The sequence below is a fragment of the Flavobacterium difficile genome (assembly GCF_011392115.1).
GTDB lineage: Bacteria > Bacteroidota > Bacteroidia > Flavobacteriales > Flavobacteriaceae > Flavobacterium > Flavobacterium difficile.
On the sequence record NZ_JAAJBT010000006.1, the window covers coordinates 115343 to 173013 of the forward strand.

The window sequence follows — 57671 nt, forward strand, 5'->3', positions numbered from 1 at the left end:
TACCTGAAGGAATTCCGTATAAAGGACAAATTTTGAATCAAATTGCAACTAAATTCATGCAATTGACTGAAGATATTGTACCAAATTGGTTGATTGCTACTCCAGATCCAAATGTAGCTGTTGGGCATTTATGTGAACCTTTTAAAGTTGAAATGGTAATTCGTGGTTATTTATCTGGACATGCAGCTCGTGAATATGCTTTAGGAAAAAGAATCATTTGTGGAGTTACGATGCCAGAAGGTTTAAAAGAAAATGATAAGTTTCCAACCCCAATTATTACACCAACCACTAAAGCGGATAATGGTTCTCATGATGAAGATATTTCTCGTGAAGCCATTTTAGCAAACGGAATCGTTTCAGAAGAAGATTATTTGATTTTAGAAAAATATACAAGAGCTTTATATCAAAGAGGAACGGAAATTGCCACTTCAAGAGGTTTGATTTTGGTAGATACGAAATACGAATTCGGAAAAACTAAAGATGGTAAAATTGTTTTAATTGATGAAATTCATACGCCAGATTCTTCTCGTTATTTTTATGCTGAAGGTTATCAGGATAGACAAGATAAAGGCGAAGAGCAGAAACAATTATCAAAAGAATTTGTACGCAGATGGCTAATTGAAAATGGTTTTCAAGGAAAAGAAGGACAACAAATTCCAGAAATGACTCAAGAGTATGTGGAATCAGTTTCAGAAAGATATATCGAATTGTTTGAAAATATTATTGGAGAAAAATTCGTAAAAAGTGACATTTCAAATATTGAAGCACGAATACAAGCGAATGTTGAAGCTTATTTAGCAAAATAATATTCAAGTTTAAAAAAAAGGCGGATAATTTTAAACTTATCCGCCTTTTTTAGTTTTCACTCTTTGCAAATTACTTTCCAATAAGGTGTTTTACAACAGTTTCTGCGGCGTGTAAGCCAAAAAGTGCAGGCATCCAGCTGTTGGTGCCATAAAAAGATTTTTTGAAGTTAGAGCCGTCTGTAGTCTTTAAACTCGTTTCATCTGGATGTTCTAATGAATAAACCGCTTTCACACCACTTGAAATACCTTCTTTTTTCAATCTTTTTCTAATGTTTTTAGCAAGCGGACACACATCGGTTTTACTAATGTCTTTGACTACAATCTTACTTGAAAGTAATTTTCCTCCAGCACCCATATTGCTTATTACTTTAACTTTCTTGCGTTTTGCGGCTACAATTAAATTTAACTTAGGTGTTACGCTGTCAATACAGTCTAAAACGTAATCAAAGTCAGGAGTTACAATTTCAATAGCGCGCTCAGGAGATAAAAATTCTTCCACGCGTGTAAGGTTTAATTCTGGATTAATGTCCATTAACCTGTCGCCCACAATTTTTACTTTTGGTTGTCCAACCGTACTGTGTAAAGCAGGTAATTGACGGTTAATATTGGTAATGTCTACCGTATCGCCATCAACAATTGTCATGTTTCCTACGCCAGCTCGTGCTAAAAATTCGGCAGCAAACGAACCTACGCCGCCTAAACCTACCACAAGTACATTGGAGTTTTTTAGTTTATTTAAACCTTCTTCTTTGAATAATAACGCTGCTCTTTCTTGCCACTTTGCCATAACTTATTTCTTTATATTAAAAACGGTTTGGTAATTGTTCCAAACTATTTCTTTCATTTCCTCGATTGAAATGTTTTTACAATTTGCTGCAAAAGTATAAACTTCTTCTAAACTTTCCGCTATAGTATCTGTTTCTAAGAAAATTTTTTCATTCGGTATTTTTCTGAATACATCACTTAATTCCGGATTACGAAGTAAATACTTTCCAAACGATAAATAAAAATCTTGCTGTAATAATTGTTTTGCAACTTGACTATTTTTTGAAAATCCGTGAATGATAAAAGGCGAGGAGAGACCGCTGTTTTTTTTACACGAAATCACTTCATCATATGAAGCTACACAATGTAAGATGACAGGCTTTGAAATTTCATGTAAAAGGTTCAATTGTGACTCGAAAACGTCAATTTGAGTGCTATAGATTTTATCTATACGTTTATCTAAACCACATTCTCCCAATGCAATACATTCTTTTGTTGAAAGTTTTTCTTTAATTATTTTTAGATCATCGTTCAGACACTGTTCGTCAATATGCCAAGGGTGAATTCCAATAGAATAATGCGGAATTTCAGATGAAAATTCGTTCGGATATTGATTTACAATTTCTAAAATTGAATCGGAATTGGTGTAAAAATGGGTATGTAAATTAACAAATTTCATAAAATTGTTTTCACAAAAATACTATATTTTAATAAGTTATTTGTCTAAATTTGTATCAGATATTTTATTATGATTCAAAAAGCTTTTCGCCAATACATTTCTAATTTTCAGGGTTTTTCCCGTGAAATCTGGATTCTTACCTTAGTTACTTTTATCAATCGAGCTGGCACAATGGTTTTGCCGTTTTTGTCAAAATACTTAAATGAAGATTTACATTTTCCATTATCTCAAGTAGGAACCATTATGGTGTTTTTTGGTTGTGGTTCGATGTTAGGATCTTGGTTAGGTGGCAAGTTGTCTGATACCATTGGTTTTTATAAAATAATGATATTTAGCTTACTTGTTAGTGGATTGATGTTCTTTGGTTTACAATTCATTACTTCATTTTACGGTTTATGTATTGGTGTGTTCTTAATTATGACAGTTTCCGACATGTTTCGACCTGCAATGTTCGTATCTTTAGGAGCTTATGCTAAGCCAGAAAACAGAACTCGAGCTCTAACTTTAGTTCGTCTGGCTATCAATTTAGGTTTTGCAGCCGGACCAGCTTTAGGGGGATTGATTATTATGGGAATTGGTTATAAAGGGTTGTTTTGGGTAGATGGATTAACTTGTATTATTGCCATTTTAATTTTTTGGGTAAAGGTTAAAGAAAAGAAAAAATCAACCTATTTAGATAAAAATCAACCTGGCGATGTTTTAGTGCAATCGGTTTTTAAAGATAAAATTTATTGGTTGTTTCTAGCCACTTCATTAATTGTAGGGATCATGTTTTTTCAATTGTTTACCACAATTCCATTATACCATAGTAAACAATTTGGCTTATCGGAATTTCAAACTGGTTTGTTGTTAACTTTAAACGGTGTATTGGTTTTCTTTTTAGAAATGCCAATTGTAAATTACATTGAGAAAAATAAAAAAGACAAACTAAAAGTCGTAATCACAGGAACTTTATTAATGGCTATAAGTTTGCTTTTAATGTTAGTAAATACTTGGGCTGGGATTTTAATCATCATGATGTTTTTCATGTCTTTTGCAGAAATGTTTAATTTTCCTTTTTCAAATGCTTTTGCTATGAGTCGTGCTCCCAAACACCAACAAGGTCGTTACATGGCAATTTTCACTATGAGTTATAGTTTAGCTCATATTTTAAGTGCTAAAATCGGAATGACAATCGTTGAAGCCTATGGTTATCAGGCCAATTGGTTGTTTATGGGTTTACTTGGGATTACTGCGACTTTTATAGGTTTTTATGTTTTGAAATTAGTCGCAAAAGAAAAACTTAACGTTAAAAATAGTTAAATAACTATAAAAATAGTTGTGTAACTATAAATATAGTTATATATTTGTATAACAAAATTATCGTTATGCAAAAATTAACCAACAAAGAAGAAGAAGTAATGCACATTTTATGGAAGCTAAAAAAAGCTTTTGTAAAAGATGTTTTGGCGGAGTTTACAGACGAGAAGCCACACTACAACACACTTTCTACAATTATTAGAAATTTAGAAGAAAAAGGATATGTTTCTTACAATGTGTATGGGAATACGCATCAGTATCATCCAATTATAGATATTGAGGAATACAGAAAAACCTTTATGAAAACGGCTATTCAGAATTATTTTGGTAATTCATACAAAAATTTGGTTTCGTATTTTGCTGAAGAAGAAAAAATTTCAGCAGACGAACTTCGTGAGATTTTAGATATCATCGAGAAAAAGAAATAGGTATGGATACCATTTTCACTTACATATTAAAAGTAAATGTTTTAATTGCGTTGTTTTACTTGGTATACCAATTAGCGCTTTCTAAAGAAACCTTTTACAAACATTCGAGATGGTTTTTGCTTTCAGGTTTATTTATTTCTTTATTGTTGCCATTCGTAACTTTTACAAAAATTGAATATTATGAAGCAAAAGAAGTGCTAAGTAATTCCATCGAAAGTAATGTATCACATATGGTTCAAATTTCAAATGAAGTCGCCCAAGAACCGATACTGACTAATTTAGAAATTTTGTTTTTAATATACGGAATCATTTGTTTTGGGTTCTTATTAAAAACAATATTCGATTTTGTCAAGTTGTTTAAAATCATCAAAGTTTCTAATTCGGAAAAGAGGGAAAAATTGGTTTACATTAATACGAATTTAGTTCAAACGCCTTTTTCATTCTTTAATTATATAGTTTTCAACAAGGAACTCATCAATCCAATTGAATTACAAAATATAATCAAACACGAAGAAGCACATTCTATGCAAAAACACAGTTTCGACACCTTGTTAGCGCAGTTTTTTATTATTCTTTTCTGGTTCAATCCAATCGTTTGGTTGTATCGAAAAAGTATCGTTCAAAATTTAGAATTTTTAGCAGATAGCTTTGCTATTCATCAAGTTTCAGATAGAAGAATGTATCAAAAAACCATGTTGAAAATCACCACACAAGCTTCAAATATTACAATCATCAATACATTTAATCAATCATCAATCAAAAAACGAATCATTATGTTAAACACCAATCAATCGAACAGAAAAAACATTTGGAAATTTGGAATTATTCTTCCATTTGTAACCGCATTTATGTTATTGTTTCAAGTAGAAACTATAGCTCAAAAGAAAATTGTAAAAGAAACTAAATCTGCATTTGTATCAACGTCTAGTTATTCTTCTATTGTAACTAAAAACACAACTGATAGAGAGTTAAAAGAATTAGAAAAAACCTTTTCAATAGACAGTTTTAAGTTAAGAATTTCAAATGTAGAACGAAATAGAAACAATGAAATCATAGCTTTAAAATTAGAATTTGATTCTGGTAAAACTTATAATGAAATTTTGGAAAGAAAATCCACTTCACCCATAGATGACATCAAAATTTTTGTTAATACGGATAAAAATAATGTAAAAACTTGTGGTTTTTTAGAAATAAGTGGAACGTTTAAAAAAGAAATTAGTGATGAAGTCATTGAAGTTGATGGGTTCGAAAACAGTGAAAATCCAAAGTATTTTAGTATCGATAATATGTCTAAAAACGGGAAAGAAGTTGTTTTAATTGTAAATGGTAAAATAAAAGGCGCCACTGAGAAAATGAAAATTCCTTTTGATGAAGAATTGGGTGAAATGAAAGAAATTACACCATCTGAATTTGAAAAGAAATATAATAAAAGTGCCAACAACGATAGATATTATTATGAAGTGAAAACTGTGAAGTCGAAATCTAATGAAGAGAATGTAAAAGTGGAGATAGAAAAAAAAGAATTAAATCCGTTGAAAGTTGAATTCTCATTTTCAGAATCAGATCAGGTGGACCAAATTGATAAAGTAAAGAAAGATAAAAATGTAGATGCTAAAAAAGCTTTAATTATATTAAATGATAAAGAGATAAATTTTGAAGAATTAGAAAAAATAGATTCTAATTTAATTACCACTGTTAGCGTTATGTCGGCTTCTACATTTGCCATGAAAAAATTTGGAGAGAAAGCTAAAAATGGAGTTATTATCATTCAAACAAAAGAGTTTGTTGAAAAAAAATAAAAACAGAATTAAGTACTTAATAACTTTTGAATTAGGCATTTCTGTTAAAACCCGTTAATTAACAAAATTTTAAAAAATCGTTTTTGTAAAAATTATATTTTTGGACAATAATTTTAAAAATTAATAAGTATTATGAACGCTAAAACGTTATTTCAAGGAATCGTATTGGCAAGTGCTATAACTTTTTTGCCGAATCCAACTTTTGCTCAAAACAACAGATTAAATCAGGCTGTACAGCCCGTATACAAAAGTTTCGAGTTGCGAATAGATAAAGCCATGACTGATGCGCAATTGAAACAAGATGAAACGGATGCTAAGAAGTTCGATTTTGAAGTTGCTTTTACTGGAGTGAAGCGTAACGATAAAAAAGAAATTACAGCTATTAAAATTGCTTATAAAGACAAAGAAGGCAATTCGGGTAATTATAATGTAAGTTCAGAAACACCAATTGCAACCATTTCTATTACGAAACAATTTGATGAAAAAGGAAAAGGATTAATCAATATTCAATCTGGCGATAAAAGAAATGATATTTTTGGTAATGGTTTTGCAGGTTTAGGAAATGGCTTCGAAATGAATAATTTCGATGATATCTTCAACAACAACATGTTCAAAGGATTAATGGATAACAATACCATCGATTTAGATAAATTCAAAGAATTACAAAAAGGATTTTCAATGGATTCATTAGGTGGAAAATTTAAATCTTTTACATTTAAAGATGGTGAAATGTTAGGAGATAACCCAGACATGAAGTTAGAAGAAGAATCCACAGATGAAAACGGTGTAACCACAAAAAAATATTCAGATGGAAAAGGAAATACTATGATTTTTTCTGAAAAAAGTTTTTCATCTGACGGCAATTCTGACGATTTAGAAAAATTTAAAAAAGAACAAAAAATTCAAATTCAAAAAGGATTTAAATCCGATTCGTCTTCAAAATCCGATTTAGAACAATTGAAAGAAGAATTAGAAAAAACAAAATCAGACTTAGAAAAACTAAAAACCGACTTGCGAAAAGGCAGTAAAGGAGTAAAAGGAGGGAAGTAGTAGTTTTTAGTCACTGTTTTCAGTCTCAGTCTCAGTCTCAGTTTTCAGTCACAGTTTTTAGTTAATTGTATTGTGATATTGACACTGTCGAAATATTTTAAATATCAAAAAAAGCCAGAATTTCGAACGAAATTCTGGCTTTTTTATTCGTAAATCGTAAATCGTAAATCCCAAATTACCTAAACTCTTTTTTAATTCGGGCGATATCACGTTTAGTATCGTTTTCTTTTAGGGTTTCCCTTTTGTCGTAATTTTTCTTCCCTCTGCATAAAGCAATTTCTACTTTTGCGAAACCTTTTTCATTGGTATAAAGTTTCAAAGGAACAATGGTCAAACCTTTATTATCTGAATCTTTATCTAATTTTTTTAATTCTTTTTTATTTAAAAGTAATTTGCGTTCGCTCTTGGCTTTGTGGTTATAATGTGTACCAAAAGCATATTCTTCAATGGTAGCATTTATCAAAAATAATTCAGTTCGGTCATTAAATTCGCAAAAACTTTCTGCGATAGAAGCTTTTCCTAAACGTATCGATTTAATTTCAGTACCAGTTAATACAATACCAGCGTTATATTTGTCTATAATTTCATAGTCAAAACGCGCACGTTTGTTTAAAATGTTTATAATCTTTTGCATAGTAAGGCAAAATTAAGGTTTATTTTTGAAATAGCCACAAAAAATAAGTTGGCTTGCAAACATCAATATAGATAAACTATACCGTATGGCTGATATAAAACAAAAATCAGCTACATGTGAAAGAAAAAAATTATTTTTACGATTTACATTTGTTCATAATTATAAAATAATGTATTTTTATAATACTTAACCGTACTAACTTAAAAATTTAAATTATGAGCGATTTTCAACTGACTGAAAAAGAAGATGTTGTTTCTTTAAAGTTTCCTAACAAAGAAGTAATGTCCGATAAAGAAGATATATTACAACGTAAATCTGATTTAGAGCGCGCTTTAACATTAGGAAATCTTGAGCATTTAAAAATTAAGATTTTTTATGAAGATGATTCTTCGAAAAGAGTAACAGAGACAACCGTATGGGGAATTACTGCAGATGAAGTTATTCTTAAAAAAGGAGTGGTTATTCCTATAAATAGAATTCATAAAATTATATAAAACTAAACTAAAACTATTTAAGATGAAGAAAATCCTATTATTGTGCATGTCTGTTCTATTGACGTTTGGAGTAACGGCTCAAGAAACAGAAGCTGGCGAAAAGAGAGCTAAAACTGAAAAAGCTAAGAAAGCGTTGTTAGCTAAAGAGAAAAAAGAAAAAGCTAAAAAAGTTGCCGAAGTCGCTAAAGCTAAAAAAGAAGCAACGGAAAAGAAAGAAGCCGCTAAAGCTAAAGTTGCTAAAGAAAAAATAGCTGCAAAAGCAAAAGTAGCAGAAAAAAAAGCTAAAGAAACGAAAGAAGAAGCAGATAAAATTAAAGCTAGTAAAGAAAAGGCTAGTAAAGCAAAAGCCACCGCAAAAGCAAAAGCCGAAAAAGCTAAGGAAAGTAAAGCGTCCGCTACCGGAACGGCAAAAGCTACTGCCACTAAAACAGAAGCTAAAGCAAAAACAGCGGCTACTAAAGCAGAAACAAAAGTAAAGAAAAAAACACCTGCTGAAATTCAAGAAGACATAAAAGAAACTCCTGCTTCTAAAGCAGCTGAGAAAAAAGTTGCCGACAAAGTTACTGGTACTTATAAAGGTAGAAAAGTATTTACGGGTCCCAGAGGTGGAAGATATTACATTAATAAAAATGGTAACAAAACCTACATTGGCGACGATAAATAAAGGTTAATATTATATTAAATTTCAAAATCCCATATTGTTTTAAACATGATATGGGTTTTTTTTATGTAGTTTTGCGCCAAATTAAAAAATAATGTTTAAAATTTTAGCTAAAATTAATAAAGCCATTTTGCCAAGTTATTCTAAGCAACGTCTTGATTTAGCGAAAGCTACAAAATTACAGAAAGCAATTATTGCTTGGCGTTATTATGTTACAATAAATGCTTTAGAAAAAAAGTAAAAATATATTTTTAAATTTAGAATTTAGTTCTATATTTGCACTCACAAAAATAAGGCCTCGTGGCGCAACTGAATAGCGCATCTGATTACGGCTCAGAAGGTTTCTGGTTTGAATCCAGACGAGGTCACAAAAAAAGCATCAAGAAATTGATGCTTTTTTTATTTAACTCTTTTTCTGCAAAAAGATATCTTAGTGTATTTGAATTTCGTAAAATTGCACTATCTTTCTTTATTTTTAGAAAATAGTTCGGCCTTCCGAAGCTTCATTTCTTCTGCAATTAGCAAATTATTTCCACCTAATTCCTCTAATTTTGAAACAATAGAAGTATAACTTTCTTCGTCTTTATTTTGACTTAATTTAAACGTATTGTCAATGGTTTCAACCTTAATTTCAAAACCTACAATAGCTGGCATGTACTTGTTTAAATATTCTTTTGGTAAGTTGTCGAAAATAGTTGGTGACTCCATATCATTGTTTTCAAATTTTAAAGTGAATTTTTTCATTAATGTAGCCAAACCTTCATTTGTCATAAAATTCATCTTACCTTTTACATGAACACTCATGTAATTCCAAGTCGAACCACTTTGAGGCGAATTATACCAAGTAGCACTAACATAAGCACTTGGTCCACTAAAAACTACTAAACAATTAGGATTTTCAATAAAAGCTTTATGATGATCGGTATTTCGCATGATGTGACCTTGCAAATAAAGTTCTTCATTTCTTACTTCTAATACTAAAGGTATTTGAGTAGCAACTTGTTCACCAGAAATAAAACTTCCAGTTAAAAAAGCAAATGGATATTTTTCAATGAAATCTAAAATTATTTCTTTATCATTTTCTTTGAAATAGGAATATTGATACATATGAATAGTTTTGTATTTTTTTGTAATTAATTAAACAGTATTTGATTACTTTTTTATTGATGTTTTCTGGGCTCATTGCTTTCATGAAGTACCATTTCGGAATGTAAAAATTCTGCAGCTGCCTTAGAGTCTTTCACTTTTACGGCACTTCTCGCTAACATTTCATTTTCAAAATCCGTTAAAATAGATTTTCTAATACCAGTATTTTTCCAATACGATTCAGCTTTTTTAATAAATCTTGCTAAAGATAGGGCATCTAAGAGCGCTTGGTTAGCACCTTGGCCTTTAAAAGGACTCATAGGATGAGCGGCATCTCCAAGTAATGTGACGGAATTACTTTTTTCTAATGATTCAGTCGTTAGTAAAGTTCTATCATAAACTGGATATCCCGAAATTTCTGTTTCTTGTGTAGCTTGCATTATTTCTGGAATCGGACTGTGCCATTGTGTTCTTCTGCAAGCTTCTTCCTTTAAAGCTTTTGCTCCTTTTTTACTTAGTTTTATGGCTTCAGCTTCCGACATAGGAAAACTAAATTGCCACATTATTTTTGTTGAAGAATAAGGCATCATGTAAATTCTTTCAAAACCATTGGCCGTTTGAAAAACAGTTTCTGAATCTAATAAAGAATTGGATCTGTTTTTTAAAGCATCAAGGGAACAAATCCCCAAGATTACAATACAGTTCAAATAACGTAAAGGAGCAATAGAATCGCCTAGTAATAATTTTCTCACAGTACTTCTTATTCCATCAGCTCCAACGATTAAATCGGCAGTATAGTTTTTAATTTTCCCGTTTACATCAAAACTAATTGTATTATTTTCTGAGGTATCAAGGTGAATCAATTGATGTCCCCATTTTACATTTTCAATTCCACCAAGTTGTTCTAAAAGTACCAATCGTAATGCTTGTCGTGCTATATGAACATTTGAATGTTTTGAATTTTCTTTTTTTTCTGAAGGTAACCATTTTCTCAAACCCCATTCACCAATAATTTTTCCATCAGTTGTATGAACAACATGTTTTGTAGATGTAATTCCATCTTTTAAAGTAGTTATTCCGAAACTTTTTAAAGCTTTACTAGCTTGTTGTAGTGTTAATCCATATCCTTGAGAACGTGCTTCGAAATTAGCATCTCGTTCAAAAAGTATAAACGGAATGCCTCTGTGTAAACAAGCTACGGCTAAAGCCACTCCGCCAATGCCAGCTCCAATAATAGCAACAATAGGTAGGTTTGTAGTATCAGCTTTAGTAGGAATTTCAGAACGTTGCAGCCCAGAACCTGAACAACTCACGCAAGTATGAAGTGTTCCTTTTGGATGTTCTGGTGCAATTCCTAAATGATTATTTTCTTCAAATTGTCGCAGTGCTGTTTGATATTGTTGTTGGGCCTTTTTGCTCACGCCACGATTTTTTTTCCCACGACCTTTACACGCAGAACAAATGGTCCAATTTGTATGGATTTTATCTTGTAGTTTCACTGGTATAATTTAATCGTCTATATCTTCACTTAATAAAGTTGTATTTTTACTTTTAGCCCACAATGCCCATAAAAAGCTAATAAACCATCCAATTACTGTCCAACCTAACAAAGCATTGAAAAGAAAGATAAATCTAAAATGTATTTTATCTCGAGAAATTAAAGTTGGAATAAAATATACTGCTAAAGCTACCATTCCAGCCATAATTTTTTCAACAGAAATTTTATTATTCTCAAAAGGTAAACCAGTTTGTTGTGCGAAATTATTGTTGAAAAAAAACAACATTATTAAAATTAATCTTATTGTTTGACTTTTAGAAGTAAGTATCATTTTATGTTTTTTTCTTAAAGGCCTCTAACAATAACTGTGCACCACTAAAAGGAGATATCTCATGATTCAAAACCTGTTGTTTCACCAATTCTAATTGCTTTATAATTTCAGGATGATTGTAAAAACTATTTTTCAATTGTTCATTAATAGTTTCTAACATCCAATATTGGTTTTGTTCTTCCCGTTTTGCATCAAAATAGCCAGAAGTTGTGGTGTGTGAAATATACTCCAAAATTAAATCGTAAACAGCAGCTATTCCGTCAGTAGTTACAGCACTACATGTAGTAACTTTAGGTTGCCAACCTGAACTTTTTGGAGGAAAAAAATGTAAAGCTCGGTTAAATTCTACTTTTGCCATTTTGGCTTTTTGTATGTTATCACCATCGGCTTTATTAATTACAACTGCATCTGCCATTTCCATAATGCCACGTTTAATGCCTTGTAATTCATCGCCTGCACCAGCAATTTTCAATAGTAAAAAGAAATCCACCATACTATGTACGGCAGTTTCACTTTGTCCAACACCAACAGTTTCAATAATAATCGTATCGAAACCGCAAGCTTCACATAAAATAATAGCTTCACGAGTTTTTCTCGCCACACCACCTAAACTTTCTCCAGAAGCACTTGGTCTAATGAATGCATTTTCATCTTTTACCAATTCTTCCATTCGGGTTTTGTCGCCTAAAATACTTCCGTGACTCAACGTACTACTCGGATCGATAGCCAAAACTGCGACTTTTTTTCCTAAGCCTGTCAAATGTTTTCCAAAAGCTTCAATAAAAGTACTTTTTCCCACACCAGGCACACCAGTAATTCCTATTCGTACCGATTTATTCGCAAAAGGTAAACAACCATTGATTACTGCATTAGCCTTTTCTAAATGATTGTTATTCGTACTTTCAATTAAGGTTATAGCCCGACTTAACGCTACTTTATCGCCAGCAATAATTTTTTCAATCAATTCAGTAGCCAAAATTTCTTTTTTTCTAAAAGCTTGAATATGCTTCGCCACCTGAGAACTTAGTATTTCAGGTTTATTAACGCCGTCTTTTTCGGAAAGTGCAGATATTTTATTATTTTTACTCAATGATTATTGCTTTGTGTAAAAGTAAGAATTTTTTTTCAGAAGCCAAATCCTGCTATCCGCTATATTCCCGATTGCCATCGGGAGATGCCGCTACTATCAGGGCTAGGGCAATCGTTTTCTAAATATAATAAATATAAGCCACGAATTCACAATAATTAAATTAAAACAATTCGACAATTCGTGGTATAAAAAAAACATAACAATGAATTTCAATCAAGAAGCCTTTCAAAAACTAACTGCTATAGTTGGCGAAAATTACATTTTTACCGATGCAGAAACGCTGTTACATTTCGGACACGATGAAACAGAAGATTTGTCTTTTCCTCCGCAAGTTGTAATCAAACCAGCAAATACAGAGGAAATTTCCGAAATTTTAAAAGTTGCCAATCAATATAAAATTCCAACGACTCCAATTGGTGCTAGAACAGGTTTAAGCGGTGGCGCTTTGTCGATTTTTGGTGGTATTGGGTTGTCGTTAGAACGCTTAAACAAAATTTTAGAAATAGACGAAAATAATTTACAAGTTATTGTAGAACCCGCAGTTATTACTCAAGTTTTACGTGAAACAGTAGCCGAAAAAGGCTTATTTTATCCTGTCGATCCAAGTAGTATGGGAAGTTGTTGGATTGGCGGAAACATTGCCGAAAATTCTGGTGGCGCCCGAGCCGTAAAATATGGAGTAACAAAAGATTATGTATTAAACTTAGAAGTGGTTTTACCAACTGGTGATGTCATTTGGACAGGAGCGAACACGTTAAAAAATTCAACGGGCTATAACTTAACCCAATTAATGGTGGGAAGTGAAGGTACTTTGGGTGTAATTACTAAAATTGTTTTAAAATTAATACCACAAAACAAGCATAATGTGTTGTTGTTAGTGCCGTTTTATAAAGCGGAGCAAGCTTGCGAAGCCGTTTCAGCAATTTTTAGAGCCGGAATTGTACCAAGTGCTTTAGAGTTTATGGAACGTGATGCTATTGATTGGACCGTAAAGTTTTTAGATGGAATTTCAGTTGATATTAAACCCGAACATCAGGCACATTTGTTAATTGAAGTCGATGGGAATTATCCTGAAATTTTGATGTTAGAAGCAGAAAAAATTTTGGAAGTGGTAGAACAGTTTGAAATCGATGAGGTATTATTTGCGGATACTGAAGAACAAAAAAATGCACTTTGGAGAATGCGTAGAGGAGTAGGAGAAGCCGTAAAATCGAATTCAATTTATAAAGAAGAAGATACAGTAGTGCCGCGTTACGAACTGCCAACTTTGTTAAAAGGAATTAAGGAAATTGGAGCAAAATACGGTTTTCAATCAGTTTGCTACGGTCATGCTGGTGATGGAAATTTGCACGTGAATATTATTAAAGGAAATATGACAGATGACAACTGGAAAATTGAAGTTCCAAAAGGAATTAGAGAAATTTTCGCATTAACCGTTTCTTTAAATGGAACGCTTTCTGGAGAACATGGCATTGGTTTGGTACAAAAAAACTATATGGATATTGCTTTTAGTAAAGTGCATTTGGAATTATTAGAACGTATTAAAGCCATTTTCGATCCAAATAATATATTAAATCCTGGGAAAATTTTTCCGGATGAGTTGTAAAAAAATATAGCCGTAAATTATCGAATTAAATCGAATACTTACTTCGATAAATTCGATAATTCGCGGCTAATAAATAAATATATTTTGCGTTTGAGATTCTGAAACAAGTTCAAAATGACAAGTATGTTATTTCTTCAAATATTCTAACAAAACAGGATCTGCGTTTTTAAAGGTATTATCCATTTCCGTAATAGTTGCCATACGTTTTTTGTTGAGTTTGATTAAGATGTCTTTTTCTGTTGTGAATAAAATTACAGTTAAAAACGGATTATTGATGTATTGACTTAAAAGCATTACCACATCTTCAATAGGTTTTATTTCTACAATTTCTTCAGACAAATATCTGAAAGTAACATTGAATTTCAATTGGTCATTATCAACAATGGTTCGGAAATAAATATTCGTTAACTCTGTTTTTCCAATGGTTTTACCTAGCGTTAATTTAGCAAAGGTTCCATGCTCTAAACTTGATTTTAACTGTTCGAAAAGGATATGAATGGGTTCTAAATAAATCATATTATAAGCCTAATTTTTCTAATACATCTTTTCCTAAAACCTGTTGCATCATTGGACTTTCACCATTATAATTAATGTATTTCCAAGTTCCGTTAGTTAATTTGTCTGAAATGGCAATCATTTTGGCTTTTCCATCTACAGTAAAAACTTCTGTCTTCTCATCTAAAGTTACAGTGTAGTCAGTCATGTTTTCTTTTAAATTAGTTAGAATGAATTCTTTATTTTCACCCAATGCCTCTTTAAATTTCATGGTCATTCTGTTCTTGTGCTCAACAATACAATATTTGGCACCTTTTATACTTAAAATTTCTGAAAATGTAAATTCTGGATTAACTTTTTCAATAGTAATTTTCATTTGCTCGTTATCGAACATCTGATTCATAACAGCAATCATATCGCTTTTAGAAGCTATTTCAAAAACTTTTGGATAGGTTGATTCAAGTACAATGTCATATTTTTTTTCAATAGTCAAATTGTATATTTTTTGAACTTCAATTTTCATGCTTTCTAAAGTTTGAGAAAACCCAAAAACAGAAGCAAGTACAAACAAAATGGTAACTTTAATTTTCATCTTTTACTTTTTTTGTAAAAGTAGTAAAAGTTAAGCATAAAAAAGTCCTGAATTTTTGCTAATTCAGGACAAGGTGATTTTAATCTCTTTTTGGATTGTTTTTTTTATCTCGTTTTTCTTCTTTTTTCTCTTTCGGAGTCTTTAAGGGTTATTTTTTTGCTCCTTTTTTTGCGTCTTGACTTTTAGCCATGATAGTTTGTTTTATAATTACTTCGCATTATTTGTTTAGTAAAGATAGGTTTTAAAAAGGCAAAATCCCTAATTATTTCTAATTAAGGACTTTGCAATTTTAAACATTTAATAAGTTTTATTCATTAACGATTACATATTCACCAGAAGCAATCATACTTTCTGCTTTTTTGTATTTCATCGTTTCACTTTTACCTGTAATAACGTGTTTGATAGTCACATTATCGTTTCTGTTAATTTTTGGTTGATCACGAACTATAGTTTCAGTAACAGCTGGGCGTTGTTGCGCATTATTACCGGCTTCTCTGTTCGCTTCAGCTAATTCATCAGAATTTAATACTTCATCTTTAGATTCTGTATAATTGGTTTTCTTAGTTTCCTGACGTGCTTCCTGAATGTTATTGGTATTTTGCGTTGGCAATTCTCCTTTAAATAAGAAAGAAATAACATCTTTATTTACTTGTTCTATCATCGCTTTAAATAATTTAAACGCTTCGAATTTGTAAATTAATAAAGGATCTTTTTGTTCGTGAACCGCTAATTGTACCGATTGTTTCATTTCATCCATTTTACGTAAATGTTTCTTCCAAGATTCATCTACAATGGCTAATGTGATGTTTTTTTCAAAATCAGTAATTAATGATTTTCCTTCTGTTTCGTAGGCTTTCGTTAAATTAGTAACTACGTTTAGTGTTTTAATTCCGTCTGAAAAAGGAACAATAATTCTTTCAAATTGACCGTTATTGTTTTCATAAACGTCTTTAATAATCGGGTAAGCTTCTTTTGCATCACGAACTACTTTCTCTTCGTAATAAGCATAAGCAGCTTTGTATGTTTTAGCAACAATTTGTTGTTGGTTTAATTTTGAAAACTCTGCTTCTGTAACAGGTGAACTAATTGAAAATGTTCTAATTAATTGGAATTCGAAATTTTTAAAATCGTTTACAATTTTGTTGTTTTCAACAATAACTTCGCAAGTATCATAAATCATGTTTACAATATCTACTTTCAATCTTTCTCCTTGTAAAGCATGACGACGACGTTTGTAAACTACTTCACGTTGTGAATTCATAACATCATCATACTCTAATAAACGTTTACGAGTTCCAAAGTTATTTTCTTCTACTTTTTTCTGTGCACGTTCGATAGATTTGGTCATCATAGAATGTTGAATTACTTCACCTTCTTTTAGACCCATTCTGTCCATAACTTTTGCGACTCTTTCAGAACCGAACAAACGCATTAAGTTGTCTTCTAATGAAACATAGAATTGTGAACTTCCCACATCACCTTGACGACCTGCACGACCACGTAACTGACGGTCAACACGACGAGAATCATGACGTTCTGTACCGATAATAGCTAAACCACCTGCTGCTTTTACTTCTGGAGATAATTTAATATCCGTTCCACGACCAGCCATGTTTGTGGCGATAGTTACCACACCAGGATTACCAGCTTCCGCTACAATTTCTGCTTCACTTTTATGCATTTTAGCATTCAATACATTGTGATTGATACCACGCATTTTAAGCATTCTACTCAATAATTCTGAGATTTCTACAGAAGTTGTTCCAATAAGTACGGGTCTACCTGAATTTGAAAGCTCTACAACATCTTCAATCACAGCATTGAATTTTTCACGTACCGAACGGTAAATTAAATCTTCTTTGTCAATACGCGCCATTTTTCTGTTCGTTGGAATTTCTACAACATCCAATTTATAGATTTCGAAAAATTCTCCAGCTTCTGTAATTGCAGTTCCCGTCATACCTGCTAATTTGCTGTACATACGGAAATAATTTTGTAATGTCACTGTAGCGAATGTTTGCGTTGCAGCTTCAATTTTTACATTTTCTTTTGCTTCAATCGCTTGGTGTAATCCATCAGAATAACGACGTCCGTCCATAATACGACCTGTAGATTCATCAACAATTAATACTTTATTGTCCATGATTACATATTCTGTATCTTTTTCGAATACCGCGTAAGCTTTTAAAAGTTGGGTAAGTGTATGAATTCTTTCCGATTTAACAGAAAATTCTCTGTATAAATCTTCTTTTAATTCTGCTTCCGCATCTTTGTCTAAGTTTTGTTTTTCAATAGCTGAAATTCCAGTTGAAATATCTGGTAGAACGAAGAAGTTTTCGTCAGTATCTTGTGATAAGAATTTAATTCCGTTATCGGTTAATTCTACTTGATTGTTTTTTTCTTCGATAACAAAGTATAACGCCTCATCTACTTTAGGCATTTCTCTGTTATTATCTGCCATATGTGCATTTTCTGTTTTTTGAAGAATTTGTTTTACACCTTCTTCAGATAAAAACTTTATTAAAGCTTTGTTTTTTGGATGCGCACGATAGGTTCTTAATAATTGGAAACCACCTTCTTTAGTATTTCCTTCTTTTATTAAACGTTTAGCTTCAGTTAAACAATCTGTTGCGATTCTTTTTTGTAAGTTGAATAAATTTTCAACTTTTGGTTTTAATTCTAAAAACTCGTGTCTGTCTCCATCTTCAACAGGTCCAGAAATAATTAATGGTGTTCTAGCATCATCAATTAAAACAGAATCGACTTCATCGACTATAGCAAAGTTGTGTTTTCTTTGTACTAAATCCTCAGGTGAATTTGCCATATTATCACGTAAATAATCGAAACCAAATTCGTTATTTGTACCATAAGTAATATCGGCGTTATAGGCTTTTCTTCTAGCTTCTGTGTTAGGTTGGTGGTTGTCTATACAATCCACAGTTAAACCATGGAATTCAAAAATTGGTGCTTTCCAAGTACTATCACGTTTGGCTAAGTAGTCATTCACAGTAACTAAATGTACTCCGTTTCCAGTAAGTGCATTTAAATAAAGTGCTAAAGTGGCTACTAAAGTTTTTCCTTCACCCGTTTGCATTTCGGCAATTTTACCTTGATGTAACACAATACCACCCATTAACTGAACGTCATAGTGAATCATATCCCAAGTGATGGCTTTACCAGCTGCATCCCAAGAATTAGCCCAATTTACTTCGTCACCAACAAGGGTTATGTATGGTTTTGTGGCAGAAAGTTCTCTGTCTTTTGCAGTTGCAGTTACAGTTATTGTAGCGTTTTCTTTGAAGCGACGAGCAGTTTCTCTTAATACTGCAAACGCTTCTGGTAAAATTTCGTTTAATGTTTTTTCAGAAATTTCATAAGCTTCTTTTTCTAACTTATCAATTTCTGTGTAGATGTTTTCTTTGGCATCAACATCAATTGTTTGTTCAGCTTCTGTTTTTAAAGCTGCAATTTTGTTATCTTTTTCGGCACGAGCTTGCTTGATTTTATCTTTAAAGAAAGTTGTTTTAGCTCTCAATTCATCGTGTGAAATAGTTTTTAATCCTTCTTGAAAAGAATTGATTTTATTCACTATTGGTTGAATGGCTTTGATATCATTTGCAGTTTTATCTCCTACAAATACTTTTAATATCGAATTTATAATACTCATAATCTGTGTTTTATATGTGTTTTTAAACTGAATTTGAATCAGTTTTTCCAGAACTTACTCTGGATTTGTTTTCAGTTTGCTAAGATAACCAAAAAAAAAGCCTCATCGAAGAGACTTTTATTGGGTTATTTATTTTTTAATATTCATCCTCATTCCAAAGATAATCTTCATCTGTAGGATAATCAGGCCAAATTTCTTCCATCGACTCATAAATTTCACCTTCATCCTCAATAGACTGTAAGTTTTCCACTACTTCTAATGGTGCTCCAGCTCTTATCGCGTAGTCAATTAATTCGTCTTTTGTAGCAGGCCATGGCGCATCACTTAAATATGATGCCAATTCTAACGTCCAATACATCTTATTTAGATTTTTTAGTTTAATGCAAAAATAAATTTATTACTTAAAAAGACAAGTTTTTTTTGAATTATTTTTTAATAAATTTTAAGAACTTAATTTCAGTCGTCAATTTTCAGTTTTTAGTAGTCAGTTTGTATTGTAAACTGTACACCTTTTACTGTAAACGGAATACTATTTTCGTGGAATCCACTTCACTTCATCAGCGTTTAAATCTTGAGACAACTTTCGTGCCAATACAAATAAGTAGTCAGAAAGTCGGTTTAAATACTTAATAGCAGTGTCAGCTACAGGCTCATTATGACTCAAATGTACCGCTAAACGCTCGGCTCTTCTGCATACACATCGTGCAATATGACAATATGACACAGTTGTATGTCCGCCAGGCAAAACAAAATGTGTCATTGGCGGCAAAGCTTCTTCCATGGTGTCAATTTCTTTTTCTAATAATTCAATATCACTTTCCAAAATCCCTAGATTTTGTAGTCGTTTTTCACCATTTTTTAAAACTTCTTTTTCTGGTGGTGTGGCTAAAATAGCTCCGACAGTAAATAATCTGTCCTGAATTTCTATTAATATATCCTTGTAGTGCGAATTGAAATCTTGGTCACGAATAAGTCCGATATGCGAGTTTAACTCATCAACTGTTCCGTAGCTTTCAATTCTGATATGATCTTTTGGGACACGCGTACCACCAAATAGAGCAGTGGTGCCTTTGTCTCCAGTTTTTGTATACACTTTCATTATTTATTTTTATTTTTTTGTAATGAAACCAAAACTCCTGTTGTAATAGATACAGCTATAAAACCTAAGGATAACCATTCTGGGAAAAATTCTGGGAAGTGATGAATCAATAACATTTTTATTCCTACGAAAGTTAAAATAGCAATTAAACTGTATTCGATGTAGCTGAATTTTTCAATCATATTGGCTAGAAAGAAATACATAGAGCGTAATCCTAAAATAGCAAAAATGTTAGAGCTAAACACTAAAAATGGATCAGATGTGATGGCTAAAATTGCAGGCACGCTGTCTAATGCGAAAATCACATCCATGACTTCTATTACGATTAATGCTATAAATAAAGGTGTTACGTAATTGATATTGTTTTTTCTAATGAAAAATTTTTGCCCTTCAATTTCAGTGTGTACTGGGAATATTTTGCCAATGAATTTGTAAATTTTCGAATCTTTTGGATCGAATTCTTCTTCTTCCTTACTGAAAAGCATTTTCATTGCGGTGAAAATTAAAAAGGCACCAAAAACATAAATGATCCATTCAAATCTGTTGATTAAAGCTACACCTAAGAAAATCATTAAGCCTCTAAAAACTATGGCTCCGATAATTCCCCAGAATAAAACTCGGTGTTGGTATTTTTGTGGAATTTTAAAAGAAGCAAAAATTATGGCGATTACAAATATGTTGTCTGCACTTAATGAAAGTTCGATTAAATACCCTGTAATAAATTTTATTGAAGCATCGGCAGCTTTTAAATTGGTTGGATTGGCAATATGTTCTCCACTATATAATAAGTAAACTACACCGGAAAACATAAAAGAAAGGGTTACCCATAAGATGGTCCATTTTGATGCTTCTTTACTGCTAATGATGTGTGGGTTTTTATTAAAAACACCTAAATCTAAGGCTAAAAAAATTGAAATAGCGATTAAAAAAATAATCCAAACTGTCATAATAATTGATTTTGCACAAATATAAATTAAAAATCAGACTTTTTTAGTTTCGGTAAGCTTAAATATGCTACGTTAATTTTGTCTTCATAATAAGTGTCTGTTTTGGTGATTTTTAAACTGTATTTTTCTTTAAATTCCGGTAATAAAATATCTTCAATTTTATAGATTTCATCAATGTCAACACCGTATTTTTCATCGATATGTGAAGGTGCTTCTTTGAAACTAAATTTTTTATAAAAAGTAGATTTTTTAGCTTTTCGAATGGCTTCAGCTTTTGATTTAGCTACAATAAGGATTTTATGATGGTATTCTTCCATGTCGTTAGGTAGATAGCCGCCAAGATTTATGAAAAAAATATTTTCTTCTTTAGAAGCAGTGTTTTTTTCAACAACATCAATTTTGTAATTATCAATAAATTCAACCTTTCGCCACGAATCTATATGAAATTTTCCCTGACATTCTTGCCAAGAGTTAGAGATGTGTGGTATCAATTCTTTTAGATGATTGGCAATTCCGAAAAAAACATCATGTTGTTCTGTTAGCCTGTTTTTTGGAGTACACCCTATAATTGCGAAGTAAAAATTCATAAAAAAAATTAATTATTTTAATACTACCCCTAAATTTTTGGGGGTATATTTTTTTATTTGTGATTTATTTGTATTTTTGTTCCATAAAATTAAGGATATAATTTTTAAAACACAACTTTATGGCTACACTTCGTTTTCAAGCTTTAGACAAAGCTACAAGTAGAAAACCTGTTTCTTTTGAAGAGACAGCAAGAAAATCAGAAATTTTTGGTTCAAATGTTTTTAATGACAAAGCAATGCGTCAATATTTAACACCTGATGCGTACAAAGCAGTTAAAAGTGCTATTGAATTAGGAACGAAAATTGATCGTAAAATTGCAGACTATGTAGCAATGGGAATGAAAGAATGGGCATTGTCTAAGAATGTAACACATTATACACACTGGTTTCAGCCCTTAACAGGAACAACTGCAGAAAAGCACGATGCTTTTTTCGAAACCTCAATGGACGGTTCTGATCCTGTTGAAAAATTTGGTGGCAGTCAGTTAGTACAACAAGAACCTGATGCGTCTTCTTTTCCAAATGGTGGAATTAGAAATACTTTTGAAGCAAGAGGTTATACTGCATGGGATCCAACATCTCCAGCATTTATTTTCGGAAGTACCTTATGTATTCCTACAGTATTTGTGTCTTACACTGGAGAAGCATTAGATAACAAAACTCCTTTATTGAGAGCTTTAAGTGCTATTGATAGTGCAGCTACCGAAGTAGCTAAGTATTTTGACAAAAATGTAAAGAAAATTACACCAACTTTAGGTTGGGAACAGGAATATTTTTTAATTGATTCGGCTTTAGCAGCAACAAGACCTGATATTATCGCTACAGGAAGAACTTTATTAGGACATACTTCTTCTAAAGGGCAACAATTAGATGATCATTATTTTGGGTCAATTCCAACTCGTGTGTTACAATACATGAGAGAATTAGAGTACGAATGTATGTTATTGGGTATTCCAGTAAAAACTCGTCATAATGAAGTAGCGCCTGGTCAATTTGAATTAGCCCCGATTTTTGAGGAAACAAATTTAGCTGTAGATCACAACTCATTATTGATGGATGTGATGGAAAAAGTAGCAGAAAGACATGATTTCAAAGTGCTATTTCACGAAAAACCTTTTAAAGGAGTAAATGGTTCTGGTAAACACAACAACTGGTCATTAGCTACAGATACTGGAATTAATTTATTATCGCCAGGAAAAACACCAATGAGTAATTTAATGTTCTTAACATTCTTTATCAATACCATTAAAGCGGTTCATGATTATGAAGAATTACTTAGAGCTTCTATCGCTTCGGCAAGTAACGATCACCGTTTAGGAGCTAACGAAGCGCCTCCAGCAATTATTTCGGTTTTTATCGGACAACAATTGACTAAAGTTTTAGCTGAATTAGAAGGTGTTACTCAAGGGAAATTATCTCCAGAAGAAAAAACAGATTTAAAATTAAATGTTGTTGGTAAATTACCAGACGTTTTATTAGATAATACAGATAGAAACAGAACGTCTCCTTTTGCTTTTACTGGAAATAAATTCGAATTCAGAGCAGTTGGTTCAACAGCAAACTGTGCCGTTTCTATGACTACTTTAAATTCAATTGTAGCCAAACAATTAATCGACTTTAAAAAAGAAGTAGATTTGTTAATTGAAACTAAAGATTTAAAGAAAGACGAAGCAATTTTCAATACTTTAAGAGAATACATTAAAGGAACTAAAGCTATTTTATTTGAAGGTGACGGATACAGTGACGCTTGGGAAAAAGAAGCTAAAAAACGCGGATTAAGTAATCATAAAACTACTCCTGAAGCTTTAAAAGCTAAGGTTTCTAAGAAAGCATTTGACTTATTTGCCGAATTAGGAGTAATGAATCACGTAGAAGTAGAATCACGTTATGAAATTGAATTAGAAGAATACGTGAAGAAAATTCAAATTGAAGGAAGAGTTTTAGGAGATATCGCTCGTAATCATGTAATTCCAACAGCAATTAAATATCAAAACACTTTAATTGAAAATGTGAAAGGGTTGAAAGATATTTTTGAAAAAGATTTTACAAAAATTGCGAAAGAGCAAATTGAGCTAATCAAAGAAATTTCAGATCATATTGCAGGAATCAATCACAATATTGATGAAATGATAGAACAACGTAAAATTGCCAATAATTTAGACAATACCGAAAAAATGGCTGAAGTTTATTGCAACAAAGTAAAACCTTATTTTGAAGTTATTCGCGATCATTGCGACAAATTAGAACTTTTAGTAGACAACGGAATTTGGCCATTAACCAAATACAGAGAATTGTTCTTTATAAAATAATTGTTCATAAATAATTGAAAAGCTTATCAGAAATGGTAAGCTTTTTTTGGTTTATACAATTAAATATCCTACTTTTCGAAAGTCCTAAATTAATAAGTATGCGTTTTGTATTCCTTATGTTATTCGTAACAGCATCACTATATTCACAAGAAAAATTCACAGTGTATTTTGATACAGATAAGTATGTTTTAAATGAAAAACAGGACAGTATTTTAAAAGGTTTTGCACAAAAAAACAATATTAAAGTACATAAAGTTTCAGGTTTTTGCGATTACAGAGCCAGCAATGCTTATAATTATCAATTGGGATTAAACCGAGCAAATTATGTGGTAAATGCGCTGCCCGAAATAGATAAGACTTCCATTTTAATCAGTTCGAAAGGGGAAGTGTTTAAACAACATAAAGATTTGTCCTTAAATCGAAAAGTAGAAATTGAATACGAAATTAATCTGCCAATTTTAGAGTCTATTCCATCCAATGAGATAGAAATTATAGAAAAATCAAACGATAAAGGTATTGTTTTTCAAGAGTATCCAACAGAATTACAAAAGAAAATCATCAATAGTAAAGTAGGTGATAAAATCTTACTGAATAACTTGAATTTTTATGTTAGAACGGCTGAATTTTATCCTGAATCTATTCCTCTTTTAGAAGATTTGTACGAAGTTTTAGAAAAAAATCCGACCATTAAAATTGAAATTCAAGGTCATATTTGTTGTACGCCAGGAAGAGATATTGAGGAGTTTTCTCTGAGAAGATGTATTGCGGTTTACGATTTTTTAATTGACTATGGAATTGCTTCTGACAGAATGACGTATGTAGGATTCGATGCTACACAACCGCTTTTTCCAATCCCAGAAAAAAATGAAGCACAAAGAAAAGCCAATCGCAGAGTAGAAATTTTAATTTTAGAGAAATAAATTTTAATCGTATTCACTTTAATCATTTAATTATGAAGGCACTTTTTTGCATACTATTTTCCTTAATTACCATGAGCTTTTATGCTCAAAAAACATTTACAGTTTATTTTGAAACAGATTCTTATCAGTTAAGTACCTCAGAATTAAATCGATTAGATAAACATTTTATCAATAAAGAAGTTACTGTCAAATCAGTTACTGGTTTTTGTGATGCTAGAGCAACTTCGGAACATAATGATAGTTTAGCTAAAAATAGAGCACAATTCGTGGCGAATCTTTTGAAAAAAATGATGAGTGCTTCAGGATTTGAACAAATTAGTAAGGGTGAAAATTTTGTTCAAAATGAAAACATGTCCAAGAACAGAAAAGTTGAAATTGTTTATTTTGAAACAACGACAAAGCCACTGCAAGAAGAAAAAATACAAGTAACTGAACTAAAGAAGAAGATAAATACTTCTAAGATTGGCGATAAGCTAATTCTAAAAAACATGAATTTTTATGACAGAATGGATGTGTTGTATCCAGAATCTAAACCTATTAGAGAAGAATTATTACAAGCTTTAAAAGAAAATCCGAAATTGAAAATAGAAATTCAAGGTCATATTTGTTGTACTTTAGGAAAAGATAATGAAGAAATTGCTTTAAAACGATGTAAGGCAATTAGTAATTATTTAATTTCGAGTGGCATAGAAAGTAATAGAGTGTCTTATAAAAGCTTCGATGCTACAAAACCAATTTTTTCAATCCCAGAAAAAAATGAAGAAGAACGAAAAGCCAATCGTCGTGTGGAAATTTTAATTGTAGATAAATAAATTGGCACAGTTTTATCTTATATTTGTAAAAACTCATATCAAAAAAATAATGAAATTTCTATTTGCTTTAGCTTTTCTTCTTTTACCTTTTACTTTTTTTGGACAAGAAAGTGTGTCATTTTACTTTGAAAATAATAAATCTACCTTAAATCAAGTAGAATTGACTAAATTAAACAAATGGATTGCTCTAAATAAAAAGTCTAAAATTCTATCTATTACTGGTTCAACAGATGAAGTGGGTTCATCAGGTTATAACGATACGTTGTCACAAAAACGCGTAGACTATATTTTTAGTAAGGTTAAAACAGCTGTAAAAATTAGAGAAGATTTTAAATCGATTTCTTTAGGAGAAAAAGGAGCAAAATCTTCTACCAAAGCCGAAAATAGAAAAGCTATTATTGTTTTTTTACAAGAGAAAGATTTAGCAAAAGAAGCTGAATTAATTCAACCTAAAGTGGTTGTAGAAGCACCAAAAGATTTACCAACCAACGGATTAACACCCATCGAAGAAGTAGACATGAATTTTCCTAAAAATGCTACGTTAGAAGAGAAAATTCAATTGTCTAAACCTGGAACCTTAATCGTTCTGCCAGAAATTCAATTCTACAAAAATTCATTCGGAATTATGCCTTCATCACAAAGAGAAATGTTCGAATTAGTAAGAATTATGACAGAAAACCCAAGATTACACATCGAAATTCAAGGTCATATTTGTTGTACAGATAATGATGTTAGAAATTTGTCCTTAGAACGTGCCAAACAAGTGCGACGCGTATTACAATCGCAATATATCTTAGAACGCCGTATAAAAGTTAAAGGTTTTGGAGTAACTAAACCCAAATTCCCAATACCAGAAGCCACCGAAGAACAAGCCGCTGCTAACCGAAGAGTAGAAATTATGATTTTAGAAAAATAAAATTAATTAGTCATTTAAATAATTAAAGTTTCTTATTTATCAACACATTGATGAATTGTTAAATTGTCTTATTAATCTTATTGGCACATTCCCGAATTATTTATATCTTTGCCGCACACAACAATTCCTGAACTTGTTTCAGGACAAGCAACACAACAAACATGAGTTCTGAAACGAGCCAACGCTACAATCTTAGAGGTGTTTCCGCTTCTAAAGAAGACGTGCATAATGCTATTAAAAACATTGATAAAGGATTATTTCCTCAAGCATTTTGTAAAATTATTCCTGATTATTTGACCAACGATGAAAACTATTGCATCATCATGCATGCAGATGGTGCTGGAACAAAGTCAGCTTTAGCCTACATGTATTGGAAAGAAACTGGCGATATTTCTGTTTGGAAAGGTATTGCACAGGATGCATTAATTATGAATATAGACGATTTGTTATGTGTGGGTGCCACAGATAATATTTTACTTTCTTCTACTATTGGTCGTAATAAAAATTTAATCCCTGCAGAAGTTATTTCGGCCATTATCAATGGAACAGAAGAATTAATTACTGAATTAAAAAAACACGGCGTAACCATTCATTCAACTGGTGGTGAAACAGCAGATGTGGGTGATTTAGTTCGAACCATTATTGTAGATTCTACTGTAACCGCTCGTATGGAAAGAAATAAAGTCATCAATAACGCCAACATTCAAGCTGGAGATGTTATTGTGGGTTTGGCTTCATTCGGACAAGCTACATATGAAACAGAGTATAACGGTGGAATGGGAAGTAACGGATTGACTTCTGCTCGTCATGATGTTTTTGCGAAATATTTAGCAGAAAAATATCCTGAAAGTTTTGATGCTGCAGTTCCAAACGAGTTAGTATATTCTGGACAAACAAAATTGACAGATTCAGTAGAAAATAGTCCAATTGATGCAGGTAAATTAGTACTTTCTCCTACAAGAACATACGCTCCAGTTATAAAAAAAATATTAGATACTTTCACACCTAATCAAATTCACGGAATGGTGCATTGTAGTGGTGGTGCGCAAACTAAAGTGTTGCATTTTGTAAATGAGGTTCACGTAATTAAAGATAATTTATTTCCAGTGCCACCTCTTTTCAAATTAATTCAAGAAAATTCTAAAACGGATTGGAAAGAAATGTATCAAGTGTTCAATTGTGGTCACCGTATGGAAATTTATGTTCCAGCTGAATTCGCAAATGATATCATAGAAATTTCGAAGTCATTCAATATAGATGCACAGGTTGTGGGTCGAGTAGAAGCTTCTGAAAATACAAAACTAACCATACATTCGGAATACGGAACTTTTGAATATTAATTTCAAGTAAATAGTAAATAGTAAAAAGTAAATAGTAAAAAGTTTTGCTGTAGAAATTACATTACATTTCATTTAATTTTATAAAAATATATTTTAAAATAATCAAAAATAAAAGGTGAAGTTAATAAAGAAATACTTTTTTCTTTTTTCTTTTTCCTTTGCTCTTTAAAAATATGAACAACGTATTAATTTTAGATTTCGGTTCGCAATACACTCAATTAATTGCCCGTAGAGTAAGAGAATTAAATATTTTCTGCGAAATTTTTCCTTTCGACAAAATCCCAACTGATTTGTCATCTTATAAAGCTGTAATTTTAGGTGGTAGTCCTGCTTCTGTTCGTTCAGAGGAAGTATTACATCCGGATTTATCAGAAATTAGAGGAAAAAAGCCATTATTAGCAGTTTGTTACGGCGCACAATATCTAGCCCATTTTTCAGGTGGAGAAGTGGCGGCTTCTAACACAAGAGAGTATGGTAGAGCTAATCTGTCATTTATCAAAGATAACGAAATATTTCTAGAAGGTGTTTCTGAAAATAGTCAAGTTTGGATGTCGCATTCCGATTCTATTAAACAATTACCAACTAACGGAGTTAGAATCGCTAGTACAAAAGATGTAGAAAATGCAGCTTATAAAATAGATGGCGAAACTACTTATGCCATACAATTTCATCCAGAAGTTTACCATTCTACAGATGGAAAACAAATGTTAGAAAACTTTTTGGTCAAAATTGCTAAAGTTGAGCAAACGTTCACGCCAAATGCTTTCGTAGAAGAAGTTATAGCCGAAATGAAAGCGAAAATTGGAAACGATAAAGTAGTCTTAGGTTTATCTGGTGGAGTAGATTCAACTGTTGCAGCAGTAATCTTAAACAAAGCCATCGGAAGTAATCTATACTGTATTTTCGTAAATAATGGCTTGTTACGTAAAAACGAATTCCAAAGCGTATTAGATCAATACAAAGGAATGGGTTTAAACGTAAAGGGAGTTGATGCCTCACAAAGATTTTATGATGCTTTAGCTGGTTTAGATGATCCAGAAGCGAAACGTAAAGCTATTGGAAACGCATTTATTGAAGTTTTCGATGCAGAAGCGAATTTGTTAACGGATGTAAAATTCTTAGGTCAAGGTACCATTTATCCTGATGTTATTGAATCGGTTTCAGCAACTGGTGGTCCATCTGCGACAATAAAATCACACCATAATGTAGGTGGTTTACCTGATTTTATGAAATTGCAAATTGTTGAACCTTTACGAATGTTGTTCAAAGATGAAGTGCGTAGAGTAGGAGCAACTTTAGGAATTGACCCAGAATTATTAGGTCGTCACCCTTTCCCAGGTCCAGGTTTAGCCATTCGTATTTTAGGAGATATTACACCAGAAAAAGTAGCCATTTTACAAGAAGTAGATGCTGTTTTCATAAACGGATTAAAAGCACACGGTTTGTACGATAAAGTTTGGCAAGCAGGTGCGATTTTGTTACCTGTAAACAGTGTTGGAGTTATGGGCGATGAACGAACTTATGAAAAAGTAGTGGCGCTAAGAGCCGTTGAGTCGACAGATGGTATGACAGCAGATTGGGTGCATTTGCCGTATGAATTTTTGCAAAAAGTTTCTAACGATATTATCAATCATGTTCGTGGTGTAAATCGTGTGGTTTATGATATTAGTTCCAAACCACCAGCAACAATTGAATGGGAATAAAAAAGAAGTAAGAATAGAATAAAACAATAGCAATGTCAATATTTAATATAAAATTTGACATTGCTATTTTATTTTGAAATGTTGGAATTGAAATTATAATGCTTATTTTTGAAGATTGATTTAGAAATTGATTTTTGCCTTTGTACATCTTGGCATTAAAATTGTTTCTTGTTAGAAAATCAATTTAAAAGAATAAAAAGTCACGTATGAAAAAAGTACATTTATATATTTTGCTATTTCTAGTAAGTTTTACAGGTTACTCGCAAAGCAAACATACTGTTGTGAAAGGAGAAACTTTATATAGTATTTCCAAAAAATACAATGTAAAACCTGATGAAATTATAAAGTTGAATCCAGATGCAAAAGACGGTGTTAAGGAAAATACGGTTTTAACGTTACCATCAGGTACAAAAAAAGCGGTTTCTAAAACTACTGCATTAAATAAGTTTGAATACGAGGTACAACAAGGAGAAACGTTATACGCTATTTCTAAGAAATTAGGAATTACCGTTGACGAAATGATTAAAAACAATCCTGCTTCAAAAGAAGGTGTAACAACAGGGCAATTGTTAGCTTATTATGCACCTAAAAAATACACTTCAACTACAAAGCCTGTTGTGAAAAATGAAGTTTTGGCAAAAAAAGAAGTACCCAATTTACATACAATACAAGCAGAAGAAACAAAATATAGTGTTTCTAAAAAATATGGAATGTCTATTCCTGAATTAGAGGAATTAAATCCGCATATCAAAAATGAATTCGAAATCGGTATGCAAATCCGATTAAATAAAAATACAGTTTTACCAAAAAATGCTGTTGCAGAAGCCTTACCGGTAACTACAAAAACTATGTTTTATGCGGTGCAACAAGGTGAAACGCTATTCTCTATTTCAAGAAAATTTGGTATTTCAGTAGAAGAAATCACTAAAAAGAATCCTAGTGTTGTTTCTGGTTTAACAGTTGGAATGGAATTATTATTACCTGAAAAAAAAGAAATTAATTCAACCATTCAGAGTACTGCTGGGGATGGATTTAAAAAAAAAGGGAGCTTATTGGAGACGGTGAATAAAAGTAAGCCAAGAAACTTGGTTTTACTAATGCCTTTTAATATCAACAGAATTGAAAAAGATTCTGCAAAAACAAAAACAGAATATTTAAAATCAGATAAATTTCTGAACATTACTTTAGATTTTTATGCAGGAGCCTTAAAAGCAATTGATTCTGCAAAAGTACTAGGTTTGCCAATAAATGCTAAGGTTTACGATGCAGAAACGTCAAAATATTCTTCTAATGTTGCAACAATAATCAAAAATAACAATTTTTCCAATGTAGATGTCATAATCGGACCATTTACGAATTCTTTTGTTGAAACTGCCGGACAATTAGTAGATAAAAATACGGCAGTAATTTCTCCATTAACTAATGAATCTGGAAAAGGAGGAAGCAATGTGTTTTATGCCATGCCAAATGAAAACATTCAAAAACAACAATTGCTATCGTATTTGAAATCGAAATCTGATGCTATCTTCGCCATTCACTCTACTGCAAAAACAAGTTTGAGTTCCTATTTTGCTTCGAATTATCCAGAAGTGAAATCGGCATCATTTAATGAAAAAGGTCTATTTGATTACACTATTTTTAAAACCCAATTACAAAAAGGCAAAAAGAATTTTGTGATATTAGATTCAGATAAAATTATGCAAGTGATTTCTGTAGTGAATAATTTATTAAAACTGAAAAAAGAATTTGATATTCAATTGGTTGTAGTAGAACGAAATGAAGCGTTGGATTTTGTTGAAATTCCTTCAAAAAATTTAGCAGCGTTACAAATGTTATATCCTTCTGCAATTAGAGAAAATGAATCAAATGAAGCTATGAATTTCGCCAAAGCATTCAGAAAAGAAAATAAAATTCAACCTAATCAATATGCCACTCGTGGTTTCGATGTAACTTTTGATGCTATTTTAAGAATGTGTCAAGATGAAGGTTTTATAAAATCTACAGAAAGTCAGATTTCAGAACAAATAGAAAGTCAATTTAACTATTCAAATAATAATAATATCGGAGTTTATATGATGTATTACAATTCCGACTTAACTATCAAACAAGCACAATAATGGCAACATCTAAAGTAACTTATTTAGGCGATTTACGCACTTCATCCATACATTTAGCTTCAGGTTCAGAAATTATTTCTGATGCTCCAACTGACAATAACGGAAAAGGAGAAGCATTTTCTCCAACTGATACTGTAGCAAATGCTTTAGCAAGTTGTATGTTTACAGTTATGGGAATAAAAGCGCGCGATTTAGAAGTGGATTTTTCAAATTCTACAGCAGAAGTAACTAAAGTTATGGGAACTGAACCTCGCAGAATTACTGAAATTCATGTGATTTTTACTATGAATGTTGCTGTTTCAGATAAAGAAAAAACTATTTTAGAAAAAACGGCAATGACTTGTCCAGTTTTCAATAGTTTACATCCAGATATAAAAAAAGAAGTGGTTTTTAATTGGCAATAAATGTAATTTGTTAATAAGTTCAAACCAATGAGTTAAATTCTTGTACTCTTTTATTTATTTTTGGCTTAAACTAAAATTAAGAAAACATGAAAAAAGCAGAAAGTGAATACACTATTTTTGATTGGTGGAAAAAAGTAGTATTTGAAAACTTCGCAAACTTCAGTGGCAGAGCAAGAAGAAAAGAATATTGGTCATTTCAACTAGTCAATATACTGTTAATAATCATTCCTTACATATTTCTAATAATAAGTGTGTTTTCTAATAGAGGTGAACTTGGTGCGATAGGTATTTTATCTGCTTTTCTATTGGTTTTTATTGTACTAGGAACTTTTGTACCTTCATTGGCTGTAGTTGTCAGAAGATTGCATGACACTAACAGAAGTGGTTGGAATTTTTTACTAGGTTTAGTGCCATTTTTCGGTGGTTTAATCTTGTTGTATTTTTATTTTTCTGATGGCTCCGTAGGAAGAAACAGTTACGGCAATGATCCCAAAAGACCACACAATGAAATTTCAGAAATAGGAGTTGTTCAAGAGTAATGCTATCACAAGAAGATCAACTCATCAAATTAGCACATACCATAATGCCATTTGGAAAGTTCAAAGGACGTTATCTTATTAATCTACCTGAACATTATATTGTTTGGTATAAAAATAAAGGATTTCCAGCAGGAACTTTAGGTGAACAACTTAAATTGGTATACGAATTAAAATTAAATGGTTTAGAAGAGTTAATTCATAACATTCAAAAAAAATATCCCAAACCATCATGATGCAAGAAATCATAAATAGCCAAAAGGAGTTTTTTATCACGAATGCCACTCGCTCTATTTCCTTTAGAATTTCTATTTTAAAAGATTTAAAACGTGTTTTGCAACAAAATGAAAAAGTCTTGTCTGATGCTATTTATTTAGATTTCAATAAATCGGAATTTGAAACATTTCTAACTGAATTTGGTTTTTTGTACATTGAAATTGATGAAGCCATCAAAAAAATAAAAAAATGGTCTGCAAAAAAAAGTGTAAGTTCAAGTTTAATAAACTTTCCTTCTAAAAATTATATTGTACCAGAACCTTTAGGTGTAACTTTAGTAATTAGTGCCTGGAATTATCCTTATCAATTGGCTTTAGCTCCAGCTATTGCCAGTATAGCTGCAGGAAATACTGTTGTAATTAAACCTAGTGAAGTAGCGATTCATTCCAGTAAAGCTTTGAGAAAAGTTATTTCTGAAAATTTCAATTCAGATCATTTGGCTGTTGTTGAAGGTGGAATCGAAGAAACATCGGAATTAATTCATTCCAAATTTGACAAAATATTTTTTACGGGTTCCACTCAAGTTGGCAAAATTGTTTATCAAGCTGCTGCTGAAAATTTAATTCCTGTGACTTTAGAGTTAGGTGGGAAATCACCAGCTATTTTAACAGAAGATTGTCATTTAAAAAGAAGTATTCAACGTTTAGTTTGGGGAAAATTTTTAAATGCTGGACAAACTTGTGTAGCACCAGATTATGTTTTAGTGCATCAATCACTCAAAAATGAATTTTTAAAAGGGATAAAAGAGGAAATTATATTTAGAAAGTATGCAGTCGAAAATCAGAATTTTACTAAAATAGTTTCTGTGAAACATACACAGCGATTAGCGAGTTTACTAGAAAATCAAGAAATAGTTTTTGGAGGAAATTATCATATCGAAAACAGAGATTTTGAGCCAACTTTAATCGTAAATCCAACTTGGGATAGCGCCATCATGCAAGAAGAAATTTTTGGACCTATTTTACCAGTTTTATTTTATGATGATTTTAATGCAGCACTTCAACTAATAAAAACTAAAGAAAAACCATTAGCAGCATATTTGTTTACAGAAAATTCAAAGTATAAATCTCAATTTTTATCTGAATTATCCTTTGGTGGTGGTTGCATCAATGAAGTTATCATGCATTTAGTAAATGGAAATTTTGGATTTGGTGGTGTAGGTGCCAGCGGAATTGGAGCATATCATGGTTATGAAGGATTTAAAACGTTTTCTCATTTCAAAAGTATCTTAGAAAAACCTACTTTTTTTGAAATACACCTCAGATATTCTCAATATTCTAACAGAAAACTAAAATGGATCAAAAAAATTTTAAATTGGTCGAAGTATTTTTAGAACTCGAAATTCTTATCTTTTTTACTACTCATCAGATTAATTGAAAATTGATAAATTAGAATTGGCACATTTACTAATTAATAGTATCTTTGCACGTTTTTAAACGCAACAACAACACAACAACAAACAACAACATGAATCAAACAAAATACATTTTCGTTACTGGTGGTGTGACTTCCTCTTTAGGTAAAGGAATCATTGCAGCATCTTTAGCAAAATTATTACAGGCAAGAGGTTACAGAACAACAATTCAAAAATTTGATCCGTATATTAATGTCGATCCAGGAACTTTAAATCCATATGAACACGGTGAATGTTACGTAACAGATGATGGAGCAGAAACGGATTTAGATTTAGGTCATTACGAACGTTTTTTAAATGTTCCAACTTCTCAAGCTAATAATGTGACTACAGGTAGAATTTATCTGTCAGTTATTGAAAAAGAACGTAGAGGTGAGTTTTTAGGTAAAACGGTTCAAGTTGTGCCGCACATTACCAACGAAATTAAAGATAGAATGCAATTGCTAGGAAATTCTGGCGATTATGATATCGTAATTACTGAAATTGGTGGAACTGTTGGTGATATTGAATCGTTACCTTACATCGAATCAGTTCGTCAATTGGTTTGGGAATTAGGGGACAATAATGGAATTGTAATTCATTTAACTTTAGTGCCTTATTTAGCTGCTGCAGGTGAATTAAAAACAAAACCTACACAGCATTCGGTTAAAACGTTAATGGAGAGCGGAATCAAAGCAGATATTTTAGTGTGTAGAACAGAGCACGAATTGTCTCAAGATTTACGTCAGAAATTAGCCTTGTTTTGTAACGTGAAAAAAGAAGCAGTTATTCAATCCATAGATGCTTCAACAATTTACAAGGTACCAAATCTAATGCAAGAAGAAGGCTTAGATAAGGTGGCTTTAAAGAAATTAAATTTACCAGAAAAAGCTACTCCAGATTTAAAACAATGGAATGAGTTTTTATACAAATTAGAACATCCTAAACACGAGGTTAATATAGGTTTAGTTGGAAAATATGTAGAATTACAAGATTCGTACAAATCTATTTTAGAAGCTTTTATTCATGCAGGTGCCACGCAACAAACGAAAGTAAATGTGGTAAGTATTCATTCAGAATTTTTAGATAAATCGAATGTAGCTAGCAAATTAAAAGGTTTAGATGGAATTTTAGTAGCACCAGGTTTCGGTGAAAGAGGAATTGAAGGAAAAATTGAAGCAATAAAATATGTAAGAGAAAATAATATTCCGTTTTTAGGAATTTGTTTAGGAATGCAAATGGCTTCTATTGAATATGCTAGAAATATTTTAGGTAAGAAAGATGCCAATTCTACTGAAATGAATGCGAACACAAGCTATCCAATTATTAGTTTAATGGAAGAGCAAAAAACAGTGACAGAAAAAGGTGGAACCATGCGTTTAGGAGCATGGAAATGTGCCATCAAAGAAAATACATTGGCACACAAAATATATGGGAAGACCGCTATTTTAGAACGTCACCGTCATCGTTTTGAGTTCAATGGCGATTATTTAGCAGAAATGGAAGCAGCTGGTTTAGTTGCCTCTGGTTTGAATCCAGATACCGGATTGGTGGAAATTATAGAATTACCAAACCATCCATTCTTTATTGGGGTGCAATACCATCCAGAATATAAAAGTACAGTTCTAAATCCACATCCATTATTCATGGGATTGGTTGCAGCGGCTGTAAAAAATAAGTAAAATTGCAACGTTGTAACGTTTCAATATAAAAGCAGACTTATAATAATAAATTAATTTCAACTCCGAAAGAGTTGCACATTTAGACCATGGAAGAAAAAAAGTTCGACATTAAGTCGTTAATTGGTTTCACATTAATCTTCGGAATTTTAATGTGGATGATGTATTCAAATCAACCTACGAAAGAGGAATTAGCCGAAAAAGCCAAAAAAGAACAAGCTGAAAAAGAAGCAAAAACTCCAAAAATTCAAGCATCAAATGTTCCAATTGTTAAAAGTACCGATTCTACTGGGAAAATTTCTCCAGCTGCTTTAGCTAAATTAGGGGCTTTTGCTTATGCCGAAACTTTACCTTCTGCTAAAGATGCCACTACCTTGTTAAAAAATAACTTATTAAGTTTAAAAATTTCAAACAAAGGTGGTTACATCTCTGAAGCTACCGTATTAAATCAAGAACAATTTAAAAAAGGTTCAGGAAAAGCGGTGCAAATAATAAAAGATAATAATGCCAATTTGAATTTAACTTTAACTACGAAAGACGGTAAAGTTATCAATACTAAAGAGTTATACTTCGAGCCAAAATTCACTAAAGAAGGAAAGAATCAAGTTCTTACGATGCAATTGAAAACGGGTGAAAACCAGTTTTTAGAGTACCGTTATGTAATGAAAGAAAATGATCACATGTTAGAGTTTTCTATTCGTACTCAAGGTCTAGAAAATGTGTTAAATACTTCTAAGCCTTCAGATTTAGAATGGAATTTAAAATCGTACCGTAATGAAAAAAGTATTTCTTACGAAAACAGATACACAGAAGTGGTGTATGAATATGAAGATGGTAAAGATTCTTATTTAAGCGCTGCTAGTGACGATGAAGATAAAATTGATGAGGTTTCTTATGTAGCTTTCAAACAACATTTTTATACTTCGGTTTTATTAACGAATACACCATTTAAAACAGCAGATTTAAAGTCAGATAATTTAGTGGATGATGATAAAGTTGATACTGTTTTTACTAAAAACTTTTCAGCTAAAATGCCTTTAGAGTTTAAAAATGGAGCTTTAAATTACGATATGAACATGTATTATGGTCCAACTGATTATAAAACATTAAGTGATTACGATAAGAACTTAGATGAAATAGTTTCTTTAGGTTGGGGAATTTTCGGTTGGATAAATATGTTTGTATTTATTCCTTTATTCGGATTCCTATCAGGCTTTATGCCTTACGGAATTGCAATCATCATCTTCACAGTATTGATAAAAATTGCGATGTCGCCAATCACATACAAATCATTCTTGTCTCAAGCTAAAATGAAAGTCTTGAAACCAGAAATTGCTGAATTGGGTGAAAAATTCAAAGACAATCCCATGAAAAAACAACAGGAAACGATGGCTTTATATTCTAAAGCAGGCGTAAACCCAATGGCAGGTTGTATTCCAGCTTTAATTCAATTGCCATTTATGTATGCTTCGTTCCAGTTTTTCCCTTCTGCATTCGATTTAAGACAAAAAAGTTTCCTTTGGGCAGATGATTTGTCTTCATACGATTCAATTTATAAATTACCATTTAATATTCCATTTTATGGTGATCATGTAAGTTTATTCCCAATTTTAGCAGCTATTGCAATTTTCTTCTACATGAAAATGACAACTGGAGATCAAACCATGCAAGCGCCTCAACAAGAGGGAATGCCAGATATGGGTAAAATCATGAAAATAATGATTTACCTTTCTCCAATTATGATGTTAATTTTCTTCAACAATTACGGTTCGGGATTGAGTTTATATAACTTTATTTCTAACTTAATTACTATCGGAATCATGCTAGTGATTAAAAACTATGTAGTTGACGAGAAAAAAATCCATGCACAAATTCAAGTGAATAAAACGAAACCAAAAACGGAATCGAAATTTCAAAAGAAAATGCGTGAAATAATGGAACAGCAAGAAGCGCAAAAAGCACTGAATCAAAAGAAAAAATAAATTCTTTAAAAAGCCTGTTCTTATGGAGAACAGGTTTTTTTATACTATTTTTGTAAAAGAATCGTTTTATTACTAATTGGCAAAGTTTTTGACTAAACAAATCAAACATTTCACATGAAAAATATTGTATTTATTGCGTTTTTAGCAATTTCAAATTTTATTTCAGCTCAAGATAAATTGAATCAATTTGATGAAAAAGGGCTTCGTCACGGACTTTGGAAAGGTTATCACGAAGAAAGTAAACGTCCACGCTATGAAGGAATTTTCGAACATGGTAAAGAAACGGGAACATTCAAATATTTTGACGATACAAAAGCAGGAACTGTAATTGCAACTCGCGATTTTTCCAAAGGTGACGGTTCTTGTTACACCATTTTTTACGATCAAAAAAATAATAAAGTTAGCGAAGGTTTAGTAAAAAATAAACTTTTTGAAGGTCAATGGAAATACTATCATAAAGAATCTAAAGATATAATGACCATCGAAAATTATAAAAATGGAAAGTTAAATGGTTCTAGAAAAGTATTTTATAAAGAGAATGAATTAGCAGAAGAGGTGACTTATGTAGACGGTAAAAAAAACGGAATTGGTAAAACTTTCGGAGAAAACGGTAAGCAAATTGATCAGCATACTTATGTAAACGATGTATTTGAAGGAAAAGCCGTTTATTTTGATGTTAACGGTAAAAAAATGTATGAAGGTGAATATAAAAATAATGTCAAAATAGGCATTTGGAAATTTTATGAAGGCGATAAAGTTGTAAAACAAGTTAAAGCCGATAAGTTTTCAAAAGAATTAATCAAATTTGAAGAGAAATTATCCAAAAAAGCAGCCAAAAACAAACCAGTTGAACAAACTGTAGAAGAAAAAAAATAGAAGAGAAAAAATAATGAAAAGAGTAGTAGTAGGACTTTCCGGTGGTGTAGATTCAAGCGTTGCAGCCTATCTTTTAAAAGAGCAAGGTTATGAAGTGATTGGCCTTTTTATGAAAAATTGGCACGATGATTCGGTTACCATTTCTAACGAATGTCCGTGGTTGGAAGATAGTAATGACGCATTGTTAGTTGCAGAAAAGTTAGGAATTCCTTTTCAAACCATCGATTTATCGGAACAATATCAAGAAAAAATCGTCGATTATATGTTTAATGAATATGAAAACGGTCGAACACCAAATCCGGATGTACTATGCAACAGGGAAATTAAGTTTGATGTTTTTATGAAAATTGCTGTTTCATTAGGTGCCGATTATGTGGCAACCGGACATTATTGCCGTAAAAATACGATTCTAAAAGACGGAAAAGAAGTACACCAATTGTTAGCAGGAAAAGACGATAATAAAGATCAATCTTATTTTTTATGTCAATTGTCTCAAGAACAATTAAGTAAAGCGTTATTTCCAATCGGCGAATTAACCAAACCACAAGTTAGAGAAATTGCCACAAAAATGGAATTAGTAACTGCCGAAAAGAAAGATTCTCAAGGTTTATGTTTCATCGGTAAAGTGCGTTTGCCCGAATTTTTACAACAAAAATTACAACCTAAAGAAGGATTAATTGTTGAGATTCCTGCCAATAATCAAATATATCTTGATCCAAAACCTAGTTTTGAAAATTTAGAAGCTGAATTGACTTTCGAATCTAAAAATAAAGTTTATTCTAATGCGAACGGAATTATAAAAGGAAAACATCAAGGGGCACATTATTTTACAAACGGACAACGTCGCGGTTTAAATGTTGGTGGTACTAAAGAAGGCTTGTTTGTCATTCAAACAGATGTTAGCGACAATATTATTTATGTTGGAGAAGGTGCCAATCATCCTGGATTATTTAAAAAAGCCTTATTTATAAAATCTGATGAAGTACATTGGATACGTCAAGATTTAAAATTAGCTGTTGGTGAAACTACAGAAGTTATGGCGCGAATTAGATACCGTCAACCTTTACAAAAAGCAACTTTACACCAATTTGAAAGTGGTATGTTTGTACAATTCGAAAACCCACAATCAGCCATTACAGAAGGACAATTTGTAGCTTGGTATATTGACGACGAATTACAAGGAAGCGGCGTAATTTCTTAATTAGAAATTTGTTATATTTGGTAAAACTTTGCACTTATGAAAAAACAGTACTTTTTACTACTTTTAGTTGTTGTCAATTTTAGTTTTGCTCAAATTCAAGATGCTTGGGTATATTTTAATGATAAACCAAGTGCTGCAACTTTTTTAGCCAATCCACTAACAATGTTAACGCAACGTTCTTTGGACAGAAGAACCGCCCAAAATATAGCATTAGACATTACTGATGTACCTGTAGAACAAAGTTATATTACACAAATTTCAGCTGCAACCGGAATTACCGTTATGGCAAAATCCAAATGGTTAAACGCTTTACACATTCGTGGTACTCAAACCGATATTCAAGCTTTAACTGCATTTTCTTTTGTGAATGCTGTAAAATTCGCCAATCATTCTTTAAATCCCAACGGAAGAATTTCTACAGTTTCAACTATAAATAAACCAGTAAATAAGCAATACGAAGTTCAAACCACATACAATTATGGCGGTTCTCAAAATCAAATTGAAATGCTAAACGGACATTTGCTTCACCAACAAAATTTTACTGGACAAGGAAAAATTATTGCGGTTTTAGATTCAGGTTTTACTGGAGTTGATACAGCAGCACCTTTTCAAGATTTAATAACAAACAATCAAATATTAGGTGGTTATAATTTTCCTGATAGAAATGCCAATTATTTTTCACGACACAATCACGGAACAAATGTATTATCTACAATGGGGGCTTTTGTTGACGGTCAATTGGTTGGAACCGCTCCAAGCGCAAAATACTATTTATTCATTACAGAAGATGTTAATTCTGAAAATCCAGTTGAAGAATCCTATTGGGTGGAAGGTGCTGAATTGGCAGACTATTATGGTGCGGATATTATCAATTCCTCACTTGGTTATTTTGGTTACGATAATCCAGCTTATTCTCATGTATATGCTGATATGACAGGTAATAAAACATTTGCTTCTAGAGGCGCAAATATGGCTTTTAATAAAGGTATCGTAGTAGTGGTCAGTGCAGGAAATTCAGGAGCAACTGCAAACCCTCATATTGCCTCACCAGCTGACGCTTTTGGTGCCTTAACAATTGGTGCTGTAGACAACTTGGAGGCTTACGCGAGTTTTAGTTCTATCGGACCTTCATTTGACGGAAGAATAAAGCCAGATGTTTGTGCAAAAGGTGCTGCAACAACTGTAAGCACTACAACAGGCACAATTACTACTGCTAGTGGTACTTCATTTTCTAGTCCAGTTATGGCCGGAATGGTAGCTACTTTTTGGTCGGCAATGCCCAATTTAACTGCGCAACAAGTGGTAAGTTTTATCAGACAATCTGCCGATAATTTCAATGCACCTACTAGTCAAAAAGGATATGGAATTCCCGATTTCCAACAAGCATTAAACATTGCTCTCAATATAGAAACTATAACAACTACAGAAAACACAATAGTATATCCAAATCCAGCTGAAAATCAAATTACGTTTCAATTAGAAAAAAATCAAAAAGGTAAAGTTTGTTTGTACGATGTTTTAGGTCAAAAAATAATAGAAAAAGAAATTTCATCAACTAACAATACAATTGACATTCAAAATTTGTCAAACGGCGTTTATTATTATAATTTTGAATCGAATAAAGTATTCAAAGGAAAAATTATAAAAAAATAAGTTGGGCGTTCTCTCGTTGTACTTGTTTGTATTTTAAATCAAAATTCTAGAACAACGAGAGTCGGGCTTTTCGCTATATTTTTTATTTGGTTTACTTTTTTAGTAAAGTAAACCAAATAAAAAGATGCCGCTTCAATCCCTAACGCATGGAGAAAAGAGCCAAGTAGAAAGAGCCAAGTGAGAAGAGCCAAGTAAAAAGAGTCAAGTAAAAAGAGCCAAGTAAAAAGAGCCAAGTAAAAAGTAAAAAGAGCCAAGTAAAAAGAAAATAGTTACTCCACAGATTGTAGAAATTAGTAAAATTTTATTAATCTGCGTTAATTAAAACAAAATAATTACGTTTGCGTGCCTTTCGAAAATCTTTGCGGAATTTACGGTTAAAAAATGAGTCATAGCATTTGTACATTAAGTAAAAAGAACAAAAAATAGTTTTTTTTTAGAAAGAATAATATTTAAATAAAATCGGCGTTTATCTGTGAATTACGTTAAATCCGAATATCCATTAAAATGAATAGAATAAAAAAATTATTTAGCATAAAATACCCAATTATTCAAGGTGGAATGATTTGGAACAGTGGCTACAAATTAGCAAGTGCAGTGAGTAATGCTGGAGGTTTAGGACTTATAGGTGCAGGTTCAATGTATCCTGAAGTGTTACGAGAACACATTCAGAAATGTAAAAAAGCTACCAACAAACCTTTCGGAGTAAACGTTCCCATGTTGTATCCAAATGTGGAAGAAATCATGAAAATTATCGTTGAAGAAGGCGTTAAAATTGTATTTACTTCTGCAGGAAATCCAAAAACATGGACGCCTTTTTTAAAGGAAAACGGAATAACTGTCGTGCATGTAGTAAGTAGCTCTAAATTTGCACTAAAAGCTCAAGAAGCTGGTGTAGATGCAGTGGTTGCTGAAGGTTTTGAAGCAGGTGGACACAATGGACGAGAAGAAACTACAACACTGACATTAATTCCAATGGTTAAAGAAAATATTACTATTCCGTTAATTGCAGCGGGCGGAATTGCCACTGGAAAAGGTATGTTAGCCGCTATGGTTTTAGGTGCAGACGGTGTACAAATGGGAAGTCGTTTTGCAGCTTCAACAGAATCAAGTGCACATATCGATTTTAAGAAAACAATTCTTGAAACGCAAGAAGGTGAAACTTTGGTGACATTAAAAGAATTAGCACCAGTTCGTTTGATTAAAAATAAATTCTTTAACGATGTGCAAGAAGCTTATGCCAATTGCGCTTCAGTAGAAGATTTAAAAACGTTATTAGGAAGAGCCAGAGCGAAACGCGGTATGTTTGAAGGCGATTTAGTAGAAGGCGAACTAGAAATTGGACAAATCGCAGGATTAATTCACGATATTTTACCAGTAGAAACTATAATTGGCAATGTTATTGCTGAGTTCAATTTGGCAAAAATTGCTACTAACGATATTCAATTTTAATATGTTATTATAATGAAAAATTTAGTTGCCCTTTTATTTTTTGGTTTGTTTGCACATTTAGGATTTTCTCAAACCTATCAATTTAAAGCAGTTAACTTTTCCGTTTCTCAAAAAACAGATAAAGGAACATGGTCTAAATGGTCCAAAACGCAACCAACAGAATTGTTAATCAATTTAGACAGAGACAAACACCGATTTGTGGTGCATTCCCAAATCATACAATTGTATAACATTGTAAAATATGAAGATAAAGTTGTAAACGAAACAGGTACTTCTAACCGATATTTTTGTATAGATAATGTGGGACTAGAAACTGTTATTACTATCGTTTCTCCAAAAGATGCAGGAAGTAGTAAACAAATTTACATTGCAAATGAAGAAATGATTATCGAATACGATTTAATTTATTTAGGCGAAAAAAAATAATCCTTGCGTACCAATATTTCAAAATATATCCACAATGTTGCTCTTTTTAAAGAGCAACTTTTGTATTGGAGTAACCAGTTTAGAGAAGTTGCTTTTTTAGAAAGTAATAGCGAAAGTAATGAAAATCAATTATATAAATCCTACGATTTGATCGTTGCAGTGGAAGCTTTTACTTCCATACAAACTGATTCTGAAAAAGCTTTCGAGGATTTGTATCAATACCAGTCTAAAGCAAATGATTGGCTTTTTGGTTACTTGTCTTACGATTTAAAAAACGATATTGAACACTTAAAATCTGAAAATTTTGACGGTTTACATTTTCCGGATTTGTTCTTTTTTCAACCTAAAAAAATCTTTTTTTTAAAAGAAAATACTCTAGAGATTCAGTATTTAAACATGTGTGATGATGAAGTAGAAACTGATTTGGAAGAAATTACTCGAAGTCAAATGTCAGATGTCAAATGTCAGAAGTTACCATTAACTATTAAACAACGAATTTCAAAAGAAAATTACCTTCAAAAAACACAAAAAATGTTAGCCCACATTCATCGAGGCGATATCTATGAAGCTAATTTTTGTATGGAATTTTTTGCTGAAAATGCAATAATTGAACCTCTTGAAATTTATCAGAAATTAAATCAAATTTCTGCTTCTCCTTTTGCCACTTATTTCAAGAAAAACCAGCATTATTTACTTTCGGCATCACCAGAACGTTATCTTAAAAAGGAAGCGCAAAAGGTAATTTCACAGCCCATAAAAGGAACTGCCAAAAGAAGTTTAGATGCTGTAATAGACCATCAAAATATAAATGAGCTTCAAAACGATCCAAAAGAACGTTCTGAAAACATCATGATTGTCGATTTGGTTCGAAATGATTTATCTCAAACGGCTACAAAAGGTTCGGTTGAAGTAGAAGAATTATGTAAAATCTATTCGTTTAAACAAGTGCATCAAATGATTTCGACTATTGTTTCTAATGTTGAACATACTACTTCACCTATTGAAATTTTACGAACTACTTTTCCAATGGGAAGTATGACAGGTGCGCCAAAAATATCTGCCATGCAAATTATTGAAGAAGTAGAAGAAACCAAACGCGGATTGTACAGTGGTGCTGTAGGTTATTTTACACCCACAGGAAATTTCGATTTTAATGTCGTTATTCGAAGTATTTTATATAATTCTGAAAATCAATATTTGAGTTTTTCAGTTGGAAGTGCCATTACTTCAGAAGCTATTCCCGAAAAGGAATACGAAGAATGTTTATTGAAAGCAAATGCTATGTTTGAAGTGCTACAGGTAAAATAAGTATATTTGACAATGCTACAAAAATTTCAAAATCACATACAACAAAGTTTTTCTTTTCTTAAAGATAAGAAATTTTATATTGCTGTAAGTGGCGGAATAGACAGTATGGTGTTGGTGCATTTGTTTCAGCATTTTCAATTCGAATTTGGTTTGTTACACTGCAATTTCAAACTTCGTGGAGAAGAAAGTGATGCCGATATGCGTTTTATTCAGGATTATGCGGAAGCAAACAGCTTGCAATTGAAAATTGGTTTTTTTGAAACGGCTCAAATTGCTAAAGAAAGTAAAATTTCTATTCAAGTTGCAGCTCGAGAATTAAGATACCAATGGTTTTACCAACAAATGAAAGAAAATAATGTCGATTTTGTAGCAACAGCTCATCATTTAGACGACAAGTTAGAAACTTTTTTTATTAATTTATCACGAGGAACAGGTTTAGATGGCTTAACTGGAATTCCGACAATTAATGATAAAGTTTTTCGTCCTTTATTGCCTTTTTCTCGTGAAGAAATAGAAAATTATGCCAATGAAAATAATCTAAAATGGCGAGAAGACAGTAGTAATGCTTCAGACAAATACCTTCGAAATAAAATTCGTCATCACTTAGTTCCTGTTTTAAAAGATAATAATGAAGATTTTTTAAATTCGTTTCAAAAAACACAAACCTATTTAAAAGAAGCTCAAGCTTTAGTGAACGATGCAGCCAATTTAATATATCAGGAAGTTGCAGAAGAACTTGAAAATGGAACTGTTATTTTTGATATAAAAAAACTAATAAAAAGATCGAATTATGGTGCATACTTGTACCAATGGCTTCATAAATTTGGCTTTTCTGCTTGGAATGATGTGTATAATTTGGTAAATGCACAATCCGGAAAACAAGTTTTCTCCGAAAGTCACATTTTATTAAAAGATAGAAATTTTTTACTCTTATCTAAGCAAGTAGAACAGCAATCGGAAACTATTGAAATTCATTCTTTAAAGGATAAACTTAATTTTCCGTTAAAATTTGATTTATGTAACCTAAGTGACATTTCAAATCAATCTAAGAACGTTATATTTGTAGACGAAAATAAAATTCAGTTTCCCTTAACGGTAAGAAAGTGGAAAGAAGGCGATTATTTTTATCCTTCAGGAATGCAAGGAAAAAAGAAAGTGAGTAAGTATTTTAAAGATGAAAAATTTACGCTATTTCAAAAACAAGATACTTGGATTTTAGAAAGTAACAAACAAATTGTTTGGATTTTAGGTTACAGAGCCGACGAACGATTTGTATCAGACAACAATTCAAAAAAAATAATAAAAATTACATATCATAATGAAAAAAATATTTAGTCTATTAACCTTATTAATTGCCTTTTTTGGAACAGCACAAATTGTTGAACCGGTAAAATGGAGTTCAAGTGTCGTAAAAGTTTCTGATACAGAATTAGATTTAATTATTACAGCAAACATTGAAGACGAATGGCATTTGTATTCGCAATTTACGCCTGAAGGTGGTGCCACACCATTAGTTTTTACTTACAAAAATCAGAGAGGGAATTATCAATTGGTTGGAAAAACCAAAGAAGGTAAATATAAAAAGGCATACAGTGATATTTTTGAAATTGACGAATACTTTTTTTCAGGTGTGGCGAAATTTACCCAACGCGTAAAAATTACTAATCCAAAATTAAAAACGATAGACGTTTTTGCTGAAGGTCAGGCGTGTATTGATGGGAAATGTACGCAAACTGAAGCGAATTTAAAGTTTAAATTACCAGAAATTAAAGTAACTGAAACAGTTTCAGAAACTGCATCAGATTCAACCGATAAACCAACTGATTCTGTAGCTTCAACGGAAACAGATACTACAAAACAAGCTGCTTCAGCTGAAAAAGATTCAACTATTGAAAAACCTGTAGAAAAAGAAGAAAAAAGTTTATGGACCATATTCTTTTTAGCATTTCTTGGAGGTTTTGCAGCACTTTTAATGCCATGTATTTTTCCAATGATTCCAATGACGGTGAGTTTTTTTACCAAACAAAGTAAAACCAAAGCTGCTGGTATCAGAAACGCGATTATTTATGGTTTAGCAATTATAGCCATTTACGTTTTATTAGGTTCTTTAATTACAGGTATTTTCGGTGCAGAAGCTTTAAATGAATTGTCAACAAGTGTGACTTTTAACTTGATTTTCTTCGTATTATTAGTAGTTTTTGCATTGTCATTTTTAGGTGCTTTCGAAATTGTTTTACCAAGTTCTTGGGCTACTAAAATCGACTCGAAAGCGGATAAAGGTGGAGTAGTAGGTATCTTTTTTATGGCTTTAGCCTTGGCAGTAGTTTCCTTTTCTTGTACTGGACCAATTGTAGGAACTTTACTTGTAGAATCGGCTTCAAAAGGTGGCTTAGCGCCAATAGTAGGCATGTTTGGGTTCTCTTTAGCCATTGCGTTACCATTTATGTTATTTGCCATGTTCCCAGGTTGGTTAAATTCTATGCCAAAATCGGGTGGTTGGTTAAATACGGTTAAAGTTTCTTTAGGATTCTTAGAATTAGCGTTCGCCTTCAAGTTTTTATCTAATGCCGATTTAGTGTTACAAAAACATTGGCTAGAAAGAGAATTATTTATTGCCATTTGGATTGCCGTTTTTGCAGCTTGGGCTTTGTATTTATTCGGAAAATATATGTTGCCTCACGATTATGAAAAAGCAGATAAAATTGGTGTAGGTCGTTTAGTGATGGCGATTATCGTAACCACTTTCACTTTCTACATGATTCCTGGTTTATGGGGAGCGCCTTTAAAAATATTAAGCGGATTAACACCACCAGTAAATTATTCAGAAAGTACTTCTGGATTTGGAAACGGTGGAACTTCTAAGTCAGATTTGCCTGAGCATGCACATGCTGGACCACACGGAATTATTGCTTTTGAAGATTATGAACATGGATTAGCTTACGCTAAAAAAGTAGGTAAACCTGTATTGTTAGATTTCACTGGTGATGCTTGTGCGAATTGCCGAAAAATGGAAGACAATGTATGGTCTGACCAAAGAATATTACCCATTTTAAAAGAAAAAGTAGTGCTGATTTCATTGTACTGTGATAGAAAAATCGAGTTGCCAAAAGACCAACAATATGTTTCTAAAACAACTGGTAAAGAGGTGGTTACTATCGGAAATAAATGGACAGATTTTCAAATTTCTAGATATAAAAGTAATTCGCAACCTTTATATGTAATCATTTCTAATGATGGAGAAGATTTAGAAGGTTTTGATCCAATGGCTTTTAATACAGATATTCTGGAATACAAAAAATGGTTAGAAGACGGAATTGCTTTGGCTTCTAAAAAATAAGACGTATTCTTTATAGATTAAATCAAACCTGTAGGACAAATCTCTTACAGGTTTTTTTATTTCGAAAACTTTTCTACATTTGTATTTCTATAAGCCAAATTAAAAAGTACAAGCCATGTTAGTAAAAGTCTTCGGAAGCGCCGTTTTCGGTGTAGATGCCACAACCATTACTGTAGAAGTAAATATCGATAAAGGAATTGGATACCACTTGGTAGGATTACCAGATTCCGCTATTAAAGAAAGCAGTTTTCGTATTGCTGCCGCGCTTAAAAACAATAATTACAACCTTCCCGGAAAGAAAATTACCATAAATATGGCACCTGCCGATTTAAGGAAAGAAGGTTCTGCCTATGATTTAACTTTAGCTATCGGAATTTTAGCGGCTTCTGGTCAAATTAGTGCGGAGGAAGTGGGGAAGTATATCATTATGGGCGAAATGTCTTTGGATGGTGGCTTGCAACCCATTCGTGGTGCGTTATCTATCGCAATTAAAGCAAAAGAAGAAGGTTTTACTGGAATTATCTTGCCGATTCAGAATGTGAAAGAAGCGGCTATAGTCGATGGCCTTGACGTTTATGGAGTGGATAATGTGCTTCAAGTTATTAATTTTTTTGAAGGGAAAGAAACGTTACTTCCAACAGTGATTGATACAAAAGAAGAATTTTCTAAAAATTTAGAGTTTCCAGAATTCGATTTTGCTGATGTGAAAGGGCAGGAGTCTATTAAAAGATGTATGGAAATTGCTGCGGCTGGCGGACATAATATCATTTTAATCGGACCGCCTGGTGCTGGGAAAACTATGTTAGCTAAGCGTTTGCCGAGTATTTTGCCACCTATGAGCATGCAGGAAGCTTTGGAAACTACAAAAATTCATTCGGTTACGGGGAGAATTAAAGATACCGGTTTACTCACACAACGTCCTTTTCGTGCTCCGCATCATACGGCGAGTTCGGTTAGTTTGGTTGGTGGTGGAAGTTATCCGCAACCTGGAGAAATATCATTGGCACATAATGGTGTTTTATTTTTAGATGAATTACCCGAATTTAAGCGCGAAGTTTTAGAAGTGATGCGTCAGCCTTTGGAAGACAGAGAAGTAACGATAGCTCGAGCCAAATTTACGATTACTTATCCTTCTTCTTTTATGTTGGTGGCTAGTATGAATCCTAGTCCGAGTGGCTTTTTTATGGATGCGAAAAATTCTAATGGGGCTTCTCAGATGGAAATGCAGCGGTATTTAAGTAAAATTTCTGGACCACTGTTAGATAGAATCGACATACATATTGAAGTTACGCCGGTTCCTTTTGATAAATTATCTGAAACTAGAAAAGCAGAAAGTAGTGTGGCCATCAGAAAACGAGTTACTGAAGCCCGAATTATTCAGACCAAACGCTTTGAAAACTTTAATCACATTCATTATAATGCTCAGATGAGTAGCAAGTTGATTCGCGAGTATTGTGCTTTAGAGGAAGGTTCTTTACAGTTGTTAAAAACAGCTATGGAACGGTTGAATTTATCGGCGCGTGCTTATGATCGAATTTTAAAAGTCTCGCGAACGATAGCCGATTTGGAAAACTCGGAGGTGGTTCAATCGCATCATATTGCTGAAGCGATTCAGTATAGAAGTTTGGACCGAGAAGGTTGGTTGGGTTAAGTGCGATTTCAAAGAGTTACGATTTACGAGTTTTATTTCCAATAACAATTAAACCACCCATTATAAAGAGGAAAAATAGTGTGACTAATACCGCATTAATTAGAACTTGCTGATAACCAATTTCAGTAACATGAATGAACGGATAAGGATAAAAACCTGAAAAATGACCTCTAATAATGATGTATACAAAGTAAGTTATTGGATACCAAAGCCAAATTTTAATTTCTTTAATAATAAGATCGGTTTTGGTTGCGAATTTTAGCCAATATACCAACACATAAAGGGGAATTACAGAATGCAATAACTCGTCTATGATTTTTTGAATTCCTGTTGGTTGCCAGGTGCCTCTTAATAGGAATTGATAGACTAATCCGACTACCATAATGAAGGCTGTTACTGCTGTTATGGTGCCGTTTTTAGATAATTTTGATAAGTAAGTATTTTTGAAAATGGTAATTCGGGAAGTGAAATATAAAACCACTAAAATATTGGTTAATATGGTGAAATAACTAAAAAATCTAATAATGGTTTCCGTGATTTCTACTTGCCTGTTTTGAAGCATTACTACAAATTGTCCAATAACAGCGAACCCACCTAAAATGAAACCAATTGCATCTAAATATTTTCTCATATACTGTTAGATTTTAGTGGGTTATCTTATTGCTTCTATTTTCAAAAATACAAAACATTGTTTGATTCTTGAATTAAAACTACAAATTTATTAGGGTTTAGAGTCTTTACTTCTTTGTAATGGAGGTTAGCTGTTCACTATTACTAAACCTTCATGTTTGATTTCTAAAGTATCTACTAGTACTTCATTTGCATCAGTTTGTAAATTGGTATTAGTCATTTTTACTGGATATGCACTAGTTAGACGCCATTCTGTATTTATATTCTCTGCTTCAATTATTAGTTTTATGCTAATGGTTCGCCTTTCAATGGTATTCATCTTCAATTTTTTTACCCAGTTTTTGAAGTTTGTATCATTTTTAAACAGTCCTCTTTTTAGAGTTACATTCCCAGATTTAATTATTCCTGGCATATTTATAGTTGAAGAAAGGGGATGAAATTCATCACGGTACTCAGTTATTTGTTCTTCAAAATCAAGTCCTAATGACTCTTCAAAGCGGATGTCTTTTATTTGGTTTCCGAAGTCTACTTCAAAATAAAATTTTGGCAATTCCCATGTTGGGTCTTCTGTGTTTTGGTGGTTTGTTTCCATGTTTTTACATTTTGTTTTTTATGTTGGTTTGTTTTTTTCTATTGTTGCTATAAGTATAAACGCGCACGGCATAATTCTAATCGCGCATGACATAATTCTAATCGCGCATGGCATAATTCTAATCGCGCACGGTATATTTATAAACGCGCATGACATAATTCTAATCGCGCATGGTATATTTATAATTGCGCACGGTATATTTATAAACGCGCACGGTATATTTATAAACGCGCATGGCATAATTCTAATCGCGTATGACATATTTATAATCGCGCACGGTATATTTATAAACGCGCACGGTATATTTATAAACGCGCATGACATATTTATAATCGCGCATGGCATATTTATAATCGCGCACGGCATATTTATAAACGTGCAAGTTATAAATTAAACTGTATTCACTATAAAAATAAGAGCGTAAGTTGTACCTATACTTGCAATAGTACTCCTTTATGTTGTGGTTAGTTTACAAAAAACCGCAATTACAAGATATTAGTTTAAGGCGTTTACCTGTTGAAAGGCGAGGACCATTTTTGTAATTGCGGTTGGACTATTTACTTTTTAGTTTTGTTATATTCTTGGTTTTTTAAATTCTATACTTTTTACTTGTGCATATTGCGGACTTGTGGCTCCGTAAATAGATTTGACGTACTTTTTGATATCTGATGCTACGTCAAAAATACTGCCTTCTGCGCTGTATAAAGTGGTGTTTCTTGCAATTCTTGAGTTGCTTACATTGGTATATGCCGTTGCCACTGCGTTATTTTTTGCGGTAAGGTCGGCTTGTTTTGCGGTTAGGGTTGTAATTTTTAAATCGTTTTCGTTGGGTGTGTAACTGGTTTCTGATTGTAGCACCGCTATTAATCCTGCCAGATGTTGAATTTGTTGGTCGTAAGATTGCTGGCTTGTAGAAATTGTTTTGGGTGCGGGTTCATTTGGGTCTGTTGTTGTTGTTGTTGTTGTTGTGGCTTTGGCTCTTACACCCTGTAATTTTTTATTAAATGCTATTGCATCTGCTATTTTTTCTTTGGTAGCATCGGAAGATTGCAAGGCATTGATTACTCTTGTAGATAGTGTTTTTAGGTTGCTGAATGCTGCCACTCGTTCGTTTACTTTGTTGTTGTATGCGGTATTTTTAGTGATTACATCGGCTAAACTTGCTTGCGATGCTGTGGCTAATGCCGTAAGTTGTGGCAATTTTAGTGCGTTTTTTGATGGGTTGTAGGTGGCACCGTAACCTGTTACGAATGCGATTAAATCTTGAAAGTTTGCTACATTTTTAGCGTGTCCTGTTTCGGATGTAGATGGCATAGTTTTGTTTTTTAAAGGTTTATATTTGTAATAAGTAAATAGTTTAAAGTTTATTTTAATTTCATTTGATAATTTTCTGTTTTTAAGATTAGACAAGTTGCTTGAACTTTTAAATTGGAGATTGGTTTGTTATAACGGTTTGGGGCTTGGTGTAGTAGCTGCTACGTGAATAATTATTTCTTGCTACGTTAGATTTTCAAGCGGAAAATCGAACGTGTTTTTAATTATAAATTAGCTATTGCGTCAAACCGCTGTTATGAGCTGGCTATTTTTTGTCATCTTTACCAGTGATACTTTTAATAGCTGTACTTAAAGATTCTATTACATTTGACTCGCTCTTAAGTCTTTCCAAGTCTTCCGTTGTTTCATCTTTTTTTATAGTCACAACCGATAATCTTCTTCCGTCGCTAAATTTTTTAAGAATCTCATTTATTAATTCAGTATTTTCAAGAGTAATAGCAAGCTTGATTGATGAAACCTTGAATGTTGTATCAATAATCTCATTTTCAAAATATTTAATATCTTGAAGACATTCCTTATATAATTTTAAAAAGAAAAAAGAAAAAATTTGTACAAATAAAACAATAGTTATTCTAGGTGCAAAATAGCTTAAAACGTTTGTTACTGAACTCGAATCAAAATTATAAATTGAAAAAAAAAGTATTATAATTCCAACGGTATTGATGATAATTCCAATTGTAAGATTAAGATTTGAATTATACGTCAGTCTTTTAATTTGAGCTCTAATACTTTCCTCAATACTAAATAAATCCTCTAAAACAACTTGTGTGTAAAGTTCAGATGAAAAGCTATCTAAAAACTTTTCCTCTACTTTCGATAAAAGATTTTCCTTAAATATTTTTACTTTTTTATCATCGTCAATTATTTTGAACATTGTATCTAAATAATCTTCTTTACCGCCTTTCTCATCTTCATTGTTTTTCAAAAAACTTTTTAACTTCTTTGGGTCGCTCTCTGATAAATCCAAATAGGTTTGAAGTATAAGAAAAAGAGAAATAAAGAAAATCAATAAACTTAATATAATTGTTGACTTAACGGGTAAAATTAGCCATTCGGTATTAATAGTTGTATAACCTCCAACAATACTAATTAATAAAAAGATTGAAAAGAAATAAAGCTTGTAATAAATTTTACGTTTGTTCATAGTTCTCGGGTTTTAGCTTGATCATAACTTTATTATATACGCAATACACACTACATCTAAAAGTTTTCATTTCACAAACATAAATAAAAAATAAGTTACGATTTTACGGTTTTTGGCGCTAATGTTTACGGTTTGTATTTTTTTTGTATTTTTTTTGAAGTTTTTTTGTTAAAAATACTTTTTGGTTTTGGTAAAGTCTTGTTTATGAGAGTTTTTTTTCTTTTAACTATTTGCTTTTTGGGGAAATTTGAATGTGTATTTGTTGCAGATTTCGCAATTGCGTAAAACGTTTTTTAGCAGTAGTTATTCAAGAATATCTAAGCTAGATTTGGAAGCTTTTATATTTTCAAATTCTTTAATTTCTTTATGTAGATTAGCTAAAATTTCTCTAAATTTTTCTTTTTTGTCTAGATTAATTGTCAAATTTAAAGCAGAACCTTGTATATTGACATTTAATATTTTTTCATTCCCTTGAGAGAGATAAATTCCGCTTTCACCACTTGCAATAAAAAAACTGCCACCATTTTTACATATTGAACTAGTCATAAATAATCCAAAACCAGAATTTGCCCATTCACCAGTAGGTTTGTTAAGTTGACTTGGATAGGTTTTACCAGAAATACCTGGTTTTAAGCTTTCTTTTAGTGCCGTTAAATCGTCATTTAAGTTAAGTTCTGGATTTTCCGACAATGAGTTCTTAATTCCCATTCCTCTGTCTAATACGGAAAAAGATACTTTATTTAATGAAGGTAAATACTGTGCACAAAAACCAAATTTTGTTGTATTGCTATGTTCAACAATGTTTCTGAAAATTTCTCTTATACAATATCTTAAAATATCAGCTAAATTTTTGTCTGTATTTTGAGTTAATACTGTGCTTATTTCTCTTGCAAAATCCTCTAAAATTTCACCTGGATTAACTAATGCATCTCTTGCGGATTGCTTAATGTCTGATACAGTATATATTTTTAAAGGAATGTATCTATTATTATTTTTAGCTTCACCTGGGAATTTGCCGAAATCAAGGCCAAATGATTGAAAAAAACCCATATGAGCTGCATATGTACAATGTTCGAAATTTTTTGCGGAAAATTTACTTTCAGGATTGTTTTTTTTAAAAATCTCTAGTTCACTACTTAATAAAAGTATTGAAAAAGGGTCAATTCTTCTTAAATTTTTAAAATCAAAAACATATAATCTCTGTTCATTTAAAAGTTTAAATGAATTAATAAAATGTATTGTATTTTCAAATACTAAATATTCAGGAACAGAAATATAGTGTTTTTCCATAAGTTTCGATTATAATTACTGCTAACTGTAAAATATACGCCCTACACGTCTTATCTAAAAGTTTTCATTTCACAAACATAAATAAAAAACAAGTTACGATTTTACGGTTTTTCTCACTAATGTTTACGGTTTGTATTTTTTTGAAGTTTTTTTTGTTAAAAATACTTTTTGGTTTTGGTAAAGCACTGGTTATAAAAGCGTTTTTGTTCTTTTAGGTAGTTGCTTTTGGGGAAATGTGAAGGTGTAGGTGTTAAAAAAATTGCCATTTTGGCAAACGCTTGTTTGCAGTAGGCTTATATCAAACTTCCAAACATATCTGTATTTACACCAATAAATATATTGTCTTTCACATTAGCTTTCTCTTCATCATTTAAGTTGGTTTTGTTGAGAAAATAATCTCTCATCTCTCTTTCTGATTTAGCTTTTTTATAACTCCATCGTTTACTTATTTCTTCTCCTCGAGTAAAAATTATTAAATAAATCCCCTTTTTTAACTGTTCACCAATTGCCTGCCACCAAACATTATCAGTGTCTCCTATGGATGAACCAAATATGCAAATCAAACTTGCTTTTGAAATTTGTGAATTACAAAGGTTGTCAATTGTATGTTTGTTTGCTTTATTACAATTTGGTTTTACTAAAGCGTCTAGAATGTCTTGATTATTATGAAAGCTTTGATTTCTTATTTGAGAAACATCATTCACGCCCATAATCATCCTATCATCACAATAACCGTGAATATGTTCTAGTCCTCTTAGAATAATGTTTGAATTATGGTGAACACCAAGTGTTAGATTAGAAAATTGATTTTCAAAAATTTGCTCAAAGGAATTAGTATAATTTAAAGTTATTACATTAACATCCCAATTTTCAGAATTCCATTTATGCTTAAATTCTTGTATTCTATTTGTATCAGCTTTCAGTAAGGTTCTTTCAGGGTATCCTAAATACTCAAACATTTTTTCTTTATTAACTTTTGAAAAATCAAATTCATTTTCTTGCTTTTTCAAATAGTCTCCTAGATTATCTCCAATGTCTTCATAAGCTTCAATAAATTGATCTACAGTGTTAAAATTTTCTGTATACGTTCCAATTGCTTGTTCTAAGTCAGACCAGTTTTTAAAATTTTTATCAATATTGTTTTTTAATGTTTTAACAATTAAAGATTTTGATGGTAACTTTTGGTAATATTCATAAAAGTTTGAATAACGAGTTTTTAAACCAAGATTGATGTCAAATCCGTTTCCGATAATGTAAAGAATTTTCATATTTAAAAGATATTTTCTATGTGGTTGCTGAACCTTGCTGATAACTAAATCTATCTATATATAAGTAATAAGCGTCACATATAAAAGTTTTCATTTCACAAACATAAATAAAAAACAAGTTACGATTTTACGGTTTTCCGCACTTTTATTTACGGTTTGTATTTTTTTGAAGTTTTTTTTCTTAAAAATGCTTTTTGGTTTTGGTAAAGTACTGGTTATAAAAGCGTTTTTGTTCTTTTAGGTAGTTGCTTTTTGGGAAATGTGAAGGTGTAGTTGTTGCGAAATTCGTAATTGTGTTAAACGGTTCTTAGTGGCAGTTATATTTAACCCTGAAAATGTAATATTTTTTGTCTTTCTGGTTCTGATTTATTTTTTACATAAAAAGTTATCAAAATAAAAAGAATTGATATAAAATATATAATCAGTGAAAAATTTAGTGATGTAATTTTTTCTTTTCTAAATATAAAATTTATAAATAATAAAAGAAAAGTGTAAATAAATATGGTAATAATTAATGGATTAAATATAGGAACATAATTTGAGTGATGAAAACCTAAATTTCTTAAACATAATGGCGTTTTTATAAACATTCCAAGCATAAAAAATAGATTTACTATTACAAATGGAAAATATAAAAGCATTAATTTTTTAGAAATATTAGAATAAATCAAATGAGAAATAAGAAAAAAAAGAAGAATTAATTCAAATGTTACGATTATATTAACGTTAGAAATAGTTCGATCTATATTACTAACATTTCCAAATATTATTCTAATAAAAATCATATATGAGAATAACAAAAACAACAATATAATTTTTAAAATTTTAGTAGATTTATTCATTACAATTAAATTTCATCGTTTTAGTTTTTCTTAACCATTTTTTTGAATATTTAGATTTTTTCGTTTTTTGAGCAATTGCTACTTACGTTTCGAGGCTTCGCGACTGTTGCGATGCCAGCGAACTGGGTACTTTCTGTTAAAATGAAGTTTTTCGTGAAGAAAGAAGTGCAACTTAAGAAAAACCAGCCCAAGTGGCTAAACTGCTGTTAGCTGCTGTTTTTATTTATTTACAGTAAATCCTTTAGGCGCTTTGAGTGAACCATAATCATACATGTTAAAATATATTGATACAGTGTCTTTTGATCCTTTCCAAGTTACTCGATAATTATCTAGCATCACTTGTCCTAAGCCAAATGGGTCATTTTTGCTTTTAATTGGACAACAACTTCCGGATCTATAATATACAACTTCTTCACCGTTTGGACCCGCTAACGCATTTAAGAAACGACGTTCATTTAATGGACCTGTTTGTTTATCAACTCCACCAACTTGGATTGGATTTTTTTCCGAGTAACCATACGTTGGGTCATTTGATATTTCAAGCAACTCAAATGTCATATTATCTTTCAAATTAGTGTTTACAATTTGATTCGATGTTGCACAAGAAAACATCAGTACTAATGAGGTTAAGGAAATATATTTATTCATATTTTTTTGTTTTAAATTCTA

Annotated in this window: 51 protein-coding genes, 1 tRNA gene and 1 pseudogene (1 of these 53 cut by a window edge); 32 read left to right on the top strand and 21 right to left on the bottom strand. The window is 31.8% G+C overall.

Annotation, left to right across the window (positions count from 1 at the left end; genetic code table 11):
• Positions 1-806, top strand: the 3' portion of a protein-coding gene (locus tag G4D72_RS10565; RefSeq protein ID WP_166077664.1) for a phosphoribosylaminoimidazolesuccinocarboxamide synthase. 142 nt of this gene lie to the left of the window's left edge; the window shows 806 of its 948 coding nt (coding positions 143-948); its start codon lies beyond the left edge, outside the window; its stop codon occupies positions 804-806.
• 70 nt (positions 807-876) lie between these two features.
• Here the strand turns inward: G4D72_RS10565 and G4D72_RS10570 are convergent, their stop codons facing one another.
• Positions 877-1593 (bottom strand): tRNA threonylcarbamoyladenosine dehydratase, encoded by a 717-nt coding sequence (locus G4D72_RS10570; protein WP_166077665.1) that lies wholly within the window; start codon positions 1591-1593, stop codon positions 877-879.
• A 3-nt stretch (positions 1594-1596) separates the two neighbouring features.
• Positions 1597-2253: pseudogene (locus G4D72_RS10575) on the bottom strand (TatD family hydrolase); the annotation flags it as partial.
• Positions 2254-2319: 66 nt separating this feature from the next.
• On the opposite strand from G4D72_RS10575, the gene G4D72_RS10580 reads away from it, so the two are divergent.
• The 4 genes from G4D72_RS10580 (at position 2320) to G4D72_RS10595 (ending at position 6826) form a co-directional block, all read left to right on the top strand.
• Entirely contained in the window at positions 2320-3552 is a 1233-nt protein-coding gene (locus G4D72_RS10580) for an MDR family MFS transporter (RefSeq protein ID WP_166077667.1), read from the top strand.
• A 65-nt stretch (positions 3553-3617) separates the two neighbouring features.
• Positions 3618-3977: a BlaI/MecI/CopY family transcriptional regulator gene (locus G4D72_RS10585; protein WP_166077668.1), complete on the top strand. Its 360-nt coding sequence runs from the start codon at positions 3618-3620 to the stop codon at positions 3975-3977.
• A gap of 2 nt (positions 3978-3979) precedes the next feature.
• On the top strand, positions 3980-5776 hold the full coding sequence (locus G4D72_RS10590) for a M56 family metallopeptidase (protein ID WP_166077669.1): 1797 nt from the start codon (positions 3980-3982) through the stop codon (positions 5774-5776).
• A gap of 132 nt (positions 5777-5908) precedes the next feature.
• On the top strand, positions 5909-6826 hold the full coding sequence (locus tag G4D72_RS10595; RefSeq protein ID WP_166077670.1) for a hypothetical protein: 918 nt from the start codon (positions 5909-5911) through the stop codon (positions 6824-6826).
• 175 nt (positions 6827-7001) lie between these two features.
• On the opposite strand, the gene smpB is transcribed toward G4D72_RS10595, so the two are convergent.
• Complete coding sequence (gene smpB, locus G4D72_RS10600; protein ID WP_166077671.1) at positions 7002-7460, bottom strand: SsrA-binding protein SmpB; 459 nt, start codon at positions 7458-7460, stop codon at positions 7002-7004.
• 215 nt (positions 7461-7675) lie between these two features.
• Here smpB and G4D72_RS10605 point away from each other — a divergent pair, with 215 nt between their 5' ends.
• The 4 genes from G4D72_RS10605 (at position 7676) to G4D72_RS10620 (ending at position 8983) form a co-directional block, all read left to right on the top strand.
• On the top strand, positions 7676-7954 hold the full coding sequence (locus G4D72_RS10605) for a hypothetical protein (RefSeq protein WP_166077672.1): 279 nt from the start codon (positions 7676-7678) through the stop codon (positions 7952-7954).
• Between the two features lie 22 nt (positions 7955-7976).
• On the top strand, positions 7977-8618 hold the full coding sequence (locus G4D72_RS10610; protein ID WP_166077673.1) for a hypothetical protein: 642 nt from the start codon (positions 7977-7979) through the stop codon (positions 8616-8618).
• A gap of 91 nt (positions 8619-8709) precedes the next feature.
• Entirely contained in the window at positions 8710-8856 is a 147-nt protein-coding gene (locus tag G4D72_RS10615) for an SsrA-binding protein (RefSeq protein WP_166077674.1), read from the top strand.
• 53 nt (positions 8857-8909) lie between these two features.
• A tRNA-Arg gene (locus tag G4D72_RS10620) sits at positions 8910-8983 on the top strand.
• A gap of 91 nt (positions 8984-9074) precedes the next feature.
• Here the strand turns inward: G4D72_RS10620 and G4D72_RS10625 are convergent.
• The 4 genes from G4D72_RS10625 to meaB are packed head-to-tail and all read right to left on the bottom strand — an operon-like array spanning position 9075 to position 12620.
• Entirely contained in the window at positions 9075-9722 is a 648-nt protein-coding gene (locus tag G4D72_RS10625; RefSeq protein WP_166077675.1) for an FMN-binding negative transcriptional regulator, read from the bottom strand.
• A 53-nt stretch (positions 9723-9775) separates the two neighbouring features.
• Entirely contained in the window at positions 9776-11200 is a 1425-nt protein-coding gene (locus tag G4D72_RS10630; RefSeq protein ID WP_166077676.1) for an FAD-dependent oxidoreductase, read from the bottom strand.
• 9 nt (positions 11201-11209) lie between these two features.
• Positions 11210-11530, bottom strand: coding sequence for a superinfection immunity protein (locus tag G4D72_RS10635; RefSeq protein WP_166077677.1), 321 nt, complete (start codon positions 11528-11530; stop codon positions 11210-11212).
• A 1-nt stretch (position 11531) separates the two neighbouring features.
• Complete coding sequence (gene meaB, locus G4D72_RS10640) at positions 11532-12620, bottom strand: methylmalonyl Co-A mutase-associated GTPase MeaB (RefSeq protein WP_166077678.1); 1089 nt, start codon at positions 12618-12620, stop codon at positions 11532-11534.
• Between the two features lie 202 nt (positions 12621-12822).
• On the opposite strand from meaB, the gene G4D72_RS10645 reads away from it, so the two are divergent.
• Positions 12823-14226: an FAD-binding oxidoreductase gene (locus G4D72_RS10645; RefSeq protein WP_166077679.1), complete on the top strand. Its 1404-nt coding sequence runs from the start codon at positions 12823-12825 to the stop codon at positions 14224-14226.
• Between the two features lie 126 nt (positions 14227-14352).
• On the opposite strand, the gene G4D72_RS10650 is transcribed toward G4D72_RS10645, so the two are convergent.
• The 7 genes from G4D72_RS10650 to G4D72_RS10680 all read right to left on the bottom strand — a co-directional run bounded on the left by G4D72_RS10650 (position 14353) and on the right by G4D72_RS10680 (position 21613).
• Positions 14353-14742 carry a hypothetical protein gene (locus tag G4D72_RS10650; protein ID WP_166077680.1) on the bottom strand — a complete coding sequence of 130 codons (390 nt, stop codon included), beginning with the start codon at positions 14740-14742 and terminating at the stop codon, positions 14353-14355.
• Position 14743: 1 nt separating this feature from the next.
• On the bottom strand, positions 14744-15313 hold the full coding sequence (locus G4D72_RS10655; RefSeq protein ID WP_166077681.1) for a hypothetical protein: 570 nt from the start codon (positions 15311-15313) through the stop codon (positions 14744-14746).
• Between the two features lie 307 nt (positions 15314-15620).
• The gene (gene secA, locus G4D72_RS10660) at positions 15621-18980 is read right to left on the bottom strand and encodes a preprotein translocase subunit SecA (protein ID WP_166077682.1); all 3360 of its coding nucleotides are present in this window, start codon (positions 18978-18980) and stop codon (positions 15621-15623) included.
• Between the two features lie 136 nt (positions 18981-19116).
• Entirely contained in the window at positions 19117-19338 is a 222-nt protein-coding gene (locus tag G4D72_RS10665; RefSeq protein ID WP_022828503.1) for a DUF2795 domain-containing protein, read from the bottom strand.
• A 171-nt stretch (positions 19339-19509) separates the two neighbouring features.
• The gene (locus G4D72_RS10670) at positions 19510-20079 is read right to left on the bottom strand and encodes a cob(I)yrinic acid a,c-diamide adenosyltransferase (protein WP_166077683.1); all 570 of its coding nucleotides are present in this window, start codon (positions 20077-20079) and stop codon (positions 19510-19512) included.
• On the bottom strand, positions 20079-21026 hold the full coding sequence (locus G4D72_RS10675; RefSeq protein ID WP_166077684.1) for a TerC family protein: 948 nt from the start codon (positions 21024-21026) through the stop codon (positions 20079-20081). Before G4D72_RS10675 ends, G4D72_RS10670 begins: the two co-directional genes overlap by 1 nt.
• A gap of 26 nt (positions 21027-21052) precedes the next feature.
• The gene (locus G4D72_RS10680) at positions 21053-21613 is read right to left on the bottom strand and encodes a DUF1543 domain-containing protein (protein WP_166077685.1); all 561 of its coding nucleotides are present in this window, start codon (positions 21611-21613) and stop codon (positions 21053-21055) included.
• A 119-nt stretch (positions 21614-21732) separates the two neighbouring features.
• On the opposite strand from G4D72_RS10680, the gene G4D72_RS10685 reads away from it, so the two are divergent.
• The 22 genes from G4D72_RS10685 to G4D72_RS10790 all read left to right on the top strand — a co-directional run bounded on the left by G4D72_RS10685 (position 21733) and on the right by G4D72_RS10790 (position 49901).
• Positions 21733-23922, top strand: coding sequence for a glutamine synthetase III family protein (locus tag G4D72_RS10685; RefSeq protein ID WP_166077686.1), 2190 nt, complete (start codon positions 21733-21735; stop codon positions 23920-23922).
• 98 nt (positions 23923-24020) lie between these two features.
• Positions 24021-24842 carry an OmpA family protein gene (locus G4D72_RS10690; RefSeq protein ID WP_166077687.1) on the top strand — a complete coding sequence of 274 codons (822 nt, stop codon included), beginning with the start codon at positions 24021-24023 and terminating at the stop codon, positions 24840-24842.
• A gap of 32 nt (positions 24843-24874) precedes the next feature.
• Positions 24875-25654: an OmpA family protein gene (locus G4D72_RS10695; protein WP_166077688.1), complete on the top strand. Its 780-nt coding sequence runs from the start codon at positions 24875-24877 to the stop codon at positions 25652-25654.
• A 49-nt stretch (positions 25655-25703) separates the two neighbouring features.
• Positions 25704-26570, top strand: coding sequence for an OmpA family protein (locus tag G4D72_RS10700; RefSeq protein ID WP_166077690.1), 867 nt, complete (start codon positions 25704-25706; stop codon positions 26568-26570).
• A gap of 161 nt (positions 26571-26731) precedes the next feature.
• Positions 26732-27910 carry an AIR synthase related protein gene (locus G4D72_RS10705; RefSeq protein WP_166077691.1) on the top strand — a complete coding sequence of 393 codons (1179 nt, stop codon included), beginning with the start codon at positions 26732-26734 and terminating at the stop codon, positions 27908-27910.
• A 173-nt stretch (positions 27911-28083) separates the two neighbouring features.
• Complete coding sequence (gene guaA, locus G4D72_RS10710) at positions 28084-29613, top strand: glutamine-hydrolyzing GMP synthase (protein ID WP_166077692.1); 1530 nt, start codon at positions 28084-28086, stop codon at positions 29611-29613.
• Positions 29614-29819: 206 nt separating this feature from the next.
• Entirely contained in the window at positions 29820-31730 is a 1911-nt protein-coding gene (locus G4D72_RS10715) for a LysM peptidoglycan-binding domain-containing protein (RefSeq protein WP_166077693.1), read from the top strand.
• On the top strand, positions 31730-32134 hold the full coding sequence (locus tag G4D72_RS10720) for an OsmC family protein (RefSeq protein WP_166077695.1): 405 nt from the start codon (positions 31730-31732) through the stop codon (positions 32132-32134). Before G4D72_RS10715 ends, G4D72_RS10720 begins: the two co-directional genes overlap by 1 nt.
• Positions 32135-32220: 86 nt before the next feature.
• The gene (locus G4D72_RS10725; RefSeq protein WP_207784903.1) at positions 32221-32673 is read left to right on the top strand and encodes a DUF805 domain-containing protein; all 453 of its coding nucleotides are present in this window, start codon (positions 32221-32223) and stop codon (positions 32671-32673) included.
• Positions 32673-32906, top strand: a complete 234-nt coding sequence (locus G4D72_RS10730) for a DUF3820 family protein (RefSeq protein WP_166077696.1) — start codon at positions 32673-32675, stop codon at positions 32904-32906. The genes G4D72_RS10725 and G4D72_RS10730 overlap by 1 nt, the downstream gene beginning before the upstream one ends.
• The gene (locus tag G4D72_RS10735; protein WP_317165244.1) at positions 32903-34279 is read left to right on the top strand and encodes an aldehyde dehydrogenase family protein; all 1377 of its coding nucleotides are present in this window, start codon (positions 32903-32905) and stop codon (positions 34277-34279) included. The genes G4D72_RS10730 and G4D72_RS10735 overlap by 4 nt, the downstream gene beginning before the upstream one ends.
• A 134-nt stretch (positions 34280-34413) precedes the next feature.
• Positions 34414-36021, top strand: coding sequence for a CTP synthase (locus G4D72_RS10740; protein WP_166077697.1), 1608 nt, complete (start codon positions 34414-34416; stop codon positions 36019-36021).
• Between the two features lie 86 nt (positions 36022-36107).
• Entirely contained in the window at positions 36108-38000 is a 1893-nt protein-coding gene (yidC, locus tag G4D72_RS10745) for a membrane protein insertase YidC (protein ID WP_166077698.1), read from the top strand.
• A gap of 114 nt (positions 38001-38114) precedes the next feature.
• On the top strand, positions 38115-38876 hold the full coding sequence (locus G4D72_RS10750) for a toxin-antitoxin system YwqK family antitoxin (RefSeq protein ID WP_166077699.1): 762 nt from the start codon (positions 38115-38117) through the stop codon (positions 38874-38876).
• 13 nt (positions 38877-38889) lie between these two features.
• Positions 38890-40077, top strand: coding sequence for a tRNA 2-thiouridine(34) synthase MnmA (gene mnmA, locus G4D72_RS10755; RefSeq protein ID WP_166077700.1), 1188 nt, complete (start codon positions 38890-38892; stop codon positions 40075-40077).
• Between the two features lie 36 nt (positions 40078-40113).
• Positions 40114-41730, top strand: coding sequence for a S8 family serine peptidase (locus tag G4D72_RS10760; RefSeq protein ID WP_166077701.1), 1617 nt, complete (start codon positions 40114-40116; stop codon positions 41728-41730).
• Positions 41731-42234: 504 nt separating this feature from the next.
• Entirely contained in the window at positions 42235-43179 is a 945-nt protein-coding gene (locus tag G4D72_RS10765; RefSeq protein WP_166077702.1) for an NAD(P)H-dependent flavin oxidoreductase, read from the top strand.
• A 12-nt stretch (positions 43180-43191) separates the two neighbouring features.
• The gene (locus tag G4D72_RS10770; RefSeq protein ID WP_166077703.1) at positions 43192-43605 is read left to right on the top strand and encodes a hypothetical protein; all 414 of its coding nucleotides are present in this window, start codon (positions 43192-43194) and stop codon (positions 43603-43605) included.
• 3 nt (positions 43606-43608) lie between these two features.
• Positions 43609-44913, top strand: coding sequence for an anthranilate synthase component I family protein (locus G4D72_RS10775; RefSeq protein ID WP_166077704.1), 1305 nt, complete (start codon positions 43609-43611; stop codon positions 44911-44913).
• A 12-nt stretch (positions 44914-44925) separates the two neighbouring features.
• On the top strand, positions 44926-46248 hold the full coding sequence (tilS, locus tag G4D72_RS10780; protein ID WP_166077705.1) for a tRNA lysidine(34) synthetase TilS: 1323 nt from the start codon (positions 44926-44928) through the stop codon (positions 46246-46248).
• The gene (locus G4D72_RS10785) at positions 46232-48250 is read left to right on the top strand and encodes a protein-disulfide reductase DsbD family protein (RefSeq protein WP_166077706.1); all 2019 of its coding nucleotides are present in this window, start codon (positions 46232-46234) and stop codon (positions 48248-48250) included. Before tilS ends, G4D72_RS10785 begins: the two co-directional genes overlap by 17 nt.
• Before the next feature lie 115 nt (positions 48251-48365).
• The gene (locus tag G4D72_RS10790; RefSeq protein WP_166077707.1) at positions 48366-49901 is read left to right on the top strand and encodes a YifB family Mg chelatase-like AAA ATPase; all 1536 of its coding nucleotides are present in this window, start codon (positions 48366-48368) and stop codon (positions 49899-49901) included.
• Between the two features lie 16 nt (positions 49902-49917).
• Here the strand turns inward: G4D72_RS10790 and G4D72_RS10795 are convergent, their stop codons facing one another.
• From G4D72_RS10795 to G4D72_RS10825, 7 genes are all read right to left on the bottom strand, one after another.
• On the bottom strand, positions 49918-50532 hold the full coding sequence (locus G4D72_RS10795; protein ID WP_166077708.1) for a Pr6Pr family membrane protein: 615 nt from the start codon (positions 50530-50532) through the stop codon (positions 49918-49920).
• Between the two features lie 126 nt (positions 50533-50658).
• A complete protein-coding gene (locus G4D72_RS10800; RefSeq protein WP_166077709.1) occupies positions 50659-51123 on the bottom strand; it encodes a phage tail protein in 465 nt (154 codons plus the stop codon).
• A gap of 573 nt (positions 51124-51696) precedes the next feature.
• A complete protein-coding gene (locus tag G4D72_RS10805; RefSeq protein ID WP_166077710.1) occupies positions 51697-52437 on the bottom strand; it encodes a hypothetical protein in 741 nt (246 codons plus the stop codon).
• Between the two features lie 265 nt (positions 52438-52702).
• Complete coding sequence (locus G4D72_RS10810) at positions 52703-53602, bottom strand: hypothetical protein (protein ID WP_166077711.1); 900 nt, start codon at positions 53600-53602, stop codon at positions 52703-52705.
• A 303-nt stretch (positions 53603-53905) separates the two neighbouring features.
• The gene (locus tag G4D72_RS10815) at positions 53906-54892 is read right to left on the bottom strand and encodes a hypothetical protein (RefSeq protein ID WP_166077712.1); all 987 of its coding nucleotides are present in this window, start codon (positions 54890-54892) and stop codon (positions 53906-53908) included.
• A 293-nt stretch (positions 54893-55185) separates the two neighbouring features.
• A complete protein-coding gene (locus tag G4D72_RS10820; RefSeq protein WP_166077713.1) occupies positions 55186-56160 on the bottom strand; it encodes an AbiH family protein in 975 nt (324 codons plus the stop codon).
• Positions 56161-57221: 1061 nt separating this feature from the next.
• On the bottom strand, positions 57222-57650 hold the full coding sequence (locus G4D72_RS10825) for a 2-dehydro-3-deoxyphosphooctonate aldolase (protein WP_166077715.1): 429 nt from the start codon (positions 57648-57650) through the stop codon (positions 57222-57224).
• Positions 57651-57671: the final 21 nt, after the last annotated feature.

Bases quoted from the DNA above. Each gene is read 5' to 3' on its own strand.
- G4D72_RS10570 (WP_166077665.1), bottom strand. From the start codon at position 1,593: ATGGCAAAGTGGCAAGAAAGAGCAGCGTTATTATTCAAAGAAGAAGGT.
- G4D72_RS10580 (WP_166077667.1), top strand. From the start codon at position 2,320: ATGATTCAAAAAGCTTTTCGCCAATACATTTCTAATTTTCAGGGTTTT.
- G4D72_RS10585 (WP_166077668.1), top strand. From the start codon at position 3,618: ATGCAAAAATTAACCAACAAAGAAGAAGAAGTAATGCACATTTTATGG.
- G4D72_RS10590 (WP_166077669.1), top strand. From the start codon at position 3,980: ATGGATACCATTTTCACTTACATATTAAAAGTAAATGTTTTAATTGCG.
- G4D72_RS10595 (WP_166077670.1), top strand. From the start codon at position 5,909: ATGAACGCTAAAACGTTATTTCAAGGAATCGTATTGGCAAGTGCTATA.
- smpB (WP_166077671.1), bottom strand. From the start codon at position 7,460: ATGCAAAAGATTATAAACATTTTAAACAAACGTGCGCGTTTTGACTAT.
- G4D72_RS10605 (WP_166077672.1), top strand. From the start codon at position 7,676: ATGAGCGATTTTCAACTGACTGAAAAAGAAGATGTTGTTTCTTTAAAG.
- G4D72_RS10610 (WP_166077673.1), top strand. From the start codon at position 7,977: ATGAAGAAAATCCTATTATTGTGCATGTCTGTTCTATTGACGTTTGGA.
- G4D72_RS10615 (WP_166077674.1), top strand. From the start codon at position 8,710: ATGTTTAAAATTTTAGCTAAAATTAATAAAGCCATTTTGCCAAGTTAT.
- G4D72_RS10625 (WP_166077675.1), bottom strand. From the start codon at position 9,722: ATGTATCAATATTCCTATTTCAAAGAAAATGATAAAGAAATAATTTTA.
- G4D72_RS10635 (WP_166077677.1), bottom strand. From the start codon at position 11,530: ATGATACTTACTTCTAAAAGTCAAACAATAAGATTAATTTTAATAATG.
- G4D72_RS10645 (WP_166077679.1), top strand. From the start codon at position 12,823: ATGAATTTCAATCAAGAAGCCTTTCAAAAACTAACTGCTATAGTTGGC.
- G4D72_RS10650 (WP_166077680.1), bottom strand. From the start codon at position 14,742: ATGATTTATTTAGAACCCATTCATATCCTTTTCGAACAGTTAAAATCA.
- G4D72_RS10655 (WP_166077681.1), bottom strand. From the start codon at position 15,313: ATGAAAATTAAAGTTACCATTTTGTTTGTACTTGCTTCTGTTTTTGGG.
- secA (WP_166077682.1), bottom strand. From the start codon at position 18,980: ATGAGTATTATAAATTCGATATTAAAAGTATTTGTAGGAGATAAAACT.
- G4D72_RS10665 (WP_022828503.1), bottom strand. From the start codon at position 19,338: ATGTATTGGACGTTAGAATTGGCATCATATTTAAGTGATGCGCCATGG.
- G4D72_RS10670 (WP_166077683.1), bottom strand. From the start codon at position 20,079: ATGAAAGTGTATACAAAAACTGGAGACAAAGGCACCACTGCTCTATTT.
- G4D72_RS10675 (WP_166077684.1), bottom strand. From the start codon at position 21,026: ATGACAGTTTGGATTATTTTTTTAATCGCTATTTCAATTTTTTTAGCC.
- G4D72_RS10680 (WP_166077685.1), bottom strand. From the start codon at position 21,613: ATGAATTTTTACTTCGCAATTATAGGGTGTACTCCAAAAAACAGGCTA.
- G4D72_RS10685 (WP_166077686.1), top strand. From the start codon at position 21,733: ATGGCTACACTTCGTTTTCAAGCTTTAGACAAAGCTACAAGTAGAAAA.
- G4D72_RS10690 (WP_166077687.1), top strand. From the start codon at position 24,021: ATGCGTTTTGTATTCCTTATGTTATTCGTAACAGCATCACTATATTCA.
- G4D72_RS10695 (WP_166077688.1), top strand. From the start codon at position 24,875: ATGAAGGCACTTTTTTGCATACTATTTTCCTTAATTACCATGAGCTTT.
- G4D72_RS10700 (WP_166077690.1), top strand. From the start codon at position 25,704: ATGAAATTTCTATTTGCTTTAGCTTTTCTTCTTTTACCTTTTACTTTT.
- G4D72_RS10705 (WP_166077691.1), top strand. From the start codon at position 26,732: ATGAGTTCTGAAACGAGCCAACGCTACAATCTTAGAGGTGTTTCCGCT.
- guaA (WP_166077692.1), top strand. From the start codon at position 28,084: ATGAACAACGTATTAATTTTAGATTTCGGTTCGCAATACACTCAATTA.
- G4D72_RS10715 (WP_166077693.1), top strand. From the start codon at position 29,820: ATGAAAAAAGTACATTTATATATTTTGCTATTTCTAGTAAGTTTTACA.
- G4D72_RS10720 (WP_166077695.1), top strand. From the start codon at position 31,730: ATGGCAACATCTAAAGTAACTTATTTAGGCGATTTACGCACTTCATCC.
- G4D72_RS10725 (WP_207784903.1), top strand. From the start codon at position 32,221: ATGAAAAAAGCAGAAAGTGAATACACTATTTTTGATTGGTGGAAAAAA.
- G4D72_RS10730 (WP_166077696.1), top strand. From the start codon at position 32,673: ATGCTATCACAAGAAGATCAACTCATCAAATTAGCACATACCATAATG.
- G4D72_RS10735 (WP_317165244.1), top strand. From the start codon at position 32,903: ATGATGCAAGAAATCATAAATAGCCAAAAGGAGTTTTTTATCACGAAT.
- G4D72_RS10740 (WP_166077697.1), top strand. From the start codon at position 34,414: ATGAATCAAACAAAATACATTTTCGTTACTGGTGGTGTGACTTCCTCT.
- yidC (WP_166077698.1), top strand. From the start codon at position 36,108: ATGGAAGAAAAAAAGTTCGACATTAAGTCGTTAATTGGTTTCACATTA.
- G4D72_RS10750 (WP_166077699.1), top strand. From the start codon at position 38,115: ATGAAAAATATTGTATTTATTGCGTTTTTAGCAATTTCAAATTTTATT.
- mnmA (WP_166077700.1), top strand. From the start codon at position 38,890: ATGAAAAGAGTAGTAGTAGGACTTTCCGGTGGTGTAGATTCAAGCGTT.
- G4D72_RS10760 (WP_166077701.1), top strand. From the start codon at position 40,114: ATGAAAAAACAGTACTTTTTACTACTTTTAGTTGTTGTCAATTTTAGT.
- G4D72_RS10765 (WP_166077702.1), top strand. From the start codon at position 42,235: ATGAATAGAATAAAAAAATTATTTAGCATAAAATACCCAATTATTCAA.
- G4D72_RS10770 (WP_166077703.1), top strand. From the start codon at position 43,192: ATGAAAAATTTAGTTGCCCTTTTATTTTTTGGTTTGTTTGCACATTTA.
- tilS (WP_166077705.1), top strand. From the start codon at position 44,926: ATGCTACAAAAATTTCAAAATCACATACAACAAAGTTTTTCTTTTCTT.
- G4D72_RS10785 (WP_166077706.1), top strand. From the start codon at position 46,232: ATGAAAAAAATATTTAGTCTATTAACCTTATTAATTGCCTTTTTTGGA.
- G4D72_RS10790 (WP_166077707.1), top strand. From the start codon at position 48,366: ATGTTAGTAAAAGTCTTCGGAAGCGCCGTTTTCGGTGTAGATGCCACA.
- G4D72_RS10795 (WP_166077708.1), bottom strand. From the start codon at position 50,532: ATGAGAAAATATTTAGATGCAATTGGTTTCATTTTAGGTGGGTTCGCT.
- G4D72_RS10800 (WP_166077709.1), bottom strand. From the start codon at position 51,123: ATGGAAACAAACCACCAAAACACAGAAGACCCAACATGGGAATTGCCA.
- G4D72_RS10805 (WP_166077710.1), bottom strand. From the start codon at position 52,437: ATGCCATCTACATCCGAAACAGGACACGCTAAAAATGTAGCAAACTTT.
- G4D72_RS10810 (WP_166077711.1), bottom strand. From the start codon at position 53,602: ATGAACAAACGTAAAATTTATTACAAGCTTTATTTCTTTTCAATCTTT.
- G4D72_RS10815 (WP_166077712.1), bottom strand. From the start codon at position 54,892: ATGGAAAAACACTATATTTCTGTTCCTGAATATTTAGTATTTGAAAAT.
- G4D72_RS10820 (WP_166077713.1), bottom strand. From the start codon at position 56,160: ATGAAAATTCTTTACATTATCGGAAACGGATTTGACATCAATCTTGGT.
- G4D72_RS10825 (WP_166077715.1), bottom strand. From the start codon at position 57,650: ATGAATAAATATATTTCCTTAACCTCATTAGTACTGATGTTTTCTTGT.